This is a genomic window from Streptomyces sp. NPDC055400 (genome assembly GCF_053644375.1).
In genome coordinates this window covers 228,774-284,056 of the sequence record NZ_JBSHLM010000004.1, presented here as the reverse complement: position 1 = coordinate 284,056, position 55,283 = coordinate 228,774, and the positions used below count along the sequence as shown (strand labels likewise).

At 70.9% G+C, this 55,283-nt stretch carries 52 protein-coding genes, 3 tRNA genes and 2 pseudogenes (2 of these 57 cut by a window edge); 34 read left to right on the top strand and 23 right to left on the bottom strand.

The genetic code is table 11. The annotated features are described in order from the left end of the window. The 4 genes in view from desA to ACWIGU_RS12595 are tightly spaced (each overlapping or abutting the next) and all read left to right on the top strand, a layout consistent with a single transcriptional unit that may run on beyond the window. On the top strand, positions 1–465 hold the 3' portion of the coding sequence (gene desA, locus ACWIGU_RS12610) for a lysine decarboxylase DesA (protein ID WP_454400054.1). Its footprint begins 987 nt before the window's first position; 465 of the gene's 1,452 nt are visible here — the last part of the coding sequence; the start codon falls outside the window, past its left edge; its stop codon occupies positions 463–465. After that, positions 449–1,729 carry a lysine N(6)-hydroxylase/L-ornithine N(5)-oxygenase family protein gene (locus ACWIGU_RS12605; RefSeq protein ID WP_454400052.1) on the top strand — a complete coding sequence of 427 codons (1,281 nt, stop codon included), beginning with the start codon at positions 449–451 and terminating at the stop codon, positions 1,727–1,729. Before desA ends, ACWIGU_RS12605 begins: the two co-directional genes overlap by 17 nt. Next, positions 1,726–2,286, top strand: a complete 561-nt coding sequence (locus ACWIGU_RS12600) for a GNAT family N-acetyltransferase (protein ID WP_454400050.1) — start codon at positions 1,726–1,728, stop codon at positions 2,284–2,286. Before ACWIGU_RS12605 ends, ACWIGU_RS12600 begins: the two co-directional genes overlap by 4 nt. After that, entirely contained in the window at positions 2,283–4,055 is a 1,773-nt protein-coding gene (locus ACWIGU_RS12595; RefSeq protein ID WP_454400048.1) for an IucA/IucC family protein, read from the top strand. Before ACWIGU_RS12600 ends, ACWIGU_RS12595 begins: the two co-directional genes overlap by 4 nt. 57 nt (positions 4,056–4,112) lie before the next feature. Here ACWIGU_RS12595 and ACWIGU_RS12590 read toward each other — a convergent pair whose 3' ends face one another. Together ACWIGU_RS12590 and ACWIGU_RS12585 are read right to left on the bottom strand one after the other, a co-directional pair. Continuing rightward, positions 4,113–5,807, bottom strand: a complete 1,695-nt coding sequence (locus tag ACWIGU_RS12590; protein ID WP_454400557.1) for a beta-N-acetylhexosaminidase — start codon at positions 5,805–5,807, stop codon at positions 4,113–4,115. A 116-nt stretch (positions 5,808–5,923) separates the two neighbouring features. Continuing rightward, a complete protein-coding gene (locus ACWIGU_RS12585; protein WP_454400555.1) occupies positions 5,924–7,504 on the bottom strand; it encodes a purple acid phosphatase family protein in 1,581 nt (526 codons plus the stop codon). 212 nt (positions 7,505–7,716) lie between these two features. Here ACWIGU_RS12585 and ACWIGU_RS12580 point away from each other — a divergent pair, with 212 nt between their 5' ends. Continuing rightward, the gene (locus ACWIGU_RS12580; RefSeq protein WP_356007634.1) at positions 7,717–7,974 is read left to right on the top strand and encodes a hypothetical protein; all 258 of its coding nucleotides are present in this window, start codon (positions 7,717–7,719) and stop codon (positions 7,972–7,974) included. A 17-nt stretch (positions 7,975–7,991) separates the two neighbouring features. Then, the gene (glmS, locus tag ACWIGU_RS12575; RefSeq protein WP_454400045.1) at positions 7,992–9,809 is read left to right on the top strand and encodes a glutamine--fructose-6-phosphate transaminase (isomerizing); all 1,818 of its coding nucleotides are present in this window, start codon (positions 7,992–7,994) and stop codon (positions 9,807–9,809) included. A gap of 127 nt (positions 9,810–9,936) precedes the next feature. Here glmS and ACWIGU_RS12570 read toward each other — a convergent pair whose 3' ends face one another. Next, positions 9,937–10,506: a GPR1/FUN34/YaaH family transporter gene (locus tag ACWIGU_RS12570; protein ID WP_454400043.1), complete on the bottom strand. Its 570-nt coding sequence runs from the start codon at positions 10,504–10,506 to the stop codon at positions 9,937–9,939. 148 nt (positions 10,507–10,654) lie between these two features. After that, on the bottom strand, positions 10,655–11,179 hold the full coding sequence (locus ACWIGU_RS12565) for a universal stress protein (RefSeq protein ID WP_326775641.1): 525 nt from the start codon (positions 11,177–11,179) through the stop codon (positions 10,655–10,657). A 381-nt stretch (positions 11,180–11,560) separates the two neighbouring features. On the opposite strand from ACWIGU_RS12565, the gene ACWIGU_RS12560 reads away from it, so the two are divergent. The 4 genes from ACWIGU_RS12560 (at position 11,561) to ACWIGU_RS12545 (ending at position 14,292) form a co-directional block, all read left to right on the top strand. Continuing rightward, positions 11,561–11,866: a hypothetical protein gene (locus ACWIGU_RS12560; RefSeq protein WP_454400553.1), complete on the top strand. Its 306-nt coding sequence runs from the start codon at positions 11,561–11,563 to the stop codon at positions 11,864–11,866. A 407-nt stretch (positions 11,867–12,273) separates the two neighbouring features. Next, complete coding sequence (locus tag ACWIGU_RS12555) at positions 12,274–13,485, top strand: helix-turn-helix domain-containing protein (protein ID WP_454400041.1); 1,212 nt, start codon at positions 12,274–12,276, stop codon at positions 13,483–13,485. Between the two features lie 10 nt (positions 13,486–13,495). Then, positions 13,496–14,098, top strand: a complete 603-nt coding sequence (gene orn, locus ACWIGU_RS12550) for an oligoribonuclease (RefSeq protein ID WP_100594077.1) — start codon at positions 13,496–13,498, stop codon at positions 14,096–14,098. A 121-nt stretch (positions 14,099–14,219) separates the two neighbouring features. After that, positions 14,220–14,292: transfer RNA gene (locus tag ACWIGU_RS12545), tRNA-His, on the top strand. 102 nt (positions 14,293–14,394) lie between these two features. Here ACWIGU_RS12545 and ACWIGU_RS12540 read toward each other — a convergent pair. Continuing rightward, positions 14,395–15,441, bottom strand: a complete 1,047-nt coding sequence (locus ACWIGU_RS12540) for a LacI family DNA-binding transcriptional regulator (protein ID WP_454400038.1) — start codon at positions 15,439–15,441, stop codon at positions 14,395–14,397. 254 nt (positions 15,442–15,695) lie between these two features. On the opposite strand from ACWIGU_RS12540, the gene ACWIGU_RS12535 reads away from it, so the two are divergent. The 4 genes from ACWIGU_RS12535 (at position 15,696) to ACWIGU_RS12520 (ending at position 20,492) form a co-directional block, all read left to right on the top strand. Further along, positions 15,696–17,024, top strand: a complete 1,329-nt coding sequence (locus ACWIGU_RS12535) for an ABC transporter substrate-binding protein (protein ID WP_454400036.1) — start codon at positions 15,696–15,698, stop codon at positions 17,022–17,024. Then, positions 17,021–18,052 (top strand): carbohydrate ABC transporter permease, encoded by a 1,032-nt coding sequence (locus ACWIGU_RS12530; protein WP_454400034.1) that lies wholly within the window; start codon positions 17,021–17,023, stop codon positions 18,050–18,052. The genes ACWIGU_RS12535 and ACWIGU_RS12530 overlap by 4 nt, the downstream gene beginning before the upstream one ends. Continuing rightward, positions 18,049–18,951, top strand: a complete 903-nt coding sequence (locus ACWIGU_RS12525; protein ID WP_454400032.1) for a carbohydrate ABC transporter permease — start codon at positions 18,049–18,051, stop codon at positions 18,949–18,951. The genes ACWIGU_RS12530 and ACWIGU_RS12525 overlap by 4 nt, the downstream gene beginning before the upstream one ends. A gap of 77 nt (positions 18,952–19,028) precedes the next feature. Next, positions 19,029–20,492 (top strand): GH1 family beta-glucosidase, encoded by a 1,464-nt coding sequence (locus ACWIGU_RS12520; RefSeq protein ID WP_454400030.1) that lies wholly within the window; start codon positions 19,029–19,031, stop codon positions 20,490–20,492. Between the two features lie 288 nt (positions 20,493–20,780). Here ACWIGU_RS12520 and ACWIGU_RS12515 read toward each other — a convergent pair whose 3' ends face one another. The 3 genes from ACWIGU_RS12515 to ACWIGU_RS12505 all read right to left on the bottom strand — a co-directional run bounded on the left by ACWIGU_RS12515 (position 20,781) and on the right by ACWIGU_RS12505 (position 24,540). After that, on the bottom strand, positions 20,781–22,262 hold the full coding sequence (locus ACWIGU_RS12515; protein ID WP_454400028.1) for a glycoside hydrolase family 18 protein: 1,482 nt from the start codon (positions 22,260–22,262) through the stop codon (positions 20,781–20,783). A 173-nt stretch (positions 22,263–22,435) separates the two neighbouring features. Beyond that, complete coding sequence (locus tag ACWIGU_RS12510; protein WP_454400026.1) at positions 22,436–23,836, bottom strand: sensor histidine kinase; 1,401 nt, start codon at positions 23,834–23,836, stop codon at positions 22,436–22,438. After that, positions 23,833–24,540 carry a response regulator transcription factor gene (locus ACWIGU_RS12505; protein WP_326775632.1) on the bottom strand — a complete coding sequence of 236 codons (708 nt, stop codon included), beginning with the start codon at positions 24,538–24,540 and terminating at the stop codon, positions 23,833–23,835. The genes ACWIGU_RS12510 and ACWIGU_RS12505 overlap by 4 nt, the downstream gene beginning before the upstream one ends. A 101-nt stretch (positions 24,541–24,641) precedes the next feature. Between ACWIGU_RS12505 and ACWIGU_RS12500 the strand changes: the two genes are divergently transcribed. Beyond that, positions 24,642–25,193, top strand: coding sequence for a hypothetical protein (locus tag ACWIGU_RS12500; RefSeq protein ID WP_454400024.1), 552 nt, complete (start codon positions 24,642–24,644; stop codon positions 25,191–25,193). Positions 25,194–25,197: 4 nt separating this feature from the next. On the opposite strand, the gene ACWIGU_RS12495 is transcribed toward ACWIGU_RS12500, so the two are convergent. Both ACWIGU_RS12495 and ACWIGU_RS12490 read right to left on the bottom strand, forming a co-directional pair. Next, a complete protein-coding gene (locus tag ACWIGU_RS12495) occupies positions 25,198–26,073 on the bottom strand; it encodes a spermidine synthase (RefSeq protein ID WP_454400023.1) in 876 nt (291 codons plus the stop codon). Between the two features lie 77 nt (positions 26,074–26,150). After that, positions 26,151–26,588 (bottom strand): hypothetical protein, encoded by a 438-nt coding sequence (locus ACWIGU_RS12490; RefSeq protein ID WP_454400021.1) that lies wholly within the window; start codon positions 26,586–26,588, stop codon positions 26,151–26,153. 288 nt (positions 26,589–26,876) lie between these two features. Between ACWIGU_RS12490 and ACWIGU_RS12485 the strand changes: the two genes are divergently transcribed. Next, complete coding sequence (locus tag ACWIGU_RS12485; protein WP_454400019.1) at positions 26,877–28,274, top strand: tetratricopeptide repeat protein; 1,398 nt, start codon at positions 26,877–26,879, stop codon at positions 28,272–28,274. A gap of 13 nt (positions 28,275–28,287) precedes the next feature. Here ACWIGU_RS12485 and ACWIGU_RS12480 read toward each other — a convergent pair whose 3' ends face one another. After that, positions 28,288–28,893 (bottom strand): histidine phosphatase family protein, encoded by a 606-nt coding sequence (locus tag ACWIGU_RS12480; RefSeq protein WP_454400017.1) that lies wholly within the window; start codon positions 28,891–28,893, stop codon positions 28,288–28,290. Positions 28,894–29,117: 224 nt separating this feature from the next. On the opposite strand from ACWIGU_RS12480, the gene ACWIGU_RS12475 reads away from it, so the two are divergent. The 7 genes from ACWIGU_RS12475 (at position 29,118) to ACWIGU_RS12445 (ending at position 35,432) form a co-directional block, all read left to right on the top strand. After that, positions 29,118–30,092 (top strand): phosphatase PAP2 family protein, encoded by a 975-nt coding sequence (locus tag ACWIGU_RS12475; protein WP_454400015.1) that lies wholly within the window; start codon positions 29,118–29,120, stop codon positions 30,090–30,092. After that, positions 30,043–31,194, top strand: a complete 1,152-nt coding sequence (locus ACWIGU_RS12470; RefSeq protein WP_454400551.1) for a hypothetical protein — start codon at positions 30,043–30,045, stop codon at positions 31,192–31,194. The genes ACWIGU_RS12475 and ACWIGU_RS12470 overlap by 50 nt, the downstream gene beginning before the upstream one ends. Further along, the gene (locus tag ACWIGU_RS12465) at positions 31,185–32,783 is read left to right on the top strand and encodes a hypothetical protein (protein ID WP_454400013.1); all 1,599 of its coding nucleotides are present in this window, start codon (positions 31,185–31,187) and stop codon (positions 32,781–32,783) included. The genes ACWIGU_RS12470 and ACWIGU_RS12465 overlap by 10 nt, the downstream gene beginning before the upstream one ends. Continuing rightward, positions 32,780–34,156, top strand: a complete 1,377-nt coding sequence (locus ACWIGU_RS12460) for an AAA domain-containing protein (RefSeq protein ID WP_454400011.1) — start codon at positions 32,780–32,782, stop codon at positions 34,154–34,156. The genes ACWIGU_RS12465 and ACWIGU_RS12460 overlap by 4 nt, the downstream gene beginning before the upstream one ends. An 88-nt stretch (positions 34,157–34,244) precedes the next feature. Next, on the top strand, positions 34,245–34,598 hold the full coding sequence (locus ACWIGU_RS12455) for a hypothetical protein (RefSeq protein ID WP_454400009.1): 354 nt from the start codon (positions 34,245–34,247) through the stop codon (positions 34,596–34,598). Positions 34,599–34,741: 143 nt separating this feature from the next. Continuing rightward, positions 34,742–35,368 (top strand): bifunctional DNA primase/polymerase, encoded by a 627-nt coding sequence (locus ACWIGU_RS12450; RefSeq protein WP_454400007.1) that lies wholly within the window; start codon positions 34,742–34,744, stop codon positions 35,366–35,368. Further along, positions 35,359–35,432 (top strand) — tRNA-Lys (locus ACWIGU_RS12445). The genes ACWIGU_RS12450 and ACWIGU_RS12445 overlap by 10 nt, the downstream gene beginning before the upstream one ends. 109 nt (positions 35,433–35,541) lie before the next feature. Here ACWIGU_RS12445 and ACWIGU_RS12440 read toward each other — a convergent pair. Beyond that, positions 35,542–36,849 (bottom strand): M6 family metalloprotease domain-containing protein, encoded by a 1,308-nt coding sequence (locus ACWIGU_RS12440; RefSeq protein WP_454400005.1) that lies wholly within the window; start codon positions 36,847–36,849, stop codon positions 35,542–35,544. A 346-nt stretch (positions 36,850–37,195) separates the two neighbouring features. On the opposite strand from ACWIGU_RS12440, the gene ACWIGU_RS12435 reads away from it, so the two are divergent. Continuing rightward, positions 37,196–39,094 (top strand): putative bifunctional diguanylate cyclase/phosphodiesterase, encoded by a 1,899-nt coding sequence (locus ACWIGU_RS12435; RefSeq protein WP_454400549.1) that lies wholly within the window; start codon positions 37,196–37,198, stop codon positions 39,092–39,094. Positions 39,095–39,165: 71 nt separating this feature from the next. Here ACWIGU_RS12435 and ACWIGU_RS12430 read toward each other — a convergent pair whose 3' ends face one another. The 3 genes from ACWIGU_RS12430 to ACWIGU_RS12420 all read right to left on the bottom strand — a co-directional run bounded on the left by ACWIGU_RS12430 (position 39,166) and on the right by ACWIGU_RS12420 (position 41,902). Next, entirely contained in the window at positions 39,166–40,257 is a 1,092-nt protein-coding gene (locus ACWIGU_RS12430; RefSeq protein WP_454400003.1) for an LLM class flavin-dependent oxidoreductase, read from the bottom strand. A 98-nt stretch (positions 40,258–40,355) separates the two neighbouring features. Further along, complete coding sequence (locus ACWIGU_RS12425; RefSeq protein WP_454400001.1) at positions 40,356–41,087, bottom strand: maleate cis-trans isomerase family protein; 732 nt, start codon at positions 41,085–41,087, stop codon at positions 40,356–40,358. After that, positions 41,084–41,902: a maleate cis-trans isomerase family protein gene (locus tag ACWIGU_RS12420; protein ID WP_454399999.1), complete on the bottom strand. Its 819-nt coding sequence runs from the start codon at positions 41,900–41,902 to the stop codon at positions 41,084–41,086. The genes ACWIGU_RS12425 and ACWIGU_RS12420 overlap by 4 nt, the downstream gene beginning before the upstream one ends. On the opposite strand from ACWIGU_RS12420, the gene ACWIGU_RS12415 reads away from it, so the two are divergent. From ACWIGU_RS12415 to ACWIGU_RS12405, 3 genes are all read left to right on the top strand, one after another. Further along, entirely contained in the window at positions 41,901–42,188 is a 288-nt protein-coding gene (locus ACWIGU_RS12415; protein WP_454399997.1) for a hypothetical protein, read from the top strand. The two genes, ACWIGU_RS12420 and ACWIGU_RS12415, sit on opposite strands and share 2 nt — an antisense overlap. A 52-nt stretch (positions 42,189–42,240) precedes the next feature. Next, positions 42,241–43,128 carry a D-2-hydroxyacid dehydrogenase gene (locus tag ACWIGU_RS12410; protein ID WP_454400547.1) on the top strand — a complete coding sequence of 296 codons (888 nt, stop codon included), beginning with the start codon at positions 42,241–42,243 and terminating at the stop codon, positions 43,126–43,128. A gap of 71 nt (positions 43,129–43,199) precedes the next feature. Then, entirely contained in the window at positions 43,200–44,603 is a 1,404-nt protein-coding gene (locus tag ACWIGU_RS12405) for an amidase (RefSeq protein ID WP_454399995.1), read from the top strand. 4 nt (positions 44,604–44,607) lie between these two features. Here ACWIGU_RS12405 and ACWIGU_RS12400 read toward each other — a convergent pair. After that, positions 44,608–44,811 (bottom strand): annotated as a pseudogene (locus ACWIGU_RS12400) (DUF3830 family protein); the annotation flags it as partial. Positions 44,812–44,910: 99 nt separating this feature from the next. Here ACWIGU_RS12400 and ehuB point away from each other — a divergent pair. The 6 genes from ehuB (at position 44,911) to ACWIGU_RS12370 (ending at position 49,132) form a co-directional block, all read left to right on the top strand. Next, positions 44,911–45,828, top strand: coding sequence for an ectoine/hydroxyectoine ABC transporter substrate-binding protein EhuB (gene ehuB, locus ACWIGU_RS12395; protein WP_454399993.1), 918 nt, complete (start codon positions 44,911–44,913; stop codon positions 45,826–45,828). Beyond that, positions 45,825–46,571: an ectoine/hydroxyectoine ABC transporter permease subunit EhuC gene (gene ehuC / locus ACWIGU_RS12390; protein WP_454399991.1), complete on the top strand. Its 747-nt coding sequence runs from the start codon at positions 45,825–45,827 to the stop codon at positions 46,569–46,571. Before ehuB ends, ehuC begins: the two co-directional genes overlap by 4 nt. 47 nt (positions 46,572–46,618) lie before the next feature. Beyond that, on the top strand, positions 46,619–47,236 hold the full coding sequence (ehuD, locus tag ACWIGU_RS12385) for an ectoine/hydroxyectoine ABC transporter permease subunit EhuD (protein WP_454400545.1): 618 nt from the start codon (positions 46,619–46,621) through the stop codon (positions 47,234–47,236). Then, on the top strand, positions 47,226–48,041 hold the full coding sequence (gene ehuA / locus ACWIGU_RS12380) for an ectoine/hydroxyectoine ABC transporter ATP-binding protein EhuA (RefSeq protein WP_454399989.1): 816 nt from the start codon (positions 47,226–47,228) through the stop codon (positions 48,039–48,041). The genes ehuD and ehuA overlap by 11 nt, the downstream gene beginning before the upstream one ends. Positions 48,042–48,238: 197 nt before the next feature. Next, positions 48,239–48,997 (top strand): IclR family transcriptional regulator, encoded by a 759-nt coding sequence (locus ACWIGU_RS12375; protein WP_454399987.1) that lies wholly within the window; start codon positions 48,239–48,241, stop codon positions 48,995–48,997. A gap of 61 nt (positions 48,998–49,058) precedes the next feature. Then, positions 49,059–49,132, top strand: a tRNA-Lys gene (locus tag ACWIGU_RS12370). Here the strand turns inward: ACWIGU_RS12370 and ACWIGU_RS12365 are convergent. Further along, positions 49,098–49,298, bottom strand: a pseudogene (locus ACWIGU_RS12365) (response regulator transcription factor); the annotation flags it as partial. The gene ACWIGU_RS12370 and the pseudogene ACWIGU_RS12365 sit on opposite strands and share 35 nt — an antisense overlap. Positions 49,299–49,384: 86 nt before the next feature. Then, the gene (locus tag ACWIGU_RS12360; protein WP_454399985.1) at positions 49,385–49,801 is read right to left on the bottom strand and encodes a winged helix-turn-helix transcriptional regulator; all 417 of its coding nucleotides are present in this window, start codon (positions 49,799–49,801) and stop codon (positions 49,385–49,387) included. Between the two features lie 109 nt (positions 49,802–49,910). On the opposite strand from ACWIGU_RS12360, the gene ACWIGU_RS12355 reads away from it, so the two are divergent. Further along, on the top strand, positions 49,911–50,747 hold the full coding sequence (locus ACWIGU_RS12355; protein WP_454399983.1) for an NAD(P)H-binding protein: 837 nt from the start codon (positions 49,911–49,913) through the stop codon (positions 50,745–50,747). 37 nt (positions 50,748–50,784) lie between these two features. Here ACWIGU_RS12355 and ACWIGU_RS12350 read toward each other — a convergent pair whose 3' ends face one another. The 5 genes from ACWIGU_RS12350 to ACWIGU_RS12330 all read right to left on the bottom strand — a co-directional run. After that, positions 50,785–52,452 (bottom strand): AMP-binding protein, encoded by a 1,668-nt coding sequence (locus ACWIGU_RS12350; RefSeq protein WP_454399981.1) that lies wholly within the window; start codon positions 52,450–52,452, stop codon positions 50,785–50,787. A gap of 126 nt (positions 52,453–52,578) precedes the next feature. Beyond that, positions 52,579–53,019: a DUF3592 domain-containing protein gene (locus ACWIGU_RS12345; protein WP_454399979.1), complete on the bottom strand. Its 441-nt coding sequence runs from the start codon at positions 53,017–53,019 to the stop codon at positions 52,579–52,581. A gap of 98 nt (positions 53,020–53,117) precedes the next feature. Then, positions 53,118–53,714 (bottom strand): lytic polysaccharide monooxygenase auxiliary activity family 9 protein, encoded by a 597-nt coding sequence (locus ACWIGU_RS12340; protein WP_454399977.1) that lies wholly within the window; start codon positions 53,712–53,714, stop codon positions 53,118–53,120. A gap of 79 nt (positions 53,715–53,793) precedes the next feature. Next, positions 53,794–54,453: a nucleoside/nucleotide kinase family protein gene (locus ACWIGU_RS12335; protein WP_454399976.1), complete on the bottom strand. Its 660-nt coding sequence runs from the start codon at positions 54,451–54,453 to the stop codon at positions 53,794–53,796. 11 nt (positions 54,454–54,464) lie between these two features. After that, positions 54,465–55,283, bottom strand: the 3' portion of a protein-coding gene (locus tag ACWIGU_RS12330) for an SPFH domain-containing protein (RefSeq protein WP_454399974.1). It continues 426 nt past the right edge of the window; the window shows 819 of its 1,245 coding nt (coding positions 427–1,245); the start codon falls outside the window, past its right edge; it ends in the stop codon at positions 54,465–54,467.

Genomic DNA, 55,283 nt, shown 5'->3' with positions numbered 1-55,283 from the left:
ATGGTCAGCGAGCGCATCCCCAACCAGGTCGACAAGTCCCTCCAGACGACCCGCCGCTTCGACGCGCTCAAGCTGTGGATGACGCTGCGCGTGATGGGCGCCGACGGTGTCGGGCAGCTCTTCGACGAGGTGTGCGAACTCGCGGGCAGGGCCTGGGAGCTGCTCGCCGCGGACCCCCGGTTCGACGTCGTCGTCGCGCCGCGGCTGTCCACCCTCGTCTTCCGCCACATCCCGGCCGGCGTCACCGACCCCGCCGAGATCGACCGCGTCAACCTGTACGCCCGTAAGGCCCTGTTCGCCTCCGGCGACGCCATCGTGGCGGGCACCAAGGTGGGCGGCCGCCACTACCTGAAGTTCACCCTGCTCAACCCCGAGACCACCGTCGGCGACATCGTCGCGGTCCTCGATCTGATCGCCGGCCACGCCGAGCAGTACCTGGGAGAGAACCTTGTCGAAGCTTCCTGAGTCCCCTGATCCCCTCGACTTCATCGGGATCGGCCTCGGCCCCTTCAACCTCGGCCTGGCCGCCCTCACCGAGCCGATAGCCGAACTGAACGGTGTCTTCCTCGAGTCCAAGCCGGACTTCGAATGGCACTCGGGAATGTTCCTCGAAGGCGCCCACCTCCAGACTCCGTTCATGTCGGACCTGGTCACACTGGCCGACCCGACCTCCCCGTACTCCTTCCTGAACTACCTCAAGGAATCGGGGCGGCTGTACTCCTTCTACATCCGCGAGAACTTCTATCCCCTGCGGACCGAGTACAACGACTACTGCCGCTGGGCCGCAGCGAAACTCACCAGCATCCGCTTCGGCACGACCGTCACGCGGGTCTCGTACGACGAGAGCGCCGAGGTGTACGTCGTGAGCACCGAGGACGGCGAGACCTACCGCGCGCCGCGCCTCGTCCTCGGCACCGGCACCCCGCCGCACATCCCCGAGCCCTGCCGGGGCCTCGGCGGCGACGCGATCCACAACTCCCGCTATCTGCACCACAAGCAGGAGCTCCAGCAGAAGGACTCGATCACCCTCGTCGGCAGCGGCCAGTCCGCCGCGGAGATCTACCACGACCTCCTCGGCGAGATCGACGTCCACGGCTACCGCCTCAACTGGGTCACCCGCTCCCCCCGCTTCTTCCCCCTCGAATACACGAAGCTGACGCTGGAGATGACCTCCCCCGAGTATGTGGACTACTTCCACGCGCTGCCCGAGGAGACCCGCTACCGCCTGGAGACCCAGCAGAAGAGCCTCTTCAAGGGCATCGACGGCGACCTCATCAACGAGATCTTCGACCTGCTCTACCAGAAGAACCTGGCCGGGCCCGTCCCCACCAGACTGCTCACCAACTCGTCGCTGCAAAGCGCGCGTTATCAGAACGGCACCTACACGCTCGGCCTGCGCCAGGAGGAGCAGGGCAAGGACTTCGAGCTGCGCACCGACGGTCTGATCCTGGCCACGGGCTACACGTACGAGACGCCCGCCTTCCTCGAGCCGGTCCGCGACCGGCTCAACTGGGACAGCCGGGGCCGCTTCGACCTCGCCCGCAACTACTCCGCCGACACCACGGGCCGCGGCGTGTTCGTCCAGAACGCCGGCGTTCACACGCACTCGATCACCTCGCCCGACCTGGGCATGGGCGCGTACCGCAACGCGTACATCATCCGTGAGCTGCTCGGCACCGAGTACTACCCCGTAGAGAAGACCATCGCGTTCCAGGAGTTCGCCGCATGAGCACCCCCACCGGCTCCCCCACCGGCACCTTCAGCATCCGCCCCCTCGACCGCGCCTCGGACGCCGAGCTGCTGCACCGCTGGGTCACCGACCCGAAGGCCGCGTTCTGGCTGATGCAGGACGCGAAACTGCAGGACGTGGAGCGCGAGTACATGGCGATAGCCGCCGCCGGGCACCACGACGCGTTCATGGGCCTCCACGACGGCGAGCCCGCCTTCCTCATGGAGCGCTACGACCCGGCGCACGTCGAACTCGTCGGCCTGTACGAGCCCGAGCCCGGCGACGTCGGCATGCACTTCCTGACGGCGCCCAGCGACGTCCGCATCCCCGGCTTCACCCGCGCCGTGATCACCACGGTGATGGAGTTCCTGTTCGCCGACCCGGCGGCCCGGCGCGTCGTCGTCGAGCCCGACGTGCGCAACAAGGCCGTGCACGCCCTGAACGAGGCCGTCGGCTTCGTCCCCGACCGCGTCATCCAGAAGCCGGAGAAGCAGGCGCTGCTCAGCTTCTGCACACGCGAGCAGTTCCTCGCCGCCACGGGGGTGGCCGCCGTATGACGCTCTCCGACTCCGTCACCCACCTCTCCCCCGAGCGCTGGGCCGAGGCCAACCGCCTCCTCATCCGCAAGGCACTCGCCGAGTTCACCCACGAGCGTCTCCTGACGCCAGAGCACCTGGGCGACGATCGGTACGCCGTGCGCTCCGACGACGGCGCGACCGAGTACCGCTTCACCGCCCGCCGCCTGCGCCTCGACCACTGGCAGGTGTCCGCGGACTCCGTCTCGCGCCACCGCGACGGCTCCGAACTCCCGCTCAGCGCCCAGGAGTTCCTCATCGAGCTGAAGACCTCGCTCGGCCTGAGCGACGCGATCCTGCCGGTCTACCTGGAGGAGATCTCCTCCACCCTCTCCGGCACCTGCTACAAGCTCGCCAAAACCCCCGTCACCGCGGCCTCCCTCGCCCGCGACGGCTCCTTCCAGGAGATCGAGACGGGCATGACCGAGGGCCACCCCTGCTTCGTCGCCAACAACGGCCGGCTCGGCTTCGGTGTCCACGAGTACCTCTCGTACGCCCCGGAGACCGCGAGCCCCGTCCGGCTGATCTGGCTGGCGGCGACGCGGGAGCGGGCCGCGTTCACGACCGGTGCCGGACTCGACTACGAGTCCCACCTGCGGGCCGAGCTCGGCGAGGAGACCCTCGCGCGGTTCGCCGCCGAGCTCACCGGCCAGGGCCTGGACCCCGACGACTACCTGCTCATCCCCGTCCACCCCTGGCAGTGGTGGAACAAGCTGTCCGTCACCTTCGCGGCCGAGGTCGCCGAGCGCCGCCTGGTGCTCCTCGGCGAGGGCGACGACGAGTACCTCGCCCAGCAGTCGATCCGCACGTTCTTCAACACCTCGCACCCGGAGCGGCACTATGTGAAGACGGCCCTGTCCGTCATCAACATGGGCTTCATGCGCGGCCTTTCGGCCTCGTACATGGAGGCCACGCCCGCCATCAACGACTGGCTCGCGCAGCTCATCGAGAACGACGAGGTCCTCAAGGCGACCGGCCTGACGATCATCCGCGAGCGGGCCGCCGTCGGCTACCGGCACCTGGAGTACGAGGCCGCGACCGACCGCTACTCCCCGTACCGCAAAATGCTCGCCGCCCTGTGGCGCGAGTCGCCCGTCCCGTCCCTGGCCGAGGGCGAGCGCCTCGCCACGATGGCGTCGCTGCTCCATGTCGACGCCGACGGCCGCTCGTTCGCCGCGGCCCTCATCGAGCGCTCGGGCCTGACCCCCGCCGAATGGCTGCGCCCATACCTGCGGTCGTACCTGACGCCGCTGCTGCACAGCTTCTACGCGTACGACCTCGTGTACATGCCGCACGGCGAGAACGTCATCCTGGTGCTCGGCGAGGACGGCACGGTCCAGCGGGCGGTCTTCAAGGACATCGCCGAGGAGATCGCGGTCATGGACCCCGACGCGGTCCTCCCGCCGGGCGTCGACCGCATCCGGGTCGAGGTCCCCGACGACCAGAAACTGCTGTCCCTCTTCACGGACGTCTTCGACTGCTTCTTCCGCTTCCTCGCGGCGAACCTGGTCACGGAGGGCGTACTCGACGAGGACACGTTCTGGCGGGCGGTCGCCGACTGTGTCCGCGACTACCAGGAGTCGGCGCCCCAACTGGCCGACAAGTTCCGGCAGTACGACATGTTCGCCCCGGAGTTCACGCTGTCCTGCCTCAACCGGCTCCAGCTGCGCAACAACGAGCAGATGGTGGACCTCGCGGACCCGGCGGGGGCCCTGCAGCTGATCGGGACACTGCCGAACCCGATCGCGTAGACGTGAGGGGGGCTCCCCAAGACGGTCCTTGAGGAGCCCCTCTCGCCTGCCGGTGTGCTAGCCCGCGGGCCAGGGCACCTGCGTCGACTTGTAGTAGCCGATGCCGAGCGCGTCCCAGCGCGGGCCCTGCGCCGCGAGCCGCACCTTGTACGTGTTCCAGTCGTGCGTGGCCTCGGGCGACCAGCCGAGTTCGGCGACACCCGGCAGCCTCGGGAAGGCCATGTACTCGACCTGCGCCGAGGTCGACAGGGTCTCCGACCACAGCGGCGCCTCGACGCCCTGGACGGCCGACGCCGGCACGCCCGGAAGGTAGCTGCCCGGGTTCCAGTCGTACGAGCGCTGCACCTCGACGTACCCGGCCCAGGCGAGGCCGAGCGGGGTGTCCTTGTTGTACTTCATGTCGAGGTAGAGCCGGTCGGCCGGCGACATGACGATCCCCGTCCCGTTCTGCGCCGCCGCCGCGACCTGCGCCTTCTCGGCCGCGCTGGTCCCGTCGAGACCCCAGTACTGGGCGAGGGCCCCCTTCGCCGGGCGGGCGCCGGTCAGCTGGTGCCAGCCGATCACGGTCTTTCCGTACTTGGCGACGATCGGCTGCACCTTGTCCATGAAGGTGACGTAGTCCTCGTGGCTGGTCGAGTGCGCCTCGTCGCCGCCGATGTGGAGGTACTTGCCGGGCGTGATGGCGGCGAGCTCACGGATCACGTCGTCGACGAAGTCGTACGTGCGCTCCTTGTTGACGCACAGCGAGCTGAAGCCGACGTTCGTGCCGGTGTAGAGCGGCGGCGCGACACCGTCGCAGTTCAGCTCCGCGTACGAGGCGAGCGCCGCGTTCGTGTGGCCCGGCATGTCGATCTCGGGGACGACCTCCAGATACCGCGAGGCGGCGTACTGGACGATCTCCTTGTACTGGGCCTTGGTGTAGTGACCGCCCTGCCCGCCGCCGACCTGGGTGGACCCGCCGTACGTGGCGAGGTTCGGCCAGGAGTCGATGGCTATGCGCCACCCCTGGTCGTCGCTCAGGTGCAGATGCAGCTTGTTGACCTTGTACAGGGCGAGTTCGTCGATGTAGCGCTTGACCTTGTCGACGCCGAAGAAGTGGCGGGAGACGTCGAGCATGGCGCCGCGGTAGCCGTACCGGGGGCTGTCCTCGATGGTGCCGCCGGCGACGAGCCACGGCCCGGCCTGCTTGCTGCTGTTCTCCACCTTCGCGGGCAGCTGCTGGCGCAGGGTCTGCACGCCGTGGAAGAGACCGGCGGCCTTGTGGGCGGTGATGGTGACGGAGCCGCGACCGGACACGAGCCGGTACCCCTCAGCCCCCAAGTCCTGTGCCCTGCCGCTCAGTTCGAGCCGGATGCCATCGCGTCCGCTGTCACCCGTGACCGGCAGCCGATAGCCGGTGGAGGGCCTCAGGACGTCCGCGAGATAGTCGGCGACGCGTCGCGCCTCCTTCGAGTCCTTCTCGACGCGTATGCGCGTCTTCGAGGTGATCTCGTACGCCGGTCCGCCCGCGGCCACCGAGGCCGGAGCGGGTACGACCTGGCCCAGCGGGGTCGCGGCGGCGGATCCCGCACCCGGTGACGGGGCGGCGCCGACGGCGGACACCCCCGCGGTCGCGACGAGCAGCAGCGACCCGAACAGCCGGGCGGTCCTGCGGCGCTGCTTCTGTTGCTGTCTCACAAACGGTCCCTTCGACGAGCGACTAGGTCGTGGATCGCGGGGGGTTTCACATCTGTGCAACGGAGCAGTCACCATGGGTACCGTCCGCCCCATGAGCGGGTCAAGGGTGTAGACCAATTCTCACCGGGTGGATGACGGAACCCGGCAGGGCCCGCCCCTTCGGGAAGGGGCGGGCCCTGCGGCAGGCCGGCTCAGCCCCGCCGCACCTTCCGCGCGATCACGAACCGGTCGATCTCCTCACCGGTCTCCGCGAGGCCCCGCACCGTCAGCTTCGCCGTGCGGCCCGCCGGCGCCGGCTCCACGTCGACGCGCAGGAACGAGTAGTTCGTGTAGCGCACGCGCGACCAGTCGACGGTGATGTTCTTCTTGCTGCCGTCGGGCTGGACCACGAACGACGTGAAGGGGTCGGTCTTCTTCTCGTGCCCCTCGTACGTGTCGTCGACCGGGAACGCGTACAGGCTCCTGCCCGCCGCGCCCGCGGTGACGTAGACGATGCCGTCGGTCTCGGGGTACGCCGTGCCGCCGATCGGCAGCTCCTTGGTGACCCGGTCGCCCTTGAGCACGTCGGTGCGCTCGTAGACGTGGTTGTGCCCGTTGATGACGAGGTCGACGGTGTACTTCTCGAACAGCGGCACCCACTCCTTGCGCACGCCGCCCTCGGAGGCGTGGCTCGTGGCGGTGCAGTACGCGCAGTGGTGGAAGAAGACCACGATGAAGTCGATGTCGCGATCCGCGCGGAACTTCTTCAGCTGGCGCTCGAACCACGAGGTCTGCGTGCCGCCGGACAGGCCGAGGTTGGCCGGGATCTCCCAGGACACGTCGTTGGCGTCGAGCGAGATGACCGCCGTGTTGCCGTGCACGAAGGAGTAGACGCCGGGCAGGTTCTTCGCGTCGGGGCCGTTGTCCGGCAGGGTGAAGCGGGCCTGCTGGCTGCCGTAGCCGTGCGGCGCGTACCAGGCCTCCATGTCGTGGTTGCCGTACGCGACCATCCACGGCACCTGCTTGGCGACGGACTCCGTCTGGGCGAGGAACTGGTCCCAGGTGCGGGCGTCGAAGGTGTCGCCGGTCTGGCCCGAACCCGACGGGTCGGCGTAGGCGATGTCTCCGGCGTGCAGGTGGAACGCAGGGTTCTGCGCCAGGATCAGGCTGTCGTTGGCCAGCGCGTGGTAGCTGACGCCCTGGTCGCCGAAGGCCGTGAAGGTGAACGGCTCGCCGTGCGCGGGCGCCGTCCTGAAGGTGCCGAGCGTGCCGGCCAGGTGCGCCGCCGCCGGGTCGAAGCCGTCGTGGCCGACGCCGTAGTAGTACGTGGTGCCGGGGCGCAGCCGGGTCAGCTGGGCGTGGAGGTAGTACTGGGTGTGGTCGGCGCCGGTGCCGACCCCGGCCGGCGTGTAGAGGGGCCGGACCTCGGCCTCGATCTTCCGCGAGAGGTCCCAGGGGTGGACGCCGACGCGGATGTACGGGTTCTTGACGGCGACCGGGACCTGCCAGGAGACGGTCATCTCGGTACGGGCGTCGGTGCCGTAGGCGAGGTGGCGGGCGAAGGGCGCGACGAGCGCGCCGTCGACCTTCTGGGCGGCGGGTACGTGGCCGGGGGTCTGCCCGGTCCGGGTGGGAACGGCGGCGCTCGCAGCGCCCGGCACGAAGGCGCCGCCCGCTATCGCGCCCAGGGTGACGGCGCCGCCGCGCATCATCGTGCGGCGGGAGAACTTGCTGCGCAGATACTCGTGCTGCTCGGCCAGGCTCCGGTCGGCGAGCTGCTCGGGTACGCCCATACGGGGAATGTCCATGACCGGAAAAGTTGCTCGGGTCACTCATCCCGGCCGGATACGCCATGTGAACGCGGGCGGAACAAGCGGCATGGCGCCCTTCAAACCTTGACCACAGCTGTCCCAAGAACCCCAGCGCCCCTGCCGGATGACGCACCCCTGCCCGAAATCGGGCAGAATTCTTGCGAACGGCCCCCTCTTCCTCCAGGATCATCCGAGTGCACGACGAACTTGTTGATCATCTGACGCGCAGTTCGCCCCTGAACCGGGGCGAGGCACTGCGGGTGATCCAGGACGTGCTCGCCTACTTCGACGAGACGACCGAGGTGTTCGTCCGTCGCCGCCACCGCGAACTCCAGGGTCAGGGCCTGGTGAACACGGAGATCTTCGAACGGATCTCGGCGGACCTGAAGTACCGCGCGGTCGCGCCGCCCGAGCTGTCCCTGCGGCAGCTGCGGCGCATCGTCTACGGCTAGAGGGGATCAGTACACATATGTGCGGAATTGTCGGTTACATCGGTAAGCGCGACGTGGCGCCGCTGCTGCTCGAGGGGCTGCAGCGCCTGGAGTACCGCGGCTACGACTCCGCGGGCGTCGTCATCACCAGCCCGAAGGCCGGTGGCCTGAAAATGGTGAAGGCCAAGGGCCGCGTGCGCGACCTGGAGGCCAAGGTGCCCGCCCGCTTCAAGGGCACCACAGGTATCGCCCACACCCGCTGGGCCACCCACGGCGCACCCTCCGACGAGAACGCGCACCCCCACATGTCCGGCGACAACAAGGTCGCCGTCGTCCACAACGGCATCGTCGACAACGCCTCCGACCTGCGCGCCAAGCTGACCGCCGAGGGCGTCACCTTCCTCTCCGAGACGGACACCGAGGTCCTCACCCACCTCATCGCCCGCTCCACCGCCGAGAAGCTCGAGGACAAGGTCCGCGAGGCGCTCCGGCTGATCGAGGGCACGTACGGCATCGCAGTCCTGCACGCCGACTTCCCCGACCGCATCGTGGTGGCCCGCAACGGCTCCCCGGTCGTCCTCGGCATCGGCGAGAAGGAGATGTTCGTCGCCTCGGACATCGCCGCCCTCGTCGCCCACACCCGCCAGATCGTCACCCTCGACGACGGCGAGATGGCCACCCTCAAGGCCGACGACTTCCGCACCTACACGACGGAGGGCACGCGCACCACCGCGGCGCCGACCACCGTCGAGTGGGAGGCCGCCTCGTACGACATGGGCGGCCACGACACGTACATGCACAAGGAGATCTTCGAGCAGCCGGAGGCCGTCGACCGCGTCCTGCGCGGCCGCATCGACGAGCGCTTCTCCGCCGTGCACCTGGGCGGCCTCAACCTCGACGCCCGCGAGGCGCGCAGCGTGCGCCGCGTGAAGATCCTCGGCTGCGGCACCTCGTACCACGCGGGCCTGATCGGCGCGCAGATGATCGAGGAGCTGGCCCGCATCCCCGCGGACGCCGAGCCGGCCTCCGAGTTCCGCTACCGCAACCCGGTCGTCGACCCCGACACCCTGTACATCGCGGTCTCCCAGTCCGGCGAGACGTACGACGTCCTCGCCGCCGTGCAGGAGCTGAAGCGCAAGGGCGCCCGCGTCTTCGGCGTCGTGAACGTCGTCGGCTCGGCCATCGCCCGCGAGTCGGACGCCGGTGTGTACGTCCACGCGGGCCCCGAGGTCTGCGTCGTGTCGACCAAGTGCTTCACCAACACCACGGTCGCGTTCGCGCTCCTCGCCCTCCACCTCGGCCGCATCCGCGACCTGTCCGTCGCCGACGGCAAGCGGATCATCGAGGGCCTGCGCAAGCTGCCCGGGCAGATCACCGAGATCCTGGAGCAGGAAGAGCAGATCAAGAAGATCGCCGAGGAGTACGCCGACGCCCGCTCGATGATGTTCATCGGCCGGGTCCGCGGCTACCCCGTCGCCCGCGAGGCCTCGCTCAAGCTCAAGGAGGTCTCGTACATCCACGCCGAGGCCTATCCCGCCTCCGAGCTGAAGCACGGCCCGCTCGCCCTGATCGAGCCGGCGCTCCCCACGGTCGCGATCGTCCCGGACGACGACCTCCTGGAGAAGAACCGCGCCGCCCTCGAGGAGATCAAGGCCCGCTCGGGCCGCATCCTCGCGGTCGCGCACCAGGAGCAGGAGAAGGCCGACCGCACGATCGTCGTCCCGAAGAACGAGGACGAGCTCGACCCGATCCTCATGGGCATCCCGCTCCAACTCCTCGCCTACCACACGGCGTTGGCCCTGGGCCGCGACATCGACAAGCCCCGCAACCTGGCGAAGTCCGTCACGGTCGAGTAGGCAACCCCCGCAGTACGAGTACCGAAGCCGCGAGTAAAGAAGAACGGGTCCCTGTGCGCGCCACCAAGCGCACAGGGACCCGTTCTTTCGAAGGGGGCCGGGGCGCCCATTCCCCGGCCCCCGGCTGTCAGCCGGTGGCCGTCACCCCCCGGCCGGCAGCACGCCCCGGCAGGGCCGTGGGCAGCCCGCCCAGCGCGGCCGTCGCCGCGTACCAGGCGAGCAGCCCGCCTGCCGCGGCGAACCAGCCGCCGACCTTGGCGAGCCCGGCCGTGTCACCGAACGCGGCCACGGCGAGCAGCAGCAGGGCCACACACAGCGCCCCGTACGCCGCGCGTACGAGAGTCCCGGAGCCGGCGGCCCCGAGGGTCAGGCTCAGGGCGAGCAGCGCGAAGAGAAGCAGGAACAGCCCTTGCGCGTTGGCCGACATGGGATCGCCGGCCGTGACGCCCCAGGTGAACCAGAACGCGCCCAGCGCGGCGAAGGCCGTGCCCGTCGAGGTGTCACTGGCGCGGTAGGCGAGCAGGCCGGCGACGAACAGGGCGATGCCACCGACGTAGGTCGCGAGGGATACGGCGTTCGCGGCCGTCACGCCGTCGATCACTTCGGTATGACCGAGGCCGAAGGCCAACAGGGTGAGTCCCAGGGCGAGATGGCCGAGAGTGGAGGTCGTGCTTCCCGCGGAGACTTCTTTGTCCACGGCGGGCTCCCTTCGTGCGGGTGCAGTTGTGCTGCGCGCGGTACTGGGCCCTGCGATGGTCCAGCGACCGGTATGTACCCTTCACAAAGGCACAAAGCACCTCTACGCGCGAGTAGGATTCGCCCATCTCACCTGGGGCTCAAGGGAGTTACGGGATGACGATGACCGGGCGCCTGGCGCGCCGCGCGAGCCGTCCCGCGACGGAGCCGAAGATCCGGCCGACGATCCCGTGCGTGGAGCCGACGACGATCGCGTCGGCCTCGTACTCCCGGCCCACCTCTTCGAGTTCGTGGCAGATGTCGCCGCCACGCTCGACGAGAATCCAGGGCACCTCGGACAGATACTCCGCACACGCGAGTTCGAGCCCGAGCACCTCGGTGCGGTGGTCCGGCACATCGACGAAGACCGGCGGCTCGCAGCCCGCCCACACCGTGGTGGGCAGCCGGTTGGCGACGTGGACGATGATCAGGCCGGAACCCGAACGGTGCGCCATGCCGATGGCGTAGGCGAGGGCCCGCTCACTGGAGGTCGAGCCGTCGAAGCCGACGACCACTCCGTGCTTGAAGGCGGGATCGCAGGACTGACGTGTTTCTTCCGCCGCCTGGGGGGTCGCCGTGGGATCGGCGACCTGCCGCTTGCGGTCCGCGGGTTCAGGGAATTCGTGACCGGCCATGGGTATCTCGGCGATTAGGTCCTCTGGATCCTCGACGGATCCTCGGTGGAGGGACGGCAGGGAGCGGCGGAGCTGTGTCCGGGAATCATCTTCCCAAGCCCATACCCCCAAGGGTACGGCGACACTCCTCCTCTGCCCAGAGTCGTCTGCCCGGTTAAGCGCACGCTCCGCGGCGTTCAGGGGAGCATGCACGAGGCCGCGCCCGTATGGCAATGGTTGCTGCCCGGTACAGACGGTTTGGGTACGGTACCGGCGCCCCCGGTTCGGCCGAGTGACCGCTCGCACGACCACGCGTTGAACGTGCGTACCCACAGCAACAGGGAGCGCGCCGTGCCCGGACCGTCCATCGTGTACCCGTCCGCCGACGCCCCGTGCGAGGAGCTGCCGCCCGAGGGCCGGCGGGAGGCGACGCAGGCGTACGGCACGGACACGGTGAGCGACGTCGTCCGATGGGCGGCGTTCTGCTGCGTCCTGGTCCCGGTCGTCCTGGTGGGATACGGGATCTCACTGGCCGGGGCGATGGGCGCGGCGCTCGGGCTCGCCGCGGTGACCGGGGTCTGCCGGGTGCTGCTGCGCCAGTCCGAAAAGGGCGCGGCGCGGCCGGCTCCGGTACGGTCCTGCGACCGCAGGGGCCGGCGCGGCAGAACGGTGCCGGGGGCGCGCAAGGGCGGTCGCCGCACGGGATGATGTGCGCCGGAGGACTGACTGGTTCCCGCGCACTACCGCGTATATTTTCAGCCAACTTCGCCCGGCCATGCATTTCTTGCCGTCACCCGCCTCCAACCCCCGTGCCACCAGGCATGAAAGGACCGTAGAAGGCGCTTGCACCCTACGGGGACCGGCCACTGAGTTGAGGCGCACTTCCCTGCAACGCCCCCGAGTGCCACGCTTCGTGATCGAATGCTTCACGCCAAGTTGCCAAGTCGACAATCTGCCGGATCCTCAACTGGTCACGACGGGACCACCGGACACAGTAGATTCGATCATGACTGTCCATCGGCGGGGGACTCTGCAGGACCGAGGGGAAACGTGCTGGAGCGACAAGCCCGTCACACCACAAAGGGCGCCGCGACCACCGAGGGGGGCTTAGCGGGATGAGCCACGACTCCACTGCTGCGCCGGAGGCCGCAGCTCGGAAGCTTTCCGGGCGACGCCGCCGGGAAATAGTCGCGGTGCTGCTGTTCAGCGGCGGACCCATCTTCGAAAGTTCCATTCCGCTCTCCGTGTTCGGCATCGACCGCCAGGACGCCGGGGTACCGCGTTACCGGCTGCTGGTGTCCGCCGGTGAGGAGGGCCCGCTGCGCACGACGGGCGGCCTCGAACTCACCGCACCCCACGGGCTCGACGCGATCTCCCGGGCGGGCACCGTCGTCGTGCCCGCGTGGCGGTCGATCACGTCGCCGCCACCGGAGGAGGCCCTCGACGCGCTGCGCCGCGCGCACGAGGAGGGCGCGCGCATCGTCGGACTGTGCACCGGCGCCTTCGTGCTCGCCGCGGCCGGCCTGCTCGACGGCCGGCCGGCGACCACCCACTGGATGTACGCGCCGACGCTGGCCAAGCGCTACCCGTCGGTCCACGTTGATCCGCGCGAGCTCTTCGTGGACGACGGCGATGTCCTGACGAGCGCCGGAACCGCGGCCGGTATCGACCTGTGTCTGCACATCGTGCGCACGGACCACGGCAACGAGGCGGCCGGAGCGCTCGCCCGCAGACTCGTGGTCCCGCCGCGCCGCAGCGGCGGCCAGGAGCGCTATCTCGACAGGTCTTTACCTGAGGAGATCGGCGCCGACCCGCTGGCCGAGGTCGTCGCCTGGGCGCTGGAGCACCTCCACGAGCAGTTCGACGTGGAGACCCTCGCCGCGCGCGCCTATATGAGCCGCCGCACCTTCGACCGCCGGTTCCGCTCCCTCACCGGGAGCGCGCCCCTGCAGTGGCTGATCACCCAGCGGGTGCTGCAGGCCCAGCGGCTCCTGGAGACCTCCGACTACTCGGTCGACGAGGTCGCCGGGCGCTGCGGCTTCCGTTCGCCGGTCGCCCTGCGCGGGCACTTCCGGCGCCAGCTGGGCTCGTCCCCGGCCGCGTACCGCGCGGCCTACCGGGCGCGCAGGCCACAGCCGGAGAAGCCGGTGGAGATCGCGGCGGCGCCGACGCCGGAGACCCCGGTCCCGGCCCAGTCACGGCGCACCGCGGCGGCCGGAACCTACCCGGCACCCACCGCCTCACTGCCGACAGATCCGGGCAAACCCAGCTCGGACGTGTATGCGGCGGGGCGCGCGAGTCTGCCCGGGCAGAGGAGTGCGCCGTAGGGTAAGGCACATGAACGATCGCATGGTGTGGATCGACTGCGAGATGACCGGGCTCTCGCTGGCGAATGACGCGCTCATCGAGGTGGCCGCACTGGTCACCGACTCTGAGCTGAACGTACTCGGCGACGGTGTGGACATCGTGATCCGCCCGCCCGCCGAGGCCCTGGAGACCATGCCCGAGGTGGTGCGGCAGATGCACACCGCCTCGGGCCTCCTCGACGAGCTCGCGGGCGGCACGACGCTCGCCGACGCCGAGGAGCAGGTCCTCGCGTACGTACGCGAGCACGTCAAGGAACCGGGCAAGGCGCCCCTGTGCGGGAACTCGGTCGGCACCGACCGCGGCTTCCTGCTCCGGGACATGCCGACGCTGGAGGACTACCTCCACTACCGGATCGTCGATGTGTCCTCGGTCAAGGAACTGGCGCGCCGCTGGTACCCGAGGGCGTACTTCAACAGTCCGGACAAGAACGGCAACCACCGCGCGCTCGCCGACATCCGCGACTCCATCGTCGAGCTGCGCTACTACCGCGAGGCGGTCTTCGTCCCGCAGCCGGGACCCGACTCCGACACCGCGAAGAAGATCGCGGCCAAGCACGCGCTGCCTGCGGAATAGCGCCTCGCACCGCATTTCCGACCCCTGTGTACGGGGTCCGGAAAAGGGGTGCGCGAGCACCCCTTCGGACCCTGTACACTTTTTCTCGGCCGGTCGGAAGAACGACAAACGACCGGACATGGTGGGTGTAGCTCAGTTGGTAGAGCACCTGGTTGTGGTCCAGGTGGCCGCGGGTTCAAGTCCCGTCACTCACCCTGAATGATCAAGGCCCCGGTTCGAAAGAACCGGGGCCTTGATCGTTGTGGCACCCCGCGCCGCCGAGGCCGACACGCACGCCTCAGGCCGACGCGCGGCCCTCAGGACGAAGCGCGCTCCACCAGTTCGTTCGGAAGGACCAGCTGGCGGCCGTCGAGTGCGCGGGACGCGACCGGGCGGCGGTCGGCGATCTCGGCGAGGAGCAGGTCGATCATGGCGCGGCCCATCTCCTCGATCGGCTGGCGGACGCTGGTCAGGGGCGGGTCCATGTGCCGGGCGATCGCCGAGTCGTCGTAGCCGACCAGGGCGACGTCATCGGGGATACGGCGTCCCGCCTCGCGCAGCACCTGGCGGGCGCCCGCCGCCATCACGTCCGACCCGGCGAACACCGCGTCCACTTCGGGGCAGTGCTCCAACAGCTCGGTCATCGCGCGCCGGCCGCCCTCCTCGGTGAAGTCCCCCGGCACGATGAGCCGCTCGTCCGCCTCGCGGCCGGCCGCGTCGAGGGCGGCGCGGTAGCCGTCGACGCGGCGCTGGGCGCCGTACACGTCGAGCCGGCCGGTGATCGTGGCTATGGCGGTGCGGCCGCGGCTCAGGAGGTGTTCGACGGCCGAGTACGCGCCCGCGAAGTTGTCGGAGTCCACCGAGGGCAGCGTCTCGGCGGCGGAGCGGCGGCCGCTGATGACGGAGGGGATCTCCAGCTGGCTGAGCAGATCGGGCAGCGGGTCGTCCGCGTGGACGGACACCAGCAGGACGCCGTCGACGCGGTGGGCCGCGAGGTACTGGGCGAGTCGCTGCCGCTCCCGGTCGTTGCCCGCGAAGATCAGCAGGAGCTGCATCTCGGTCTCGGCGAGCTGGGCGCCGACGCCGCGCAGCATGTCGGAGAAGTAGGGCTCGGCGAAGAAACGTGTCTCCGGTTCGGGCACGACGAGGGCGATGGCGTCGGTGCGGTTGGCGGCGAGGGCGCGGGCCGCCGTGTTCGGTACATAGCCGAGCTCGGCGACGGCGGCCTCGACCGCGGCGCGGGTCGCGTCGCTCACCCGGGGCGATCCGTTGACCACCCGGGAGACCGTGCCCCGGCCCACACCCGCGCGGGCGGCGACCTCCTCGAGAGTCGGACGCCTGCTGTGTGTGCCGCGAGCCGCCATGACTCCTACCTCCCCAAGTCTCACGCGGAATCTAACAGCCCGATAACCGCGCCAAGTTGTCGCTGCCGGGTGTCTTGACACTCCCGGGCCGAGCGACGACTCTTCAACACATCACCGGTGGGAGCGCTCCCACTCTACTGGACGTATACAGAAGCCGCACGTTCCCCGCCCGAGCCGCACGTGAACAAACGGGTCCAGCAAGGCAGTTGGCCGGGGTTGGCACTTCAGAGCAAGTGAGTTCCTTGGAGGATGCAATGCGCACGACTGCCCGTACGTCCCGACGCGCGATGACCTTTGCGGTCGTCGCCGCCCTGGCCACAGGGCTGCTCGCCGGGTGCGCGAGCGATGACGACGCAGGATCCGACGGCGGTTCGAGCGGGGGCGCCGACGGCAAGGGCAAGACCACGGTCACGATCGGCACGTTCGGCGTCTTCGGCTACAAGCAGGCCGGGCTCTACGACGAGTACATGAAGCTGCACCCGAACATCGCGATCAAGGAGAACGTCACCACCCGCACCGACGTCTACTGGCCGAAGACCCTCACCAGGCTGCAGGCCGGATCCGGCACCGACGACGTCCAGGCCATCGAGGTCGGCAACGTCACGGAGGCCGTCCAGACGCAGGCCGACAAGTTCGTGGACCTCGGCAAGGAGGTCGACAAGTCGCAGTGGCTGGACTGGAAGAACGCCCAGGCCACCACGAAGGACGGCAAGCTCATCGGGCTCGGCACCGATGTCGGACCGATGGCGATCTGCTACCGCAAGGACCTCTTCGAGAAGGCCGGTCTGGAGACCGACCGCACCAAGCTCGCCGCGCAGTGGAAGGGCGACTGGAACAAGTACGTCGACCTCGGCAAGCAGTACATGAAGAAGGCGCCCGGCGGCACCAAGTACGTGGACTCCGCCTCCTCCGTCTACAACGCGGCGCTCGGCGGTGAGTCCCAGCGGTACTACGACAAGGACGACAACGTCATCTGGGACAAGTCCACGGGCGTGAAGAAGTCCTGGAGCGCGGCCATGGAGGTCGCGACGAGCAATATGTCGGCCAAGCTGAAGCAGTTCGACAAGCCGTGGGACCAGGGCTTCGCCAACGGCACCTTCGCCACGGTGGCCTGCCCCGCGTGGATGCTCGGCTACATCCAGGAGAAGTCCGGCGACGCCGGCAAGGGCAAGTGGGACGTGGCGGCCGCGCCGACCGCGGCCAACTGGGGCGGCTCGTTCATCGGCGTGCCGACGGCGAGCAAGCACCAGAAGGAGGCCATCGCCTTCGCGAAGTGGCTGACCGCGCCCGAGCAGCAGGCCAAGGTCTTCGCCAAGCAGGCCAGCTTCCCGTCCACGCCGTCGGCGTACGGCAGCCTGAAGCCGCAGCCCGCGACGACGACGTTCTTCTCGGACGCGCCGCTGACGCAGATCTTCTCCGACTCGGCGAAGACGATCCCGGTCCAGCACTTCGGCATCAAGGACCAGCCGATCGGCACCGCGATCACCGACGTCGGCATCCTCCAGGTCGAGCAGAAGGGCAAGTCCCCGAAGCAGGGCTGGGACGCCGCGACCAAGGAGGTCAAGGACGTGCTCGGCCAGTGACCAGCTCCGACGAGGCTCTCGCGCAGTCCGCGCCGAGTGCCGACGCCGCGCCCGGCTCACAGGAGCCGGGCGCGGCGCGGGACGCTCGGGGTCGCGGTAAGGGCCCGGCGGGCGCCGGCTCCTGGCGCAGCCGCCTGTACCGCTGGGACATGAAGGCGTCGCCGTACGCGTTCATCTCCCCCTTCTTCATCATCTTCGGCGCCTTCTCCCTCGTACCGCTGCTCTACACCGCGTGGTACTCGCTGCACCACGTCCAGCTCTCCTCGCTGGACACGCAGACCTGGGCGGGCCTGGACAACTACACGAACCTCTTCCAGTCGGACTTCTTCTGGAACGCGCTGAAGAACACGTTCACCATCGGCGTGATCTCGACCGTGCCGCAGCTGATCGCGGCGATCTGGCTCGCGCACATGCTCAACTACCGGCTGCGCGGCTCCACCGTGTGGCGCGTCGTGATGCTCACCCCGTACGCCACCTCGGTGGCGGCGGCGACGCTCGTCTTCGTGCTGCTCTTCTCGCCCGACACCGGCATGATCAACTGGGCGCTCGACCTGGTCGGCATCGACCCGGTCAACTGGCGTGAATCCGACTGGGGTTCGCAAGCAGCGGTCTCCTCGATCGTGATCTGGCGGTGGACCGGATACAACGCGCTGATCTATCTGGCGGCGATGCAGGCCATCCCGGCCGACCTGTACGAGTCGGCGGCCCTGGACGGCGCGAACCGCTGGCAGCAGTTCCGGCATGTGACCATTCCGATGCTGCGTCCGACGATCCTGTTCACGGTGGTCGTCTCCACGATCGGCGCGACCCAGCTCTTCGGCGAGCCCCTGCTGTTCGGCGGGGTCAGCGGCACCAAGGGCGGGTCCGAGCACCAGTACCAGACGCTCGGCCTGTACATGTACGACCAGGGCTGGATCGTCGGCAACCTCGGCAAGGCGTCCGCGATCGCCTGGTCGATGTTCCTGATCCTTCTCATCGTGGCCGCGGTCAACCTGCTGATCACCCGACGGCTGAGGAAATCCCAATGACCACCATCACCGACGCGACACCGCCTCAGGTCGCGCAGGACGCCGAACCGCCGCGTCGGCGGCGGATCCTGGGCGCGGGCAAGCAGCTGCACGCGGGTCCGGTCACGTACCTCGTACTGACCCTGTTCGCCGTGATCTCGCTCGCCCCGCTGCTGTGGACGACGATCGCGGCCTCACGCACCAACACCCGCCTCGCGCAGACACCACCCCCCTTCTGGTTCGGCGGAAACCTGTTCAAGAACCTGGAGACCGCCTGGAACCAGGCCGGCATGGGCACCGCGATGTGGAACACCATCCTCGTGGCGGCGACCATCACCGTCGGCACGGTGCTGTTCTCCACGCTCGCCGGTTTCGCCTTCGCCAAACTGCGCTTCCGGTTCTCGACCACGCTGCTGCTGATCACCATCGGCACGATGATGATCCCGCCCCAGCTTGCGGTGGTCCCTCTGTACTTGTGGATGACGGACCTGGGCTGGGCCAACCATCTGCAGACGGTCATCCTGCCGACCCTGGTCAGCGCCTTCGGCACGTTCTTCATGCGCCAGTACCTGGTCCAGGCGCTGCCCACCGAACTCATCGAGGCCGCCCGGGTCGACGGTGCGAGCAGTCTGCGGGTCGTCTGGCACGTGGTCTTCCCGGCGGCGCGCCCGGCGATGGCGGTGCTCGGGCTGCTGACGTTCGTGATGGCGTGGAACGACTTCCTGTGGCCGATCATCGCGCTCAACGGAGAGAACCCGACGGTCCAGGTGGCCCTCAACCAACTGGGCACCGGCTACATCCCCGACGACTCGGTGATCATGGCCGGCGCCCTGCTCGGCACGCTGCCGCTGCTGATCGCGTTCCTGCTGTTCGGCAAGCAGATCGTGGGCGGCATCATGCAGGGCGCGGTGAAGGGCTGACTTTTCTGGGGCCGCCGCGAGCGGCGGCCCCAGCCCCACAACTTCCTACCGATGGGAGCGCTTCCATGCCCAAACCCATGACGAACACACCCACAGCAATCCCGACCAACTCAGCCCTCACGTCCACCTCCTCCCCCACCTTCCCGCCGGGCTTCCTCTGGGGAGCGGCGACATCGGCGTACCAGATCGAAGGGGCGGTGAGGGAGGACGGCAGGACGCCGTCGATCTGGGACACGTTCAGCCATACGCCGGGCAGGACGGCGGGCGGTGACACGGGCGACGTGGCGGTGGACCACTACCACCGTTACCGGGACGACGTGGCACTCATGAAGGACCTGGACCTGGCCACGTACCGCTTCTCGGTCTCGTGGCCGAGGGTGCAGCCCACGGGCCGGGGCCCCGCGGTACAGCGTGGCCTTGATTTCTACCGGCGTCTGACGGACGAACTCCTCTCCAAGGGCATCAAGCCGGCCCTGACCCTCTACCACTGGGACCTGCCGCAGGAGCTGGAGGACGCGGGCGGCTGGCCGGCACGTGACACGGCGTACCGCTTCGCGGAGTTCGCGGGCATGGTCGGGGAGGCGCTGGGCGACCGGGTGGACCTCTGGATCACGCTCAACGAGCCGTGGTGCAGCGCGTTCCTGGGCTACGGCTCGGGCGTGCACGCCCCGGGCAGGACGGAACCGGCGGCCACACTGCGAGCGGCCCACCACCTCAACCTGGCCCACGGCCTGGCAACACAGGCCCTGCGCCAGACGCTGCCGTCCCGAGCAGAGATTGCGGTAAGCCTCAACTCCTCGACGGTCAGGCCACTTTCACCCGACAGCCCCGCCGACAACGACGCCCGCCGGCGCATCGACAACCTGGCCAACGGCGTGTTCCACGGCCCGATGCTGCACGGGGAGTACCCGGCGGACCTGATCACGGACACCGCACGCATCACGGACTGGTCCTTCGTGGAAAGCACCGACCTGGCGGCGATCCACCAGCCGCTGGACGCCCTGGGCCTGAACTACTACACCCCGTCCCTCGTCTCCTCGGCCCCGTCGGCACCCACGACCCGGTCCGACGGCCACGGGGCGAGCGACCACTCCCCCTGGCCGGGAGCGGATGACATCGCGTTCCACCAGTCCCCGGGCGAGCGCACGGAGATGGGCTGGACGATCGACCCGACGGGCCTGCACGACCTGATCATGCGCTACACCAGGGAGGCACCGGGCCTGCCGCTGTACATCACGGAGAACGGCGCGGCGTACGACGACAAGCCGGACCCGGACGGCCGGATCCACGACCCGGAGCGGATCGCGTACCTCCACGGCCACCTGTCAGCCGTACACCGCGCGATCAGGGACGGCGCGGATGTCCGCGGCTACTACCTCTGGTCGCTGATGGACAACTTCGAGTGGGCGTACGGCTACGAGAAGCGCTTCGGGGCGGTCCACGTGGACTACGCGACCCAGAAACGTACGCCGAAGTCGAGCGCACACTGGTACGCACAAGCGTCCCGCACGAACACCCTCCCGCCCCCACCGCAGCAGTAGCACCGGCGATCAGCCGCGGACGAGACGGGAGGGGACGCGGGGGCATGTGCGCGCGCAGCCACCAGCACCACGTACAGGCAATCAGCTCGCCGACATGCACCCGTAGAACAGCGAGCACGTACATGCCCCCGCGGCCCCGCACCCAAAAACGCACCCGGCGAAACGGCGGCGGCGGCGCGCCCCAATAGGCGAACCCCAGCACCCCCGAACCGAACCGACGCACAAACGCGCGCCCCGGCCGAGTGGGGGAGAAGGATCCGGCCGGGGCGCGCAGCATCCCGCGGGGGGCTACTTGAAGGAGGCGAAGGCCTTCTGGAAGGCGCCCGCCGACTGCTCGACCGAAGAGCAGGTCGGCTGGGCCGAGTCGGACGCCCCGCCCTCGCACGCCTTGTCACGGGTGGCGGACCACATCGACAGACCGCCCAGGCCCTTCTCCTCGGCGAAGGCGACCAGCTGCGTGGCGTCGTCGACCTTGAAGATCTCGGACGAGACGTCGTTGACGCCGATCATCGGGGTGACCGCGACAGCGTTCCAGGCAGCGGCGTCGGACAGCCCGAGCGCGCTCTTGATCTGCGCCTGCGCGGCGGTGGCGGCCTGCTCGGCGTACGTACCCATGTCGCCGCTGTACGAGGCGCCGTAGTCCATCGCCATGATGTTGACGAGGTCGGTCGAGACCCCGTTCTCCTTGGCGTTCTTGAGGAAGTTCACGCCGTCGGACGTGAGGCCCTCGGGCATCACCGGGAGCGTGAAGGAGACGTTCAGCTTCGGGTTGTTCTTCTGGAGCGTGGCGATGGCCTGGGCGCGCTTGGTGTTGGCGGCGGTGTCCGGCAGGGCGCCGCCCTCGACGTCGAAGTCGACCTTGGTGAGCTTGAACTGGTCGATGACCTTCTGGTACGCCGCCGCGAGGTCGGAGGCCGAGGAGCAGGCCTGCGCGAGCTCGGTGCCGGAGGCGCCACCGAAGGAGACCCGGACGTCGCCGCCGAAGGCCCTCAAGTCCCCGATCTGCGCGGCCACTTCGTCACTGCCGAGGTCGGTGACGCCGCCCCACTTCGGGGTGCAGGAGCCGCCGGAGGTGATGAAGGCGAGGTTGAACTCCTTGACGCCGGTGGCCTTGGAGGAGGCCACCAGGTCGAACTTCGGGTAGAGCGACGTGTCGACGTACGGGGCGAAGCCGCCCGCGGCCGCTGTGCCGGAACCCGTACCGGAGGACGAGGACTCCGACGGGCCGGCCGTCGGCGTGGCGGTCGCGGTGGGCTCGGCGGTCGCCGAAGCGGAGGCGCTGGGGGTGGGGGTGGCGGTCGGGGACTTTGTGGGCCGGCCGCTGGGCTCCGGAGTGGCCCCGTCATCCACGGAGCACTTGGCCCCGTTGATGAGGCACCCGGCCGGATCGGAGTCGCCGGTGACGACGAACCCGACGGTCACGGACTTCCCGGCGGCGATGCCTTCCTTGTCCCAGGAGGCGGGCTTCACGGTGACGTGCGAGCCGGAGACGGACGACTCGGCGTTCCAGAGCGAGCCGAGCCTGGTGCCGGACGGCAGGTCGAACTCCAGCTTCCAGTCCGACTGGGCCTTGTCCGACTCGTTCTTGACGACGTACTGGGCGGTGTACCCGCCGGACCACTCACTGGTCTTGGTGTACGCGGCGCCGACGCCGGCGGCCTGCGCCGTACCGGAGAACAGGACGGCGCCGCCGCCCACGACGGCCGCGGCGACGAGCCCGCCCATCGCCTTGTTCCTGCCGCTGACCCTGCGCCGGTGCGTGCTGCTCATCGCGTGCCTGCCTTAGCTGTACGGGGGTGGGGGTGCGGCAGCACGCTAGCGATCCGGAACCCGGCAAATGGGGCGCCGGTACCGGCGGTCGAGGATCTTATGGAGGGCTTAAGGAAGCCATCGGAACGGATTAAAGGTAGAGACCAACCCCGAAACGATGAGGTCCCGCCCGACTACACAGCGGCACCGGACCCGGCGCCGGGAGCCCGCTTCCTGCCGCGCCGCACCCCACCCCGGTGCCCCCGCCGCACAGCCCCACCGGACCCGGGCCCCCGCCCGTCCAGCTGCACCCAGATCCGCACCTCGGTTCCCCCGAGCACGGACGACCCGATGCGCACATCACCGCCGGTCGACTCGGCGAGCCGGCGGACGATGTCGAGCCCGAGCCCGGTGGACCCGTCGCTGCCGGAACCCCGCCCGCGGGCCATCGCGGCGTCCGGGTCCAGAATCCCGGGCCCCGCATCCGATACGAGCACGATCACGGCGTCCTCGCCGCTGTGCACGTCGACGGCGAAGGCGGTGCCTTCAGGCGTATGCCGAAAGACGTTCCCGAGCAGCGCGTCGAGCGCGGCGGCCAGCTCCCCCCGGGCCACGGGGATGCGTACAGGCCGGTCGACGCCGGCGACGCGCACCTTGCGCCCCTCGTCCTCGGCGAGCGCGGACCAGAAGTCCATGCGCTCACGGATGACCTCGGCGGCGTCGCACCCGGCCCCCGGCCCCGCGGCGGCGGTCTGCGGCTTGGCGTCGCGGGCGGTACGGATGATGGTGTCGACCTCGCGCTCCAGCTGCTCGACGGCGGCACGGGTCTGCTCAGCGGCGGCGCCCTCCCCCAGCGAGACGGCGTTGAGCCGCAGAACGGTGAGGGGCGTACGCAGCCGATGAGAGAGATCGGCCGCCAATTCCCGCTCGTTGGCGAGCAGTTGAACGACCTGATCGGCCATGGAGTTGAACGCGACGGCCGCCAGGCGAAGTTCCGTGGGCCCGTCCTCCGGAACACGCGCCCCGAGCTTCCCCTCGCCCAGATCGTGCGCGGCGGAGACGAGCCGCCGGGCGGGCTGCACCATGCGTACGCCGAGCCGGTCGGCGACGGCGACGGACCCTATGACGAGGGCGATGCCGACGCCGGCCAGGACGAGCCACGCGGTGGCGACCCCGTTGGTGACCTCGGACTCCGGCACGAACACCTCGACGACGGCGATGCCGGCGCTGACGGCGATGGGCTGGAGCCACACGGACCCGCCGGGCACATCGGCGACGGTGGCCTGCCGGAGCCCGACGTGCCCACTGCCGGCGCGCGACGTGCCGACCTGGATCGCCGGGGCGCCACCGGAGGCCGGGATGTACACGGCCATGCGGCCGTCGGCGCCGGCCTCGGTGGAGGCGACGGCGCGGGTCAGTTCGTCACGGTCGGTGGTGATGGAGAGGGTGGGCCCGATCGCGGCGGCGGTCCGCTCGGCGTTGGAGAAGGCGCGGTCCCTGGCCATCTCCTTGATGACGAGGCCGAGGGGAACCGCGAAAGCGACGACCACCATGGCCGTGACGGCGAGGCACACCTTGACCAGGGCCCACCTCATGCCGGCCCGCCCTCCGGCCGCGGCGGCTCCAGCTTCACGCCGACGCCCCGCAGAGTGTGCAGATAGCGCGGCCGGGCAGCCGTTTCGCCCAGTTTCCTGCGCAGCCACGACAGATGCACGTCGATGGTCTGATCGTCCCCGTACGACTGCTGCCACACCTCGGCGAGGAGTTCCTTGCGGGGGACGACGACGCCGGGCCGGCCCGCGAGAAAGGTGAGCAGGTCGAACTCGCGCCGGGTGAGATCGAGCCGCGCCCCGTCCAGCTCGGCCTGGCGCCGCAGCGGGTCTATCGCGAGGCCGCCGACCTGGAGGAGGCGCGAGGGCGGCTCGGCGGCGGCGCTGGAGCGCGCGCGGCGCAGCACGGCGGCCATACGGGCGGACAGGTGCTCGGGGGAGAACGGCTTGGTGAGGTAGTCGTCGGCGCCGTCGTTGAGGAGCCGGACGATCTCGGTCTCGTCGTCGCGGGCCGTGGCGATGATCACGGGTACGTCGGTGATGCCGCGCAGCATCTTCAATGCCTCGGATCCGTCCAGATCGGGCAGACCGAGGTCGAGAATCACGACGTCGAAACGGAAATGGGCGACCTCGCGCAGCGCCTCCAGGGCCGTGCCGACGCTCCGTACGGTGTGGGAGGCCTCGGTCAGGTGCCGGATGAGGGCCGAGCGCACGAACTGGTCGTCCTCGACCACGAGCACACTTGCCATGGGCGGCACCGTACGCCATTCGGGGGACCCCGGTCCTGCTTCCGCCCAGGTCCGGGGCAACCCCGGTCCCCCCGGGACACGGGTGGGGCGGGTGCGGCAGTATGGCCGCGATGCACCCCAAGCGCAGAGGACTTGTTCACACGGCTGCCTGGCTGCTGGCCACCGGCGCGGCCGTCACGCTGTCGTGGTGGGGCGTGCACACGGTGATGGCGGGCACGGCGTACGACCCGCCGCGTGCGGTGCCGATCGCCGCGGGAGCGGTGGAGGCGCGGTCGTCGTCGACGCACCGCCCGGACCCGTCACCGTCAGGTTCGCCGTCCCGCTCCGCGGCGCAGAAGCCGTCACGCTCCCCCGGCTCGGCCACCCCGTCCCCGAGCCGCCCGGCGAAACCGAGCACCTCCGAGAAGCCGCCCGCGTCTCCGTCGGCGTCCGGCACGGTGAAGGGCTACGCGACGAAGGGCGGCCGTGCCGTGTTCGACCTGGGCGAGGATTCGGCGACGCTGGTGTCGGCGACGCCCACGGCCGGCTGGTCGGTGCAGGTGTGGAAGGACTCGACGTGGATCAGGGTGGAGTTCACCTCGGGCACGGACAAGGTCTCGGTGTTCTGCACGTGGCACGACCATGCGCCGAGTGTGGAAGTCGCCAAGTACTGAACGTCTACCGGAAAACGGAAGGCGGAGGAGCGGGCGAAGCGACGGCACGCGAGTCGCTGACGGCACCGGCGCCCCCGGTGAAGTCCGAGAGGGCCTTGCCGTGTTCGACGCGGGCGGGATGCGGATCGCCGGCCGCGCGCCGGGTCAGTTCGGCCACGGGCAGGACCCGGGCGGAGGCGACAAGCACCGCGTTGCCGAAGCGCTTGCCGCGCAGGACGGCCGGGTCGGCGACGAGGGCGAGCTCGGGGAAGACGGCCGCGGCGGTGGCGATCTGGCCGCGCAGATGCGCGAGGGGCGGCCCGTCGGCGAGGTTGGCGACGTAGCAGCCGTCGGGCTTGACCACGCGGCGTACCTCGGTGAGGAACTCGGTGCTGGTGAGGTGCGCGGGCGTACGCGCTCCGCTGAACACGTCGGCTATCAGGAGGTCGGCCCAGCCGTCGGGGAGTTTCGCGAGGCCCTCGCGGGCGTCGACGGCGCGGACGCGGATCCGGGCACCGGGGTCCAACGGCAGCTCGCGGCGCACCAGTTGGACGAGTGCCTCGTCGCGTTCGACCACTTGCTGGGTGGAGCGGGGGCGGGTCGCGGCGATGTAGCGGGCGAGGGTGAAGGCGCCGCCTCCCAGGTGCACGGCGTGCACGGGGCGGCCCTTGTCCACGGCGAGGTCGATGACATGGCCGATCCTGCGCTGGTACTCGAATTCGAGGTGCCCGGGATCGCCGAGGTCGACGTGCGACTGCGGGGCGCCGTCCACGAGCAGCGTCCAGGCGCGCGGCCGGTCCCGGTCGGGTATCAGCTCGGCGAGCCCGCCGTCGACGGCCTCGACGACGGCCTCCCGGCCGCCACGGGCCGCTCCGGCCTGCTTGTTCTTTGCCCTTGCCATCCGTCCATTATCGACGGGCGGCGGCGAGTCGGCCCAGCGGCCGCTGAGGCCAGGAACCGCAAGGGCTGGCGCCGGCCTCAGCGGCAGTTGTCCGCGGCTTCGATCATGCGGGCCGCCTCGCCGAGCGCCGCCCGCAGGACCGCCGGGTCGGTGACGAGCTCGGCCTCGCCGGGCGGGAGCAGCCAGCCGCCGCCCTCTACGGGGGCCGGCGGCACGGGGCCCGTACCGGGACCGCGCTCCGGCGAGGGCGACGCGGGGGTGTGGGTGCAGGCGCTGCCGGGGACGTCCCAGCCGTCGGCGGTGCCGGGCGGCACGAGGAAGCCGAGGGTGTCGCAGTCCCCGTCGTGCAGGACCGGGCCGACGGCCTCGGTGGCGCCGCGGCGCAGGATGTCGACCGCTTCGAGGCCCTGCCGGGCCGGGACGGTCACCACGTCGCAGGACGCGCTGTCACGGGGTGGCGCGCTGTGGTCCTGGGTCGGCCGGTGCCGCGCCGTCGAAAGTGATGCCTCCAACACGTCAGCCCCTCCTCGCTCTCGCGTACGGGTTGCTCGACCGGAACGCGACCGCTCCGGCCCCGCAAGGTTCAACGCCCGTAAGCGTCAACAGCTACGGCGGCACGCCGCCGCAAAGGATGGCACTTCATGGCGGATGCGGGGTGAGATATCCCGTTTGTAGCTAAACACTGTGTGTCGGAGTCGTTACAGCAGGTACCTTCGTGCCCCGTCGGAACAGGGGTTGCACCAGGGCTCACAGAGACCCAACTCCCCGGTGATCCGGCACGGTTCGCACGAGAGGGCCCGGTCATGACGCCGTCACCGGTGGCATCGTCAGCGCAGTCCCCACGGCCGAATCTCGCCTTCAGGCGGCTGCGTGGGCAGCGCTCTCCGGGCGAGTTCGCGGCCGCGGTGCGACGCGCCGCCCGGGAGATCGGCGAGCGGGTCAGCTGCGACGCGCGCTACATCGGGCGGGTGGAGGCCGGCGAGATCCGCTGTCCCAACTACGCGTACGAGCGGGTGTTCCTGCACATGTTCCCCGGCCGTTCGCTCACGGATCTGGGGTTCACGCCCCGCTCGGCCGTACGCGGCAGGGCGGCACGCCCCGCGGAGCCCGTACCCCTCGCGCGCACCGAGTTCGAGTACCCGCACCACGACGAGGAGAGCGACGTGCGGCGTCGCGCATTCATGACCGGAGGGACGGCCACCGTGGCCATCGCCTCCCTGGCGCCCTTCGGCATCGCGGCCGACGGCACGGCAGCCCACGCGGCGAAGTCGGCCGCGGCGGGCCACGGCGGGCGCGCGGCGCCCGAGGCCGGTGTCGGCGCGGTCGAGGAGGCCATCCGCCGGATCCGGCTGCTCGACGACCGGCACGGCGCCGACGGGCTCTACAGGAGGGCCGCGGCCCCGCTGCGTACGGCGTTCGCGCTGCTCGACGCGGGGACGGCGGCGCCCGGCACGGCCGAGCGGCTCCAGGCCGGGGCGGGTGAACTGGCCATCTCCGTCGGCTGGTTGGCGCACGACTCAGGTCGCTTCGACGACGCGCGCTCGCACTACGCGGAGGCGCTGGCCACCGCGCGCGTGGCGGGCGACCCGGCCCTTGAGGCGCACGCGTTCTGCAACACGGCGTTCCTGGCGCGGGACGCCGGGCGGCCGAGGGAGGCGGTGCGGGCGGCGCAGGCGGCCACGCGCGTCGCGGCCCAGCTGGCCTCGCCAAGACTGCTCTCGCTGCTCGCGCTGCGCGAGGCCGGCGGCTGGGCGGGGCTCGGGGACCGTACGGGGTGCGAGCGGGCGCTGGCCCGGGCGCAGGCCCTCTTCGCGCGCGGGCGGTCGGACGACGACCCGGAGTGGATGACGTTCTACGGCGAGGCCGAGCTGGAGGGCCTGGAGGCGCAGTGCTACTCGGCGCTCGGCGACTGGACCCGCGCCGCCCGGCACGCGCACCGCGCCGCCGCCCTCCAGGACCCGCACTTCACCCGGAACATCGCCCTGTACACGGCGGAACTGGCCGACGACCTGGCGCGCGCGGGCCAGCCCGACGAGGCCGCGTCCGCGGGGATGCGGGTCCTGCACCTGCTGACCGAGGTCCAGTCGTCGCGCATCCAGTCGATGCTGGCGACCACCGCGCGCGTGCTCCTTCCGCACCGCAGGGCGTCGGGCGTCTCGGCGTTCCTGGAGCAGCACGCGTCGGCGCCGCGCACCGTGTGAGCCCTGCCGGGCCCTAACCCTCGTGGCCCGCGAGGTGGCCGATGTCGTTCCACGACTCGATCGCCGGATCCCCGTAGGCCCAGCCGAGGACCGACAGGGACGTCGGGTTGAGGCGGATGCGGGCCGCGAAGTCGAGCGGGAGGCCCAGCCAGCGCGCGCCGATGGAGCGCAGCATGTGGCCGTGCGCGAAGACCAGGGCGTCGCGGTTCTCGGATCTGGCCCAGGCGACGACCTCGTCGGCGCGCTCGGTCATCTGCTCCAGGGTCTCGCCCCCGGGGACCCCGTCGCGCCAGATGAACCAGCCGGGGCGCCGCTCCTGGATCTGGGCGGGGGTCAGCCCCTCGTACGCGCCGTAGTCCCACTCCATGAGCGTGTCCCACTCGGTGGCCCGGTCGCCGAAGCCGGCGAGGTCGCAGGTCTCGCGCGCGCGGGAGAGCGGGCTGGTGCGCACCTCGGCCCCGGGGAGTCCGTCGAGGGGCGACCGGTGCAGACGTTCGCCGAGGAGCTTCGCGCCGCGCCGTCCCTCTTCGAGGAGGGGGATGTCGGTCCTGCCGGTGTGCCGCCCGGACAGTGACCATTCCGTCTGTCCGTGCCGGGCCAACAGGATGCGCGATGCCATGGGTGACCTTTCCGAGGGCGGGTGAAAAGGGCTGCCATGTGCCGATAAGTCAGGCTAGGCGCGCCCGCTCGTTCCATCATCGCTCACCCGGGATTCAGGCAACCTCCCGGGTGATCGTTGCGTCTTCGTGGGTCGGAGGCGCCCCTTCCAGGCGGACACATACACCGTAAAGTGAGCCACGTGGCCACGGGCCGCCGTACAGGGAGTTAAGGGGGAGCGGCCTGATGTCGCAGACCGAGACACCGTCCACTGCGGCGACAGGCGACCGGCTGCGCTGGTGGACCGAACTGCCGCTGATCGTGCTGGTGTACGCCGCCTATTCGGCGGGCCGGCTCATGGTGCGCGGGGACGAGGCGCACGCCGTCGGGCACGGCCTCGCGATACTCCGGGCCGAGAAGGCACTCCGTCTCAACCTCGAACACCCGCTGAACCGTCTCTTCACCGCCGAGGCCTGGATCGGTGTCCCCGCCGACTTCTGGTACGCCTCGCTGCACTACCTCGTCACTCCGGGCATCCTGATCTGGCTCTTCCGCAGCCGCGCCGTCCACTTCCGCGCCGCCCGGACCTGGCTGATGACCTCCACCCTGATCGGCCTGATCGGCTTCACCCTCGTACCGACCTGCCCGCCGCGCCTGTTGTCCCCCGGCCACGGCTTCGTCGACACCATGGCCCAGTACAGCTCGTGGGGCTGGTGGGGCGGCCAGGCGAGCGCCCCGCGCGGGCTCGGCAGCATGACCAACCAGTACGCGGCGATGCCCAGCCTGCACGTCGGCTGGGCGATGTGGTGCGGGGTCATGCTGTGGCGCTACGGCCGTACGCCGCTGGTCAGGGCGGCCGGTGTCGCCTACCCGCTGATCACCACCTTCGTGGTGATGGGCACCGCGAACCACTACTTCTTCGACGCGCTCGCCGGGGTCGCCGTGATGGGCCTCGGATTCCTGGTGAGCCGGCGCGTGGTGCGGGCCGCGGACCTCATGCGGGCCCGGGTGCGCAGCGCGCCCGTGGCCGGTTCCGCACGGCCCGGCCGCACCTCTCCCGCCCCGGCCTCCACGGCGGCGTCCTCGATTGTCAGTGGGGAGTGCCAGACTTCGGCGGGTGAGCGAATTCCCCGACAGCGCAAGGTCAGTGCAGGACCGGGCGGCGGCCCGGGTGCCCGCTCCTCCGACGCGGGGGACGGCGCTGCGGCAGCAGTTGGCTGAGCTGCGTGGCGCCGACATACCGCCACGGGCGCTCGACGCGCGGGCGCTGGCGGCGCTCGCCGCGAACCCGGGGTGCAAGCGGCGCGCGCTGCTCGACGGGGCGGGCGTCGACAAGGCGCGGCTCGCGGACGCGCTCGGGGCGCCGTCCGGATTCGGCCAGTCGCAGTTCGCGTTCATGCGGGGGAACGCGTTCGAGGCGAAGGTCAAGGCCGACGGGGGCGCGGAGCTGCTCCGGCTCGTGCACGAGCGCATGGGCGGCGGGCCCGAGCCGGTGCCGGGCGAGGCACGGACGCCGGATCTGACGGCGGTCGGCCCCGAGGGCCGCACGGCCCGTACGGCCCTCGCGCTGCGTGAGGCGACGGTGGAAGCGGCCGCTTCCGGCGCCTGGACGTTCCTGGAGCACCCGATGCTCGCGCTCGACGTCGCGGGCACCCCGGCCTTCCTCGAACCGGACGCGGTGGTCGTGCACCCCGACGGGACGTGGACGGTCGTCGAGATCAAGTCCTTCCCGGTGATCGACGGCAGCGCGGACGCGGCGAAGGTCGGCGCCGCGGCCCGCCAGGCCGCGGTGTACGTGCTGGCCCTGGAGCGGGTCGCCGGGCACCTGGACCCAGCGCCCGAGGTCAGGCACCGGATCCTGCTCGTCTGCCCCAAGGACTTCAGCAACCTTCCGGCGGCGTCCGCCGTCGACGTACGCAAGCAGCTGTCGGTGACGCGGCGGCAGCTGGAGCGGCTCACCCGCATCGAGGACATCGCGGACGCGCTGCCCGAGGGCACCTGCTTCGACGTCACACGGCCCGCTGAGGAACTGACGGAAGCGGTCGAGTCGGTGCCCGCGACGTACGCGCCGGAGTGCCTGGCCGCGTGCGAGCTGGCGTTCCACTGCCGCGACCGGGCCCGTGAGGAGGGCGCGGTCACCTCGCTCGGCCGCGGCCTGCGCGCCGAGCTGGGCGGTCTGACCACGGTCGACGAGGTCCTCTCGGCGGCCCACGGCCACTCCGGCGATCCGCTGGACCCGGCGGTCGCGGCGCTGCGCCGGGCGGCGCGGCTGCGGTCCGAGGCGCTCGGCACGCGCGCAGAGGCGGCGCCGGCATGCCGCTGATCAACGATCTGGCCCGCCTCGAGGCCGTGCAGAGCGGGCGCGCCCAGCCGGTCGCGACCGTGCGGCACCGCCATCTGTCGCAGCGACCCCTCGTCCTGGTCCCGCTCATCACGGCCGGTGAGGCGGGCGCCCCGCTCGGCGCGCTCGTCGGCACGGAGCGCACCTCGCCCCGGCTCCTCGTGGTGCCCCAGCCCCGCGACCGCGACCTGCGCTTCGCGTTCCTCGCCGAACTGGCGGGGATCGTCCTGCCGTACGTCGACGGGTTCGCGGCCGACGTCGAGGCCGCCGAGCGCGCCGAGACGGACCCGACGACCGGAAAGCGGGTCAAGGTGGAGGTCGAGCTGTGCGCGGACGCGCCCCAGCTGATCCTGCCGAGCCGGTCCGGCATCGAGTTCGTGCGGCAGCTCGGGCGCTCGATGCGGTTCCGCCGCACCGCCGAGCAGGAGCCCGAGGCGCCCTATCCCGCCCCGCCGCACGTCCCGCTGCTCGGCCGCTGGCTGACGCACTTCGGGGAGCGGGCCAGAGTTCCCGGTTCCGCGCTCCTGCTCGCCATGACGGACCTGCTGTCCCGGCACTGGGCGACGGGCCAGTCCGCTCTGGAGGACCAGCATCTGGGCGCGCTGCTCGCCTGGATCGAGGCCCCGGAGGGCACGTCGGGCGCCGAGGCCGCGCTCCGCGCCGAGCTGGCCCGGGACAGGGACGGCCAGCTCGTCTGCCCGCCCGCGGGCCCGGCCACCGACCCCGCGTTCGACAACAAGCTCCTTGCACCCGCGATCGAGCGCTACGACAAGGCCCGCACCCTGCTGGCCGCCGCCGAGGACGGCATCGAGGCGGACGCGAGGCTCGCCGCGCTGACGGCGGCCGAGCGCGACATCCACGCGCTCGTCGAGAGCCGCACCCGGCCCACGTGGGACGCGGTGTGGCGCGGCCTGGACGCGCTGTGCACGCTCCCCGAGGGGCCGCGCGCCGCAGAGCGCTGGACGCGCGACCGCTGGTCGTTCACCAGCCACCGGGACCGCGTCGCCGCGGGCGAGCCCCCGCAGCCGCGCCGCGACGACGCGGTGACGGCGGCCAACAAGCTGGCGACGCGCGAGCGCGAGCAGGCCAGGCTGGACGCGCAGGAGGCGCTCGACGACCCGCTGGTCATGGCGGGCCGCCGGCTCACCGGGGAGGCGTTCGCGGGCGAGGTGACGGAGTCGGTCCCGGCGTACAACGAGAAGAACCGGCCGCGCCCCCTGATCACCGTCCGCACCGACGACGTGCCGCATCTCGGCGAGCGCACGAAGGTGTACCGCTCGCTCGACGGCAAGCCTCAGGCCGCGGAGTTCGTGTCGTACGACGCCGGGGGCGGGGTCGTCCTGCGCGTCCTGGACAAGATGGGCCGCGGCAAGGAGCCGGAGCCGGGATCCGTCCCTCAGAAGGGTGACCAGGTGTGCTTCACGCTCTTCGAGCACGAGCAGCGGGGCGGTCCGAAGCTGCCGGACCCGGAGGAGACGCCGTGGACGCACGGCGGCCCGCCGCGTAGGGACAGTTCGGGTGTGCCGGTGCCTGAGGCGCCGGACGCCGTGACCACGGAGGATCTGCTGTGACGGCCGCACCGCACGCGCTCGGCCGCTCCGGCACGAGCGGCGACGCCCCGTTCGACCCGGGGGCGGCGGCCGGCCGCGCCACCGACGCCATCCTCCGCGACACCCTGCACGGCACGGCCCGCGGCATCGTCGTGGACTCCCCGCCCGGCGCCGGGAAGTCGACGCTCGTGGTCCGGGCCGCGCTCGAACTGGCCGGGGCGGGCCGCCCGTTGATGGTCATCGCGCAGACGAACGCGCAGGTCGACGACCTCGTCCTGCGCCTCGCCGAGAAGAACCCCGAGCTGCCCGTCGGGCGCCTGCACAGCAGCGACCCCGACCCGTACGACAAGGCACTCGACGACCTGGCGAACGTGCGCAAGTCGACCAAGGCCGGTGATCTCGCGCCGTTGCCGGTCGTCATCTCGACGGCCGCGAAGTGGGCGCACGTCAAGGACATCGCCCCCTGGCAGCACGCCATCGTCGACGAGGCGTACCAGATGCGTTCGGACGCGCTGCTCGCCGTGGCGGGCCTGTTCGAGCGGGCGCTTTTCGTCGGCGACCCGGGCCAGTTGGACCCGTTCGCGATCGTCGGGTCCGAGCAGTGGGCGGGTCTGTCGTACGACCCGTCGGCGTCCGCCGTGACGACGCTCCTGGCGCACAACCCCGAGCTGCCGCAGCACCGGCTCCCGGTCTCCTGGCGCCTGCCTGCGTCCGCCGCGCCGCTGGTCTCCGGCGCGTTCTACCCGTACACGCCGTTCCGCAGCGGCACCGGCCACGGCGACCGCGGCCTGGGGTTCGAGGTCGCCTCCGACGGCTCGGGCCCGGACCGGGTGATCGACGAGGCGGCGGAGTCGGGCTGGGGCCTGCTCGAACTCCCGGCGAGGCACACGCCCCGCACCGACCCCGAGGCCGTACGGGCCCTGGCCCAGGTCGTCCGGCGCCTGCTGGACCGCGGCGGGGCCACGGTCTCGGAGCGCGGTCCCGACCCGTCCCCCCTCACGGCGGACCGCATCGCGGTCGGCACGGCGCATCGCGACCAGGCCGCGGCGGTGCGCTCGGCGCTCGCGGACCTCGGCGTCACGGACGTCACCGTGGACACGGCGAACCGGCTGCAGGGCCGCGAGTTCGACGTCACGGTCGTCCTGCACCCGCTCTCGGGCCGCCCCGACGCGACGGCGTTCCACCTGGAGACCGGCCGCCTGTGCGTCCTGGCGTCCCGCCACCGCCACGCGTGCATCGTGGTCTGCCGCGCGGGCGTCCCCGACCTGCTGGACGACCACCCCTCGACGGAACCGGTCCAACTCGGCGTGACGGTGAAATTCCCGGACGGCTGGGAGGCACATCACGCGGTACTGGCCCGCCTCGCGGAACACCGGGTGGGGTGGATGCCTTGAGGTGGGAGGGCGCTCTTGCGGGCCTGCGGAGAATAGAAAGTGGCCCCGGCGGCGACGTGGGGCTGCACACCGTATGAGGAGGAACATCATGGCCGAGCCCGAGCGGGCCCGTACCGAGAGGCGGATGCGTCCGGCCCCGCTGCTCTTCGAGCCGGCCGAGGCCGCCGCGGACCCGGAGCACTTCTTCGACCTGGAGGCGATCGAGGACCCGCGCGAGCTGCTCGCCCGCGCGACGGAGCTGGCGCTTGCGTTCCGCGCCGCGGCCGACCGGTCCGTGGAGTTCCAGGCCCTGGCGGCGGCCCAGCTCGCCGACCCGCGCCGCTTCGACCGCCTGACGCCCGCGGCGATCGCCGAGCGGGCGCAGTGGACCGAGGACTACGCGAAGAAGATGGTCGAGTTCGGCCGCGACCTGATGCGCGGGCCGGCCGAGAACCGGCCTTAGCGGAACGCGGTAGCGATGCAACCGCACCCGTAAAGATCGTTTGGCATATGCCAGGGGACAAGATACTCCACCCCGCCCCCTCCTGTCCCCATTTCTGGCAACCCTGGGAAGTCGCGCGCTCACGGCCGGTAGATGTAAGTGGCATGAGCGCCACACACTCCCAGAGCAGCGCCGGCCAGCCGACCCGGTCCGACCGATTCGACATCGCGGGCGCCACCCGGGAGGGCGCCGCGTGGCTGGCCTCGGCGGGAACGTATCCGCGCAGCACCCTCGCGTTCTGGGAGTCACGGCCGGACGCCCCCGTGGTGCTGCCCTGCGGTACCGCCTTCGACGTGGTGAACGTGCCGTCGATGTTCGGGCGCCGGATGTTGGACGCACTCTGGGAGGACGGCCCCGGCTCCGGCCCGGTCGCCGCGCACCGCGGGCGCATGCTCCTGTTCGCGGCCCCCGGCACCGCTCACCGGCTGCCCTCGCTCCTGGAGTGGGAGGAGTGGGGCCCGTCGGTGCCGCCGCTGCTGTGCCACGGAAGCGGCGACGCGGTGACCGTCCCGCCGCCTGTCGGGGGCGCCGACCACGCCGGGGGACCACGCGCCGACTCGCGCTGGGTGGTCGCCCCCGACACCCGCCACCCATGGCTGCCGGGACCCGAGGTACTGCTCTGGGCCTGCGTCCGCGCGGCCCGCGCGAGCGCCAAACCTTCCGTGCGGATATCGATTTTTCCTGGCCGGGATCAGGATGCTAAGGTCTACGACGTCAGCAGGCGCCGCTAGCTCAGTTGGTTAGAGCAGCTGACTCTTAATCAGCGGGTCCGGGGTTCGAGTCCCTGGCGGCGCACAGACACGGCGATGGCCCTCCACGAAAGTGGGGGGCCTTCGCTATTTGCCGGACCGGACCGACACAGCGAAGGCGGCTGGGGGTCCGGGGATTACCCCCCGGGAACGTTTCAGCCCTTGCCCACACCCACCTTCACCGTCCAGGACCCCGACCGCGTGCGCCCCTCGACCTTGATCCGTACGTTTTCGCCCGGCACCCTGTAGCTCTCGCCCACCCGTACCGGTGCGTCCGCGAGCGCCGGGTACACCGAGTCGCCGAAGCACGCATCCGTGTCGGGGTGTGCGTCGAGCACCTCGACCGGGCCGCTGCCGGAGGCGGTCTCGCTGCGCACCCGGTAGACGAGGATGCCCTCGGAGCACGTCGCCGCGTCGTTGCCGTCGGCGCTGCGGGCCTCCAGGGCGATCGCGCTGTCCTCCCCGGTGCGCACGACGGCCAGCTTCGTCCCGTAGCCCGCGCCGAACGGCGCCCCATTGGTTCCGGGCGCCGCGCCCGGCCGCGCGGGCGCGGCCGTCAGGGGTTCGAGGGTGACCCGCCGGCTGCTGGTCACGCACACCACCTGCCGCCGGTCCAGCCACCCCAGCTTCCACTTGTGCCAGCCGAGGAAGTCGGGCGCGAGCCCGAACTGACTGCCCATGACGTCCCAGTCACCGACGTACGTGTCCCAGTCACCCTTGCCGTCGGTCGGCCGATGGTAGAGGTCCGGCAGGTCGAAGACGTGGCCCGTCTCGTGGGCGAGGACGTTGCGGTCGGGCGGGTGCTGCTCGAAGACGGTGACGATGCGCTTGATGTCCTTGCCGTCGGCCCGCATCGGCTTGTCGAAGTTGACGACCTTCGTGGCGTCCGAGTCGACGCCCGGGGCGTCGGGGTCGGCGATGAAGTAGACGACGTCGAACTTCCTGAAGTCGGTGTGCCGGTCGGCCGTGGCGAGGGCGTCGCGCAGATAGGCGCCGCGGTGCGCGGCGTCCCAGTCGCGCTCTATGGCGTACGAGGTCGAGGGGTGCGGCATGCGGAGCCAGCGGCGCTGCGGGTGCGGGACCAGGTGGAACTTCCCGTAGGAGGCCCGGTCGTAGAAGTCGCTGGTGGCGGGGAAGTAGTCGGCCGCGAGCTCCTTGGGGGTCGTCGTCGGCCGGGCGTCGGGGAAGGAGAGGAAGACCATCACCGCGTTGAGGGTCCTGACCGGGCGCGGATAGGCCTTGTTCCAGGTGTCGAGGCCCTCCGAGTGGTGGGCCGACGTGCGCTCCAGCGTGCAGGGACCCGCGTAGGGAGCGGAAATCGCGGGACCCGCGACCAGGGACGTGGCGACCATGGCGGTGAGCGCGGTGAGGGCCGCACCGACGGAGCGCAGGCGCGGTCTCTCCACTCCCCCGGGTGGCAGCGGACGCGGCAAGTCGACCTCCGGATCGGGAAAGCGGGACACCCAACCCAGAGTGTGGTGATTTGTAGTACTACGCCCTGTTTATCTGGCCCGGCCGGGTGAGGAGGCGACACCCCGGGCGGTCACAGAACGTCACGCGTGATCGCGGGAGGCCAGAAGCTGTGCCGGGCGCGAGCAGAAACGATCTGCCTGCTGCCCCGGGATGCCGCCGAACCGGCGGATCGGGCGGGCAAGGCTGGCTCGCGCCTCGGGGCTGCCTCTATGATCGGCACACTTTCCTGCGCGGGCCCGGCTGCGAAGGCCGTTCGCCACCCAGGCTGTGATGACCCGGGAGCAACCCTCCCGGACCCCCGGAACGACTGCACTGCGGGAGCGAGCGGTGAGCGGAATGTCCGAAGGGCCGACGACCGCGGCCGACGCGGCACCCGACTCCACCCGCCGCGCCGTCACGGAGAGTTCCGCAGCGGTGGCTGCGCCCTCGCACGCCCCCGCCCCCGACTCCGTACGCGCGGGCCAGGACGCCCGGGCCCACGAGGCGCTCGGCGCCGGCCCCCCTCCCCCGCCGGCGTCCCCGCCCGCCCCCTACCTCTCGGCCTTCCTCGCCGCACCCCTCGCCCTGGCCGTCGTGGACCGCCAGGGCCAGGTGGTCACCGCCAACGCCGCGCTCGCCGCGATGCTCGGCGTGGAGGACCCCGGCGGGCTCACCGGGCACCCGGCGGCGGAGCTCGTGGACCTGGCGTCCGACTCCCGCACCTGGCACACGTACCGCGAGGTGCTGCGCGGGCGGCAGGCGCGGCTGGCGTGCACCCGCAGGATCAAGCACCCCGACGGGCACTCCGTGTGGGTCCAGGTCACCGTCTCGCCGGTGCCGGGCGGCCGTACGGTGCTGCTCTCCCTCACCGACATCAGCGCCCGCCGTGAACTCCAGGCGCGGCTGCGGCACTTGCAGATGCACGACCCGGTGACCCGGCTGCCGAACCGCACGCTGTTCTTCGAGCGGCTCTCCGCCGCGCTGGAGGCGGGCGCGTACGACGGGGCGGGCAGCGGACGGATCGGGCTGTGTTATCTCGACCTCGACGGGTTCAAGGCGGTCAACGACTCGCTCGGGCACGGCGTCGGGGACCGGCTGCTCACCGCCGTCGCCGAGCGCCTCACGCGCTGCGCCGACCGGATCGGCTGCAGCCGCGGGGCGGCGGCCCCGCTGGTCGCGCGGCTCGGCGGCGACGAGTTCGCGCTGCTCGTCGAGGACTCGGCCGGCACGGAACAGCTCTCGGCGCTCGCCGAATCGGTGCTCCGGGCGATCCAGGAACCGTTCGACCTGTCGGGGCAACGGCTCGCCGTGTCGGCCTCGATCGGGGTCGTGGAGCGGCGCATGGAGGGCACGACGGCGACGTGCCTGATGCAGGCCGCGGACACCACGCTGTACTGGGCGAAGGCCGACGGCAAGGCGCGCTGGACGCTCTTCGACCCGGAGCGCAACGCGCACCGGATGACCCGGCAGGCCCTGTCGTCGAGCCTGCGCCCCGCGGTGGAGCGCGGCGAGTTCGTCCTCGAGTACCAGCCGCTGGTGAATCTGGGTGACGGGGTGCTGCGCGGCGTCGAGGCGCTCGTGCGCTGGGATCACCCCCAGTTCGGAATGCTCACGCCGAATCGGTTCATCGGACTGGCCGAGGAGGACGGCTCGATCGTGCAGCTGGGCCGGTGGATCCTGCGTACGGCGTGCCGGCAGGCGCGCAGCTGGCAGCTGGAGCACCCCCGGACTCCGCCGGTCTATGTGAGCGTGAACGTGGCGGTGCGTCAGGTGTGGGACTCGGACCTGGTGGCGGATGTCGCCGAGGTCCTCGCGGAGACCGGACTCGCCCCGGAACTCCTGCAGCTGGAGCTGACCGAGTCGGCGGTGATGGGCTCGGCGGGCCGCCCCCTCCAGACCCTGCAGTCGCTCAGCGACATGGGTGTGCACATCGCCATCGACGACTTCGGCACCGGCTACTCGAACCTCGCGTACCTGAGCAGGCTCCCGGTGTCGGTCCTGAAGCTGGACGGCTCGTTCGTGCACGGATTCCAGTACGACGAAGGGGGCGAGCACGCGACCCCCGCGGACGCCGTGATCGTCGAGGCCATGGTGCAGCTCGCGCACCGGCTCGGCCTCACGGTCACCGCCGAGTGCGTGGAGACGGCGGCGCAGGCGGCGCGCCTGCGCCGGATCGGCTGCGACACGGGCCAGGGCTGGCTGTATTCGCGCCCGGTGGCGCCGGATCGTATCTCCGCGCTGCTGACGGCTTCCTGACGGCTCCCCGGCGAGTTGGGAAGGAACGCGGGGTGCCGCCTCCCCCCCGTGCGAGGCGGCACCCGGCCGGGTCAGGGCCGCGGCAGCCCGTACGCGTCGGCGACGAGTTCGTAACTGCGCAGGCGGATCTCGGCGGTGTGGGCGTTGGCGGTGAGCATCAGCTCGTCGGCTCCGGTGCGCTTGTGGAGGTCGTCGAGGCCGGCGCGGACCTCGTCGGCGGTGCCGTGGATGACGTTCGAGTTCCAGCTGTCGACGAACTCCCGCTCCATCGCGCTGAATTCGTGACGCTCGGCCTCCTCGGGGGTCGGTACGAGGCCGGGGCGGCCGGTGCGCAGGCGGACCATGTTGAGGGCGGCCGCGAGGACCTGGCGGCGGGCCTCCTTCTCCTCGTCCGCGGCGAGCGCGGAGACGCCGATGAGGGCGTACGGGGAGGACAGCACCGCCGACGGCTTGAAGGACTCGCGGTAGAGGTCGAGGGCCGGGACCGTGTTCTGCGCGGAGAAGTGGTGCGCGAACGCGAAGGGCAGGCCGAGGACGCCGGCGAGGCGGGCGCTGAAGCCGGAGGAGCCGAGCAGCCAGATCGGCGGGCGGTGCGGGGACTGCACGCCGCCGGGGGACGTCGCCTGGACCGGGCCCGGGACCGCGTGGATGCGGGCGTAGGGATGGCCGTCCGGGAAGTCGTCGTCGAGGAAGCGGGTCAGCTCGGCGAGCTGCTGGGGGAAGTCGTCGGCGCCCTCGTTGAGCCGGTCCGTGCGGCGCAGGGCGGCGGCCGTCGCGCCGTCGGTGCCGGGGGCGCGGCCGAGGCCGAGGTCGATACGGCCCGGGGCCATCGCCTCCAGGGTGCCGAACTGCTCGGCGATGACCAGGGGCGCGTGGTTGGGCAGCATGACGCCGCCCGAACCGAGGCGGATGCGCTCGGTGTGGGCGGCGAGATGGGCCAGGATCACGGCCGGGGACGAGGACGCCACTCCGGGCATGGAGTGGTGTTCCGCGACCCAGTAGCGGTTGAAGCCGCGGTTCTCGGCCAGCTTGGCGATCTTCACGCTGGTGCGGAGGGCGTCGGTGGCGGTGCGGCCGGCGCCGACGGTCACCAGATCGAGGACCGAAAGGGGCACGGGGGCGGTGCCCTGGGCGGTTGCCCGGATCTCGTCGTTTCCGGCCACTGAGTCCTCCTGTAAGTACGATGCTGTCTGCGCCGGTACTTAACGGAGGATGGCTCCGGTTTATTCCGGACCCCTTGATCCGGACGCCGGACAACCACTCAGACCTGCACCAGCGGCTCCTTCGTGAAGAGCGCGCCGAGCGCCGGCGCGTTCACCCGCCGCCCCGCAAGCCGCAGCGCCTCCCACACGGTGACCTGGTTGGCCGTCAGGACCGGCTTGCCCAGCTCCCGCTCCAGGTCACGGACGTAGGCCGCCGTGTGCAGGGCCGTGTCCGGCAGGAGCAGCGCCTGCGCGTCCTGGTGATCGCCCGCCGCGGCCATCGCCCTGACCTCCGGCCACCCCCAGGTGCCGACCTCGGCCGCCGTGACGATGCCGCTGCCGCGCACCGAGACGACCTCGATGCCGCCCGCCTTCAGGAACGTGCGGAAGTGCTCCGCCACGTCCTCCGGGTACGTCGCCGCGATCGCGACGCTGCGCGCGCCGACCTCCGGTACGGCGTGGGCGAACGCGAACGACGTGCTGGAGGCGGGCAGGCCCGCGGCCCTGGCCAGGTCCCGCACCTGTTCGTGCGCGCCCTCCCAGCCCCGGACGAAGCTGCCGCTGGTGCACGCCCAGACGACCGCCTCGGCGCCGGACAGGCGCAGCTCCTCGACACCGGCGGCGAGCCGCTGCGGGGAGCCCATCTCGATCAGCGCGTCGACACGGTGCGCGTCCTCACCGATGTCCGTGTGGACGACCGGCAGCCTCACATCGCTGTCGATCAGCATTTCGATTCGCGGATAGTCGTCCTCGGCCGAGTGTCCCGGGTAGAGAAATCCGACTGCGGTCATGCCCACCCTTCCTGTTCTTCCGGCAGCTCACCGGCCGGTTCCTGCGGCAGCTGCGGCAGCTCGCGGGCCGGCCAGTGCCGCGCCGACTCGTCCAGCAGCGCCTGATACGGCCCCACGGCACGGGTACCCAGCCTGCGCAGCGCTGCCCACACCGTGACCTGATTGGCTGAGATCACCGGGATCCGCAGCTCGGCCTCCAGCTGCGGGATGACGTCGTACGTCGGCAGGTTCGTGCAGCTGATGAACAGCGCGTCGGCGTCCTGGCGGGCGGCTCCCCTGGCCATGTCGGCCACGTCCCGGTACGGCACCTTCCAGATGTGCCGGGTCAGGCCGAGGAAGGCGCGGCCCGTGACGGTGATGCCGGCCTCGGCCAGGTACTCCTCGAGCGACTCGGTCACCGAGCGCGTGTACGGGGTGACCAGGGCGATCCGGCGGGCGCCCAGCTCGGTGAGCGCTTCGAGGAGCGCGCCCGACGTGGTGACGGAGGGACGTTCACCGGATCGAAACATCGCCTCGCACATGGCGCGTTCGCCCGCGATGCCGCCGACGAAACTGCCCGACGTACAGGCGTACGCGAGAACCTCGGGTTCGGCGGCGCTCAGCGCGCGCACCGCCTCGCCGAGGGTCTCGTGCTCACTGACCAGACGGGCCAGGTCGAGGCTGACCTCGACGGGCACGTACGGGGTACGGGTGAGGTGCAGTGACACCTCGTCCGGAACCCAGCGCCACAGCTCGCGGTCGAGGGCGAAGTCGAAGGGTGCGACGACACCGACACCGCGTTGCGGGTGTGGTCCGCCGAGGAAGGAGACGTCCATGACAGGCCCCAAGTCTCTTGAGACGTTCGAGACGATGCTGCGGAGAGCCGGCCGGCGGGCCGGGACGTCGGGACAGGGCGAGGGCAACGGAAAAGTGCCTCTGTTGACGAAGGTAGGTTCGGGTGCCAGCGTGGTCAATCCGCACTTTTTCCTACCAATGAAGCGGACCTTCGTTGCGAAACGGTTTCTGCCGATGACCGGTCCGATGACCGGCTCGACGACCAGCCGGATTCCCGGCCCGATGCCCCCCAGTGCGCGGCCCGACGACCGGAGCGAACGTGTCTGACGTGACCTTGCTGGTGCTCGACGACGACCCCCCGCCGCGCCTGGGCCGCCTCATGGGCCGGGTGCGCGTCGTGCACGCCGACGAGTCGACGCTCGCCGCTCAACTCCCCTCGGCCGACGTGCTGCTGGTCTGGGACTTCCTGTCCGACGCGGTGCGCCGCGCCTGGCCGGGCGAGGGCCCCCGCCCGCGCTGGGTGCACACCGCGAGCGCGGGCGTCGACCGGCTGATGTGCCCGGAACTCGCCGCGTCGGACACGGTCGTGACGAACGCGCGCGGCGTCTTCGACCAGCCGATCGCCGAATACGTGGGCGCGCTCGTCCTGGCCATGGCGAAGGACCTGCCGCGCACCCTCGCTCTCCAGGGCGAGCGCGAGTGGCGCCACCGTGAGACGCAGCGCGTCTCGGGCACCCGGGCCTGCGTGGTGGGTTCAGGGCCGATCGGCCGGGCGATCGCCGCGACGCTGAAGGCACTCGGGGTCACGACGGCGCTGGTCGGGCGCACCGCGCGGGCCCAAGTGCACGGTCCGGCGGACCTCGGGCGGCTGATGGCCCGCGCGGACTGGGTGGTGTGCGCGGCGCCGCTGACCGACGACACGCGCGGCATGTTCGACGCGCGCCTCTTGGGGATGATGCAGCCGTCCGCCCGCTTCATCAACGTGGGCCGCGGACAGCTCGTGGTCGAGGACGATCTCGCGGACGCGCTGGCCAAGCGGTGGATCGCGGGCGCGGCGCTCGATGTCTTCGAGCACGAGCCGCTGCCGCGGGACAGCGCGCTGTGGACGGCGCCCGGCCTGATCGTCTCCCCGCACATGAGCGGCGACACGGTCGGCTGGCGGGACGAACTGTCGCGCCAGTTCGTGGAGTTCTACGAGAAATGGGCGTCCGGGAAGCCGCTTCCGAACGTGGTCGACAAGAAACGTGGGTATGTCCCCGGGCACTGACCGATCCGGCAGAGCGGACTGATCCACGAGGGTCCCGGGTCGGCACTCCCGGACCGACCTGAGGAGAGCGGATGACCGAGCTCACCGAGCTGAGCGCGCAAGCGCTCGTCGACGGCTACCGCACGGGCGGGTTCAGCCCCGTCGATGCCACGCGGGCCGTCCTGCGCCGCATCGAGGAGGTGGATCCCGCGGTCAACGCCTTCGTGCGGCTCGACGTGGAGACCGCCCTCGCGCAGGCCGGGGCGAGCGCGGAACGCTGGCGCAGAGGTGAGCCACAGGGCCTGGTGGACGGGGTCCCGGTGTCGGTGAAGGACATCCTCCTGATGCGCGGCGGGCCGACGCTGCGCGGCTCGCGCACGGTGCGGGCCGAGGGCGCGTGGGAGGAGGACGCGCCGTCGGTGGCGCGGCTGCGCGAGCACGGCGCGGTGTTCGTAGGCCGTACGACGACGCCGGAGTTCGGCTGGAAGGGCGTCACGGACTCGCCGCTGTCCGGCGTGACCCGCAATCCGTACGACCTCTCGCGCACCTCGGGCGGATCGAGCGGCGGCAGCGCGGCGGCGGTGGCGCTCGGGGCGGGCCCGCTGTCGCTCGGCACGGACGGCGGCGGCTCGGTGCGGATCCCGGCGGCGTTCTGCGGGATCTTCGGTCTGAAGCCGACGTACGGGCGGGTGCCGCTCTATCCCGCGTCCGCGTTCGGGACGCTCTCGCACGTGGGGCCGATGACGCGGGACGTGGCCGACGCGGCGCTGATGATGGACGTGATCAGCGGCGCGGACTGGCGTGACTGGTCGCAGCTCGGCCCGGTGGAGGGCGGTTTCCGCGACGGGCTGAGCGGCGGGGTGCGGGGACTGCGCATCGCGTTCTCAGCGTCGTTCGGCGGGCAGGTCGCGGTGCGGCCCGCGGTCGCGGCGGCGGTCCGCAAGGCCGTTGAGGGGCTCGCGGGGCTCGGGGCGTACGTCGAGGAGGCCGATCCGGACATCACGGACCCGGTGGAGGCGTTCCACACGCTGTGGTTCAGCGGGGCGGCGCGGGTGACACAGAACCTCTCGCCCGCGCAGCGCGCTCTGCTCGATCCGGGCCTGCGCGAGATCTGTGCGCAGGGGTCCGGGTACAGCGCGCTCACGTATCTCGCGGCGGTCGACGTGCGGGCGGAGCTCGGGCGGCGGATGGGCCGGTTCCACTCGACGTACGACCTGCTGGTGACGCCGACGCTGCCGCTGACTGCGTTCGAGGCGGGCGCCGAGGTGCCGAAGGGGTCGGGGCTGCGGCGCTGGACGGGGTGGACGCCGTTCACGTACCCGTTCAACCTGACGCAGCAGCCCGCGGCGACCGTCCCGGTGGGGGTGGACGCGGACGGGCTGCCGGTGGGGCTGCAGATCGTGGGCGCGCGGCACGCGGACGCGCTGGTCCTGCGTGCCGCGCACAGCTTGTACGAGTCGGGGGTCGCCGGGATTCCGGCGCCTGCGCTCACCTGAAGTCGAGGGTCTCGCCCGGCTCGGCGCCGGATTGACAGCCGTATGCCTGGGTCCCCGGTTCCGTACCGGAAAAGGAGAAAGAGCAGAGGTCCCCCGGAATGGGGGTGATGGCCGGATTCTCCAGGGGTGGCTCCCGGTTCGCGAATGCCGGGAAAAGGGCGTAGATCTCGTAGCGCGCGTATTTCACGTCATAGACGTCGGAGCCCAGTTCAGCCCCATGCTCCCCCCTGGGCCAAGGGCGCCCCGCCCGCATCAGGGGCTTGAATTGATACGCATAGGTTGTGTCCGGTCGGGTAGCCGCGCGCCCATGGCTCCACCTATTTGGAATGTCACAGAAGGAACACGAAGCCTAGAAGCCAACAGAAAGGGCATACGCCGACGATCTCTGCTCATCGGTGCCACCGCTCTCGGCGCGGCCGGCGCCGTCGGGGCCGCGGGTTGCAGCCGCGTACCGGGCGGCGACACCCTCGCGCGGCTCCAAGGCCAGGGCACGGTCCGCCTCGGGATCGCGGGCGAGGTGCCGTACGGCTACATCGACGACAGCGGCAAGTTCACGGGTGAGGCCGTCGAACTCGCCAAGGTCATCTTCAAACGGCTCGGTGTCGGCCACGTCCAGCCCGTCGCCACCGACTTCAGCTCCCTGATACCCGGCCTGCAGACCCAGCAGTTCGACGTGGTGTCGGCCGGGATGTACATCAACAAGGAGCGCTGCCAGCAGGTCATCTTCTCGGACCCCGAGTACCAGATGCTGGACTCCTTCATCGTCCGCAAGGGCAACCCGAAGAACCTGCACGACTACGCGGACTGCGTGAAGGCGAAGGCGAAGCTCGGCACGGGCACCGGCTACGCGGAGATCGCCTACGCGGTCGAGGCGGGCTACAAGGAGAGCGACATCATCATCCTCCAGGACCAGGTCGCCGGCCTGAACGCCGTGGAGGCAGGGCGCATCGACGTGTTCGCCGGCACCGCACTGACCACGCGTGAGGTGACGAAGAAGAGCCGCAAGGCCGAGCACACCGAGCCGTTCGCGCCCCTGGTCGGAGGCAAGAAGCACGTCGACGGCGGCGGATTCACGTTCCGCTCGAACGACACGGAGCTGCGCGACGCCTTCAACAAGGAGATCCACAAGATGAAGGCGAGCGGCGAACTCTTCCGCATCCTGCGGCCGTTCGGCTTCACCCAGGCCGAGATGACGAAGCTGACCGCAGAGGAGCTGTGCAAATGACAGCGGGACTGTGGGAACACTGGGTCCTTCCGGGCATCTGGGTCACGATCCAGCTGACCGTGTACAGCGCGGCCCTCGCGACCGTCGTCGCCTTCGGTGTGGGCATGGCCCGCACCCACAGGCTGTGGATCGTGCGCTTCGTCGCGGGCTTCTACACCGAGGTCTTCCGCGGCACGTCGGCGCTGATCCTGATGTTCTGGATCTTCTTCGTGCTGCCGCAGCTCGCCGGCTGGTCGCTGGTCCCGATGTGGGCCGCGGTCCTGGCGCTCGGCCTGTCCTACGGCGCGTACGGCGCCGAGGTGGTGCGCGGCGCGCTGGGCGCGGTGGCGCCCGCGCAGCGCGAGGCGGGGGTCGCGCTGAGCTTCACTCCCTGGCAGCGGATGCGGCTGATCTTGCTGCCGCAGGCCGTGCCGGAGATGATCCCGCCGTTCTCGAACCTGCTGATCGAACTCCTCAAGGGCACCGCCCTGGTGTCGCTGCTCGGCATCGGCGACGTCTCCTTCGCCGCGTACCTGGTGCGCCTCGCCACCCAGGAGAGCGCGCAGATCTACGCGATCACCCTCGTCATCTACTTCGTGATCGCCTTCCTGCTCACGCGCGGGATGCGCGCGCTCGAGCGCAAGACCAAGGCCGGCATCGGCCAGCGCCCTGACCCGGGAATCGGCATCATGCGCAAGCTCAACATCCGTCAGAGGACGGAAACCGCACCCGTTCCCACGAGCACGGGAGGTGGCGGCGCGTGATCACCACCGCTTCCGGCACCTGGGACTGGTCGGCCGTCGCCGACTTCATGCCGCACTTCTGGGACGGCGTGCTCGTCACGCTTCAGGCTCTCGTCCTCGGCTCGCTGATCTCCTTCAGCGTCGGCCTGGTCTGGGCGCTCGCTCTGCGCGCCCCGACGCGCTTCGTGCGCTGGCCGGTGGGCGTCGTCACCGAGTTCATCCGCAACACCCCGCTGCTCGTGCAGCTCTTCTTCCTGTTCTTCGTGCTGCCGGAATGGGGCATCCAGTTCTCCGCCCTGACCACCGGCATCGTCGCCATCGGCCTGCACTACTCGACGTACACCGCGCAGGTCTACCGGGCGGGCATCGAGGCCGTGCCCGTCGGCCAGTGGGAGGCGGCACGGGCGCTGAGCCTGCCGTACGGCAGGACGTGGACGGCGGTGATCCTGCCGCAGGCGATCCGCCGCGTGATCCCCGCGCTCGGCAACTACGTGATCGCGATGCTGAAGGACACCCCGCTGCTCGCCGGGATCGGCGTGCTCGAACTGCTGCAGCGGTCCCGCCTGGAAGCGGCCCAGACCTTCCAGTACACGGAGGCCCTCACGGTCGTGGGTGTCGCCTTCGTCGTCATCGCCTATCCCTCCTCCCTCCTCCTCCGAGCCCTGGAGCGACGTCTTGTCCGCTGACCCGAATCTCCCCAAAGACCAGGCCAACCCCAAGGTGGACGGCAGCGAGCTGATCCGCTTCGACAAGGTCGTCAAGCGCTTCGGCGGGAACACCGTCCTCGACGAGCTCGACTTCTCCGTCGACTCCGGCAAGCACGTCACGCTGGTCGGCCCGTCCGGCTCCGGCAAGACGACGATCCTGCGACTCCTGATGACCCTGATCAAGCCCGACGAGGGCACGATCAAGGTCAACGGGGACTTCCTCACGCACGAGGAGCGGGGCGGCAAGCTCGTCCCGGCCGGCGAGAAGCACATCCGCGAGGTCCGCAAGAACATCGGGATGGTCTTCCAGCAGTTCAACCTCTTCCCGAACATGAAGGTCCTGCGCAACATCATGGAGGCGCCGGTCACCGTGCTCGGCCTCTCCAAGGACGAGGCGGAGCAGCGCGCCCGCGAGCTGCTCGACATGGTGGGTCTCGGCGACCGCTGCGACGCGTACCCGACGCAGCTCTCCGGCGGCCAGCAGCAGCGCGTCGCCATCGCCCGCGCCCTCGCGATGCGCCCGCAGGTACTGCTCCTCGACGAGGTCACCTCCGCGCTCGACCCGGAGCTCGTCGCCGGCGTCCTGGACGTGCTGCGCGACATCGCGCACACCACGGACATCACGATGCTCTGCGTGACCCACGAGATGAATTTCGCCCGGGACATCTCGGACCAGGTCCTGATGTTCGACGCGGGCCGTGTCATCGAGTCGGGGCCGCCGGAGAAGATCTTCAGCGATCCGGAGCACGAGCGGACGCGGGAATTTCTCAGCGCAGTTCTGTGACCACGAGCGGTGAGGTCCGCTAAGTCCCGAGGTCCCGAACCTGGGGCATGACTTTGGCATATGCCAGGGTGGCGCGCTCCTGCTGACAGGCCCGGAGCGCGCCGCCAAAGTCGCCAACAGGCGCCCCACAAAAGCCTCTTGGCAGCTATCGTGGACCGAGGCCAGCTGTCCGGAACCGGTCCTTGCAGGGGGATGCCGTGGCGCTGAAGCACGAGCCGATCGCGCAGCACCAGTCGGTGCAGCACGCCCTTCGTGTGCTCGAAACCGTCGCACGACGCGGCGTCGGAGTCACCGGCAACGAGCTCGGCAACGAGACCGGACTGCCCGCCGACCGGCTCGCCCCGCTGCTGCGCATGCTGCGCCGCGAGGGGTACGTGGAGCAGACCTCCGACGGCGCGTACGTCACGGGCGAGACGCTGACCAGCCTCGGCTCGGCGCAGGGCCGCGAGCACGCGCTCACCAGGAGCCTCCAGCACACCCTCGACCGGCTGCGCGAGACGGTGGGCGCGGCGGTCTATCTCAGCCGGTACGTGGACGGCGAGATCCGCATCACCCAGCTCGCCCAGGGCCCCACGACCCCCGCGGTCAACGAGTGGGTGGACTTCCGCTCCGCGGCGCACGCCAGCGCGATCGGCAAGAGCCTCCTCGGCCAGCTCGACCTCAACGGGCGGCGCGACCACCTCTCCCGCCACAAGATGGCCCGCCTGACCTCGCGCACGATCACGAACGAGCGCGTCCTGCTCTCCAAGCTCGACGCCCAGCCGGCGACGGTGCCGGTCCTCGACCTCCAGGAGTACGCGGTGGGCACGGTGTGCGCCGCCGTCCCGCTCACGGCCGGCTCCTCGGTGGGCGCACTGGCCCTCTCACTCCCCGTCGAGCACGCCCACCGCCTCCACCACGCGGCCAACACACTGAACCGCGGAGCGGCCCCGGTCCTGCTCTCCCTGGCGATCTAGGCGCCGGCCCGGGTGTGTCAGAAGCACCCCTCAGAACCAGGTATTATTTTCGAGTCAGCAGGCGCCGCTAGCTCAGTTGGTTAGAGCAGCTGACTCTTAATCAGCGGGTCCGGGGTTCGAGTCCCTGGCGGCGCACCGACACAGTGATGGCCCTCCACGAAAGTGGGGGGCCATCGCTATTTGCGCCCAGGATGCTGCCGATGTGTTTGCCGACGGCCGCCTCGCTCACCACCAGGTCCCGGGCGATCGCTCCGTTCGATCTGCCCTCGGCGACCAGGGCGAGGACCTCGCGTTCCCGTGGGCACCCTCCCGCGAGACATCCGGCGGCACGCCACGGGGCGCTGCCGCGCAGGTAGGAGGGACCGCGCAGGGAGGCGGCGAGGGAGGTCACCGGGCGGGCCCACCAGCAGTCGGGGACGGCCCCACCGAGTCCCCCGCGTCGAACCTCTCCCGCGCCTCCTCGACCAGGGGCAGATGCCCGGACGACCACTCGGCCAGCGTCGCGAACAGCGGGGCGAGGCTGCGGCCCAGGTCGCTGATCTCGTACTCGACCCGCGGCGGCACCTCCGGGTAGTACGTGCGCACGACGAGTCCGTCGCGCTCCATCTGCCGAAGGCGCTGCGTGAGCACCTTCGGCGTGATGGTGCCGATGGCGCGCTGGAGCTGCACGAAGCGCTGGGTGCCGTACTCGTTGAGCGCCCACAGGATCGGCGTGGTCCAGCGGCTGAAGACGATGTCGAGAACCGGCGAGATCGGGCAGGCCTGCGCGGGCCCCCCGTCCTTCCGCCCTGCACTGCCGCTCATACAGCCCTCCCGGAAAGTCACTTTCCTCTAGGTATCTACTTTACTCAGGATGCTAGCTTTCGAGAACAGAGCGGGGCATCAAGACCCCCTCACTACAAGGGAGTTGAAGATGATCGTTGTCACGGGTGCCACCGGGAACGTCGGCCGTCCGCTCGTCGCCGCCCTGACCGCCGCGGGCGAGCAGGTCACCGCCGTATCGCGCCGCCCCGCGCCCGACCTGCCCGTACGTCACGTACAGGCGGACGTCGGCGACGCGGACAGCCTGCGGCCCGCGCTGGAGGGGGCCGACGCGCTGTTCCTGCTGATCGGGGCGGAGCTGCACCAGGCCGGGGAGCCGCCGGCCGCCGTGCTCGACGTGGCGAAGGCGGCCGGTGTACGCCGCGTTGTCCTGCTCTCCTCGCAGGGAGCCGTGACGCGGCCCGACGCCGTCTCGCACGCCAGGCTGCACGCGTTCGAGGAGGCCGTGCGACAGTCGGGCCTGAACTGGACGCTGCTGCGCCCCGGCGGTTTCGCCTCGAACGCCTTCGCGTGGGCCGACTCCGTCCGCGCCGGCCGCGCCGTCGCCGCCCCCTTCGCCGATGTGGCGCTGCCGGTCGTCGACCCGGCGGACATCGCGGCGGTCGCGTCCGTCGCGCTGCGCGAGGACGGTCACGCGGGCCGGGCCTACGAGTTGACGGGACCGGTGGCGGTCTCACCGCGTGAGCAGGCCGCGGCGCTGGGCGAGGCGATCGGCGCCGAGGTGCGGTTCACCGAACTGAGCCGCGCTCAGGCCCGTGCCTTCATGACGCGGTTCCTGCCGGAGCCGGTCGTGGACGGCACGCTCGACATCCTCGGCTCGCCGCGCCCCGCCGAGCAGCGGGTGAGCCCGGACGTCCGCTCCGTGCTCGGCCGCGAGCCCGGCACGTTCGCACAGTGGGCGGCCCGCAACGCGGCGGCCTTCGCCTGAGCAGACCCAAGGGGGCACACGCCAAGGTGCACCCGCCTCAGCGGTCCAGCAGGTCCGATCTCCCGTGTGCCGCGTACTCCTCCGAGAGCGCCGTGACGTCGGCATCGGTGAGACTCCGGTACCCGCTCTCCCCCGGCGGCCGCCACCACACGGGGTCCGCGCACCGGAACCCCTCGCGGCGCAGCCCCACCCGGTGCACCTTGTTCGTCGCGGTGACGGGCATCCGCCCCACGATCCGGACGAAGCGAGGCGCCATCTTGGTCCCCAGGTCGGCCTGGGAAAGCAGGAATTCGGCGAAGCCGAGCGGGTCGAAGGGTTCGGCCGGGTCCGTCCCGCGCAGGGCGAGCGTCGCCATCACCTGGTCACCGGCCACCGGGTCGGGCACGCCGTACACGGCGACCGCGGCAGCGTGTTCGTACCGGGCGAGGATGTTCTCGATCATCGCGGGCGCCAGGTTCTCGCTGTCGACCCGGAGCCGGTCGTCGGTGCGGCCCGCGAAGTACAGGAACCCCTCGCGGTCGCGGTAGAAGAGATCCCCCGTCCAGTACCAGCCGTCCCGTACGCGCTGTGCGTGCGCGTCCTCGTTGCGCCAGTACCCCTCGAAGTGCGTGCGGCCCCGGTTGACCAACTCCCCTATCGCGGTGGCTCCGTTGAGGAGGCGGCCGTCCGCGTCGAACTCCGCGGGCGCGCACTGACGACGGGTGGCCGCGTCGACGACGGCCAGGTCGTCCCCCGGTGCCGCCCGCCCGATAGCCCCGGCCGGTGTCCCCGCCGAGCGCTGGATGGCGGCGCCGCCCTCGGACGACCCGTACCCCTCCACGAGCCGCACCCCGAACCGCTCGGCGAACCGCGCCGCGTCCACCGCCCCCGCCTCCGTGCCGAAGCCCGTCCGCAGCGGATTGTCCCGGTCGTCGGGCCGCTCGTCGGTGGCCAGGATGTACTGCACGGCCCGCCCGACATACGTGAAGTACGTGGCCCCGTACGCCCGTACGTCGCCCAGGAACCGGGACGCCGAGAACCGGCGCCGCAGCGCCACGCCCGCGCCCGCCGCGACGGCCGGCGCCCAGTCGGCGATCACCGCGTTGCCGTGGGACAGCGGCATGCAGATGTAGTGGACGTCGTCGCGGCGCACGCCGAACTGGCCGACGAGCGACTGTCCGGCCGCAGCAAGGCGCCCCTGCGAGCAGATCGCGGCCTTGGGCGCGCCCGTGGAGCCGGAGGTGAAGTAGAGCAGCATCCGGGTTCCGGGTGTGGCACGCGCGGGGTCGGGCTTGACTCCCTCGTACGGTGCGAGCAGCTCACCGTAAGCGTCGGAGTCCGTCACCAGGATGCGTACGCCCGGGAGCCGGAGCCCGTCGAGCAGCGGCAGATGAGACCGCTCGGTGACGAGGACGCGGCAGTCGGTGTGGAGGATGTCGCGGGCGAGTTCGGGGCCGCGCCGGGTCGGGTTGACGCCGGCGACGGCGGCGCCCGCGAGGGCCGCGGCGCTCAGCCAGAGCGGGAACTCCGGGGTGTTGTCGAGGAGTACGCCGATGTGCGGCTCCGCTCCCCTGGGCAGCAGATCGGCGAGGAACGCGGCCCGGGCGGCGGCGCCCGCGGCAACCTCGTGATGACTGAGGACCTGGTCCTCGCACCACAGTCCGGGGCGGTGGTCGCCCCAACGCTCCTGTACGAGTTCCGCGACGGTACGCCTCATGGGACCCATGACCGGGCACCATAATTGACGCATCGTCAGAAGGGGAGACCCGGCGGCAGATCAGCCGTACTGGATCACGACGGTGATGAGGACCGGGAAGAGTATGTGGAAGACGGCGTCCGCGGGGGCCTCGGGTCAGAAGGGCATCTCGGCGGCGACGACAACGAAGAAGACGCAGAAGGCGACGACGAGACCGAGGAAGCCCAGCAGGAACACCATGCCCGCCGCGGCCCGCACCGGGGCCGGGGCGTGCGCCGTGGCACGGTCGGGGCGGTCGGCGGTGTAGTACACCGTCACGGCATCGCCCTGCACGGTGGTCGCGGGCCCGTTGGCCTCCTCGAACCTGACGGGGCGTCCGTCACCGGCCGTGAACTCGTAGACGTGGTGCTGTGTGGTGCTCCGGTGGCCGTCGCTGTCCCTCCTCGTCGAGGTGAACGCACGCAGACAGCGGGCCTGTGCGGTCAGACCGCTCGCCCAGGCCCTTCTGACCTGCATCGAACGGCGGGTCAGGGTCACCGCCATGAAGAGCGCCACCGACGCGATGAACACCGGCACGATCAAGAACAACACCTGCATGGCGATCCCCCGATACCACGTTCCGTGCACGCCGCCCCGGTCGGAACGGCGTGCACGGAACGTACCCGCGCGAAGGCCCCGGGAGCCTCAAGACTTGCTCAGAACTGGACGTCCGAGCACGCGTAGAACGCGTTGGCCGTGTCCGCGATCGTCCACACCGCGAGGATCACGTGGTGGCCGCTCTTGCCGGGGGGCAGGGTGCCGGTGTGCGAGAGCGTGGCCGGGGGCTGCCCGCTGAACGGCACGGTCAGGAACGGCGCGGTGTCCAGGTCGGCCCTGGTCAGCGGCTTGCTGTCGTCCCAGCCGTTCTTGGTGATGTAGTAACGGAAGTCCGTGGTGGAGTGCCGCGCGGTGAACTGCCAGCGGAAGGTCTGACTTGCCCCCGCGGTGACCTTGGTCGTCGGCCAGGCGGTGCCGTTGGGGGCCTTCGCGCCGTTGAGGGCGCCGAACTCCGCGTGGTTGGCGGAGCAGATCGTCCCGTCGGCGGGGCCGGCGGCCGGGAAGCCCTTGGGACCCTCGACGCTCTGCGGCTCCCACTGGATGTTGCCGCATCCGGTGACGGTGCCGTCGGCGCAGAGTTTCTGCCGGCTGATGGGGAGGTCGGTGTAGCCGTGACTGCTCGCGCCGCCCGACGAGAGCACGAAGGCCCCGGCGGTGGTGAGGCCGAGCAGGGCCGCGTACATCTTCTTTCGCATGCTGCCGCTCCTGGAGAACGTGGGGGAGTTCCGGTGAGCCGTACGCACAGCGCCAGTCAGGTCTAGACCAAGCCTCAGATTATTGCCAGGAGTTGACTGTGTCCATATCAAAAGACATGTCCATACCAAGAGTGGAGAGGATCCTGTCGCATCTCCCCCGGGAGGTCTCGACCAGCTCCCCGTTCGGCGTGTCATTTCCGGCCACCCACGCGCGGGCCCCCTCCGCATCCCGCCCGCCAGCCAACTGCCGCTCCACAAGCCGGACTTGACGTACTGTTGGCGGAGCCTCGACGTACCAGCACCGCGCCATCAGTTCTCGCGCCTCGCGCCAGCCCGGCAGGTCGCACGCCAGATAGTTCCCCTCGGTCACGACGAGCCGCGCCGCCGGCGAGACCACGTGCCGCGCCGCGACGGGCTCGTGCAGCGTGCGGTCGTAATCGGGTACGTAGATGTCCGCGGCGGTGTCGTCGAGGACCCGGCGCAGCAGCGCCACGTATCCCCGCACGTCGAAGCTCGGCTCGGAGCCCTTGCGGTCGGTCAGCCCGAGGCGCTCCAACTGGGCGTTGGCCAGATGGAATCCGTCGAGCGGCAGATACGCGGCCCGCTCGCCGATCCGCTCCACGAGGGCCCGGGCGAGCGTGGACTTCCCGGCGCCGGGCGGGCCCGCGATCCCCAGCAGGACACGCGGGCCCGGCGCGGCGAGTTTCCAGGCTTCGGCCGTCAGTCTCGAGATCCCCATGGGCGGCGACTCTACGACCCGTCGCCGCCCCGGCCGGTGCAGAAGGCCACCGTCAGATCCTTGACCAGCGCCTTGCGTTCGTAATCGTCCAGCTCGACCAGACCGCGCGCCGTCAGCCGCGTCACCGTGTCCTCGACGGAGTCGACCACGGACGTGAGCACGCTGTCGCGGTGCTGCGCGTCGAGCGCCGCGAACCGGCGGCGCTGCATCGCGGCGGCGACCTCGGGCGCGTACTCGATCCTGGTCGGCTGCGCCGAGAACACCTCGACGCCGACGGGCGCCGCGTCGGCGGCGAGGTGCCGGGTGAGCGCGTCGCCGACGGCCTCGGCGTCGCGCAGGGTCGGGACGTCCTGGTGGATGGGGGTCCCCCCAGCGTTAGCTGGGGGAGCGTCGACAGGGAATTGCGAGAGCACCCGCGCCATCGCCGCCTCCACGCACTCGCGCAGATACTCCTGGTGGCTCTCGACGGCGAGCGTGGCGCGCGCGGTGTCCTTGATGCGCCACACGACGAGGACGACGACGCGCAGGGCGACCCCGTTCGCGTCGACCGCGGGCATCGCCTCACTGCGCCAGTGCCGCAGGCGTACGTCGGTACGGCGGCGCAGGAGCAGGGGGTTCACCCACATCAGGCCGGTGCGGCGGACGGTTCCGCGGTAGCGGCCGAAGAGGGTGAGCACCCACGCCGCGCCGGTCTGGCCGCGCGCGAGACCGCCGAAGCCGAACAGGGCGAGAGCGAAGCCCGCGACCGCCGCCCACTGGACGGGCCCGGGCTGCGCGCCCGCCGGAGCGGGCAGCGCCGTGATGTTCGGCAGCACCCCGCCCCACCACAG

Excerpts from the sequence above, each read along its gene's own strand:
- ACWIGU_RS12435 (WP_454400549.1), top strand. The coding sequence starts at position 37,196 with ATGTCCGAAGGGCCGACGACCGCGGCCGACGCGGCACCCGACTCCACC.
- ACWIGU_RS12505 (WP_326775632.1), bottom strand. The coding sequence starts at position 24,540 with ATGGCAAGTGTGCTCGTGGTCGAGGACGACCAGTTCGTGCGCTCGGCC.
- ACWIGU_RS12360 (WP_454399985.1), bottom strand. The coding sequence starts at position 49,801 with ATGAGCGGCAGTGCAGGGCGGAAGGACGGGGGGCCCGCGCAGGCCTGC.
- ACWIGU_RS12335 (WP_454399976.1), bottom strand. The coding sequence starts at position 54,453 with ATGGGGATCTCGAGACTGACGGCCGAAGCCTGGAAACTCGCCGCGCCG.
- ACWIGU_RS12565 (WP_326775641.1), bottom strand. The coding sequence starts at position 11,179 with ATGGCCGGTCACGAATTCCCTGAACCCGCGGACCGCAAGCGGCAGGTC.
- ACWIGU_RS12350 (WP_454399981.1), bottom strand. The coding sequence starts at position 52,452 with ATGGGTCCCATGAGGCGTACCGTCGCGGAACTCGTACAGGAGCGTTGG.
- ACWIGU_RS12405 (WP_454399995.1), top strand. The coding sequence starts at position 43,200 with ATGACCGAGCTCACCGAGCTGAGCGCGCAAGCGCTCGTCGACGGCTAC.
- ACWIGU_RS12585 (WP_454400555.1), bottom strand. The coding sequence starts at position 7,504 with ATGGGCGTACCCGAGCAGCTCGCCGACCGGAGCCTGGCCGAGCAGCAC.
- ACWIGU_RS12485 (WP_454400019.1), top strand. The coding sequence starts at position 26,877 with ATGACGCCGTCACCGGTGGCATCGTCAGCGCAGTCCCCACGGCCGAAT.
- ACWIGU_RS12525 (WP_454400032.1), top strand. The coding sequence starts at position 18,049 with ATGACCACCATCACCGACGCGACACCGCCTCAGGTCGCGCAGGACGCC.
- ehuC (WP_454399991.1), top strand. The coding sequence starts at position 45,825 with ATGACAGCGGGACTGTGGGAACACTGGGTCCTTCCGGGCATCTGGGTC.
- ehuB (WP_454399993.1), top strand. The coding sequence starts at position 44,911 with ATGGCTCCACCTATTTGGAATGTCACAGAAGGAACACGAAGCCTAGAA.
- ACWIGU_RS12535 (WP_454400036.1), top strand. The coding sequence starts at position 15,696 with ATGCGCACGACTGCCCGTACGTCCCGACGCGCGATGACCTTTGCGGTC.
- ACWIGU_RS12420 (WP_454399999.1), bottom strand. The coding sequence starts at position 41,902 with ATGGACGTCTCCTTCCTCGGCGGACCACACCCGCAACGCGGTGTCGGT.
- ACWIGU_RS12510 (WP_454400026.1), bottom strand. The coding sequence starts at position 23,836 with ATGAGGTGGGCCCTGGTCAAGGTGTGCCTCGCCGTCACGGCCATGGTG.
- ACWIGU_RS12355 (WP_454399983.1), top strand. The coding sequence starts at position 49,911 with ATGATCGTTGTCACGGGTGCCACCGGGAACGTCGGCCGTCCGCTCGTC.
- ACWIGU_RS12425 (WP_454400001.1), bottom strand. The coding sequence starts at position 41,087 with ATGACCGCAGTCGGATTTCTCTACCCGGGACACTCGGCCGAGGACGAC.
- ACWIGU_RS12515 (WP_454400028.1), bottom strand. The coding sequence starts at position 22,262 with ATGAGCAGCACGCACCGGCGCAGGGTCAGCGGCAGGAACAAGGCGATG.
- ACWIGU_RS12600 (WP_454400050.1), top strand. The coding sequence starts at position 1,726 with ATGAGCACCCCCACCGGCTCCCCCACCGGCACCTTCAGCATCCGCCCC.
- ACWIGU_RS12540 (WP_454400038.1), bottom strand. The coding sequence starts at position 15,441 with ATGGCGGCTCGCGGCACACACAGCAGGCGTCCGACTCTCGAGGAGGTC.
- ACWIGU_RS12475 (WP_454400015.1), top strand. The coding sequence starts at position 29,118 with ATGTCGCAGACCGAGACACCGTCCACTGCGGCGACAGGCGACCGGCTG.
- glmS (WP_454400045.1), top strand. The coding sequence starts at position 7,992 with ATGTGCGGAATTGTCGGTTACATCGGTAAGCGCGACGTGGCGCCGCTG.
- orn (WP_100594077.1), top strand. The coding sequence starts at position 13,496 with ATGAACGATCGCATGGTGTGGATCGACTGCGAGATGACCGGGCTCTCG.
- ACWIGU_RS12455 (WP_454400009.1), top strand. The coding sequence starts at position 34,245 with ATGGCCGAGCCCGAGCGGGCCCGTACCGAGAGGCGGATGCGTCCGGCC.
- ACWIGU_RS12520 (WP_454400030.1), top strand. The coding sequence starts at position 19,029 with ATGACGAACACACCCACAGCAATCCCGACCAACTCAGCCCTCACGTCC.
- ACWIGU_RS12590 (WP_454400557.1), bottom strand. The coding sequence starts at position 5,807 with ATGGTGACTGCTCCGTTGCACAGATGTGAAACCCCCCGCGATCCACGA.
- ACWIGU_RS12500 (WP_454400024.1), top strand. The coding sequence starts at position 24,642 with ATGGCCGCGATGCACCCCAAGCGCAGAGGACTTGTTCACACGGCTGCC.
- ACWIGU_RS12480 (WP_454400017.1), bottom strand. The coding sequence starts at position 28,893 with ATGGCATCGCGCATCCTGTTGGCCCGGCACGGACAGACGGAATGGTCA.
- ACWIGU_RS12465 (WP_454400013.1), top strand. The coding sequence starts at position 31,185 with ATGCCGCTGATCAACGATCTGGCCCGCCTCGAGGCCGTGCAGAGCGGG.
- ACWIGU_RS12450 (WP_454400007.1), top strand. The coding sequence starts at position 34,742 with ATGAGCGCCACACACTCCCAGAGCAGCGCCGGCCAGCCGACCCGGTCC.
- ACWIGU_RS12340 (WP_454399977.1), bottom strand. The coding sequence starts at position 53,714 with ATGCGAAAGAAGATGTACGCGGCCCTGCTCGGCCTCACCACCGCCGGG.
- ACWIGU_RS12495 (WP_454400023.1), bottom strand. The coding sequence starts at position 26,073 with ATGGCAAGGGCAAAGAACAAGCAGGCCGGAGCGGCCCGTGGCGGCCGG.
- ehuD (WP_454400545.1), top strand. The coding sequence starts at position 46,619 with ATGCCGCACTTCTGGGACGGCGTGCTCGTCACGCTTCAGGCTCTCGTC.
- ACWIGU_RS12410 (WP_454400547.1), top strand. The coding sequence starts at position 42,241 with ATGGGCCGGGTGCGCGTCGTGCACGCCGACGAGTCGACGCTCGCCGCT.
- ACWIGU_RS12555 (WP_454400041.1), top strand. The coding sequence starts at position 12,274 with ATGAGCCACGACTCCACTGCTGCGCCGGAGGCCGCAGCTCGGAAGCTT.
- ACWIGU_RS12345 (WP_454399979.1), bottom strand. The coding sequence starts at position 53,019 with ATGCAGGTGTTGTTCTTGATCGTGCCGGTGTTCATCGCGTCGGTGGCG.
- ACWIGU_RS12595 (WP_454400048.1), top strand. The coding sequence starts at position 2,283 with ATGACGCTCTCCGACTCCGTCACCCACCTCTCCCCCGAGCGCTGGGCC.
- ACWIGU_RS12415 (WP_454399997.1), top strand. The coding sequence starts at position 41,901 with ATGACAGGCCCCAAGTCTCTTGAGACGTTCGAGACGATGCTGCGGAGA.